At 51.4% G+C, this 55998-nt stretch carries 57 protein-coding genes, 7 tRNA genes and 1 other RNA gene (2 of these 65 running past the window's edge); 29 read left to right on the top strand and 36 right to left on the bottom strand.

Going from position 1 to position 55998, the window contains the following annotated elements; all coding sequences use genetic code 11:
* The 12 genes from IFO68_RS10070 to mutY form a co-directional block, all read right to left on the bottom strand.
* Positions 1–1325, bottom strand: partial view of a methyl-accepting chemotaxis protein gene (locus tag IFO68_RS10070; protein ID WP_192015773.1) — the 5' portion only. The gene continues 301 nt to the left of window position 1, outside the view; 1325 of the gene's 1626 nt are visible here — the first part of the coding sequence; the start codon lies at positions 1323–1325; its stop codon lies beyond the left edge, outside the window.
* A 275-nt stretch (positions 1326–1600) separates the two neighbouring features.
* The gene (locus tag IFO68_RS10065; RefSeq protein ID WP_192015772.1) at positions 1601–2767 is read right to left on the bottom strand and encodes a lytic polysaccharide monooxygenase; all 1167 of its coding nucleotides are present in this window, start codon (positions 2765–2767) and stop codon (positions 1601–1603) included.
* Between the two features lie 571 nt (positions 2768–3338).
* Positions 3339–3414: transfer RNA gene (locus tag IFO68_RS10060), tRNA-Asn, on the bottom strand.
* Positions 3415–3521: 107 nt separating this feature from the next.
* Positions 3522–3597: transfer RNA gene (locus IFO68_RS10055), tRNA-Phe, on the bottom strand.
* A 138-nt stretch (positions 3598–3735) separates the two neighbouring features.
* A tRNA-Asn gene (locus IFO68_RS10050) sits at positions 3736–3811 on the bottom strand.
* Positions 3812–3960: 149 nt separating this feature from the next.
* Positions 3961–4036, bottom strand: a tRNA-Phe gene (locus IFO68_RS10045).
* 33 nt (positions 4037–4069) lie between these two features.
* A tRNA-Thr gene (locus tag IFO68_RS10040) sits at positions 4070–4145 on the bottom strand.
* 130 nt (positions 4146–4275) lie between these two features.
* Positions 4276–4351, bottom strand: a tRNA-Asn gene (locus tag IFO68_RS10035).
* Positions 4352–4500: 149 nt separating this feature from the next.
* A tRNA-Phe gene (locus tag IFO68_RS10030) sits at positions 4501–4576 on the bottom strand.
* A 151-nt stretch (positions 4577–4727) separates the two neighbouring features.
* Complete coding sequence (mltC, locus tag IFO68_RS10025) at positions 4728–5864, bottom strand: membrane-bound lytic murein transglycosylase MltC (RefSeq protein WP_192015771.1); 1137 nt, start codon at positions 5862–5864, stop codon at positions 4728–4730.
* Positions 5865–5994: 130 nt separating this feature from the next.
* Positions 5995–6267, bottom strand: a complete 273-nt coding sequence (locus IFO68_RS10020) for an oxidative damage protection protein (RefSeq protein ID WP_027253620.1) — start codon at positions 6265–6267, stop codon at positions 5995–5997.
* 77 nt (positions 6268–6344) lie between these two features.
* Positions 6345–7406, bottom strand: coding sequence for an A/G-specific adenine glycosylase (gene mutY, locus IFO68_RS10015; RefSeq protein WP_192015770.1), 1062 nt, complete (start codon positions 7404–7406; stop codon positions 6345–6347).
* A gap of 174 nt (positions 7407–7580) precedes the next feature.
* Between mutY and trmB the strand changes: the two genes are divergently transcribed.
* Together trmB and glsB are read left to right on the top strand one after the other, a co-directional pair.
* Entirely contained in the window at positions 7581–8318 is a 738-nt protein-coding gene (gene trmB / locus IFO68_RS10010; RefSeq protein WP_192015769.1) for a tRNA (guanosine(46)-N7)-methyltransferase TrmB, read from the top strand.
* Between the two features lie 116 nt (positions 8319–8434).
* Complete coding sequence (gene glsB / locus IFO68_RS10005; RefSeq protein WP_192015768.1) at positions 8435–9355, top strand: glutaminase B; 921 nt, start codon at positions 8435–8437, stop codon at positions 9353–9355.
* 69 nt (positions 9356–9424) lie between these two features.
* Here glsB and hemW read toward each other — a convergent pair whose 3' ends face one another.
* The 7 genes from hemW to IFO68_RS09970 form a co-directional block, all read right to left on the bottom strand.
* Positions 9425–10585: a radical SAM family heme chaperone HemW gene (gene hemW, locus IFO68_RS10000; RefSeq protein WP_192015767.1), complete on the bottom strand. Its 1161-nt coding sequence runs from the start codon at positions 10583–10585 to the stop codon at positions 9425–9427.
* On the bottom strand, positions 10585–11178 hold the full coding sequence (locus IFO68_RS09995) for an XTP/dITP diphosphatase (RefSeq protein ID WP_192015766.1): 594 nt from the start codon (positions 11176–11178) through the stop codon (positions 10585–10587). The genes hemW and IFO68_RS09995 overlap by 1 nt, the downstream gene beginning before the upstream one ends.
* Positions 11179–11282: 104 nt before the next feature.
* A complete protein-coding gene (locus IFO68_RS09990) occupies positions 11283–11711 on the bottom strand; it encodes a DUF4426 domain-containing protein (RefSeq protein ID WP_192015765.1) in 429 nt (142 codons plus the stop codon).
* A 124-nt stretch (positions 11712–11835) separates the two neighbouring features.
* Positions 11836–12123: a DUF167 family protein YggU gene (yggU, locus tag IFO68_RS09985; RefSeq protein WP_192015903.1), complete on the bottom strand. Its 288-nt coding sequence runs from the start codon at positions 12121–12123 to the stop codon at positions 11836–11838.
* Between the two features lie 2 nt (positions 12124–12125).
* Positions 12126–12683, bottom strand: coding sequence for a YggT family protein (locus IFO68_RS09980; RefSeq protein ID WP_192015764.1), 558 nt, complete (start codon positions 12681–12683; stop codon positions 12126–12128).
* Positions 12684–12692: 9 nt separating this feature from the next.
* Positions 12693–13511 (bottom strand): pyrroline-5-carboxylate reductase, encoded by an 819-nt coding sequence (gene proC / locus IFO68_RS09975; RefSeq protein ID WP_192015763.1) that lies wholly within the window; start codon positions 13509–13511, stop codon positions 12693–12695.
* A gap of 46 nt (positions 13512–13557) precedes the next feature.
* On the bottom strand, positions 13558–14259 hold the full coding sequence (locus tag IFO68_RS09970) for a YggS family pyridoxal phosphate-dependent enzyme (protein ID WP_192015762.1): 702 nt from the start codon (positions 14257–14259) through the stop codon (positions 13558–13560).
* 23 nt (positions 14260–14282) lie between these two features.
* Between IFO68_RS09970 and IFO68_RS09965 the strand changes: the two genes are divergently transcribed.
* The 3 genes from IFO68_RS09965 to IFO68_RS09955 all read left to right on the top strand — a co-directional run bounded on the left by IFO68_RS09965 (position 14283) and on the right by IFO68_RS09955 (position 17948).
* The gene (locus IFO68_RS09965) at positions 14283–15317 is read left to right on the top strand and encodes a type IV pilus twitching motility protein PilT (RefSeq protein ID WP_192015761.1); all 1035 of its coding nucleotides are present in this window, start codon (positions 14283–14285) and stop codon (positions 15315–15317) included.
* Between the two features lie 16 nt (positions 15318–15333).
* Positions 15334–16440, top strand: coding sequence for a PilT/PilU family type 4a pilus ATPase (locus tag IFO68_RS09960; RefSeq protein ID WP_192015760.1), 1107 nt, complete (start codon positions 15334–15336; stop codon positions 16438–16440).
* 191 nt (positions 16441–16631) lie between these two features.
* Positions 16632–17948 carry a YjiH family protein gene (locus tag IFO68_RS09955; RefSeq protein ID WP_192015759.1) on the top strand — a complete coding sequence of 439 codons (1317 nt, stop codon included), beginning with the start codon at positions 16632–16634 and terminating at the stop codon, positions 17946–17948.
* A gap of 138 nt (positions 17949–18086) precedes the next feature.
* Here the strand turns inward: IFO68_RS09955 and ruvX are convergent, their stop codons facing one another.
* The 4 genes from ruvX to rsmE form a co-directional block, all read right to left on the bottom strand.
* A complete protein-coding gene (gene ruvX, locus IFO68_RS09950; RefSeq protein ID WP_027253606.1) occupies positions 18087–18515 on the bottom strand; it encodes a Holliday junction resolvase RuvX in 429 nt (142 codons plus the stop codon).
* A complete protein-coding gene (locus IFO68_RS09945) occupies positions 18512–19075 on the bottom strand; it encodes a YqgE/AlgH family protein (protein ID WP_027253605.1) in 564 nt (187 codons plus the stop codon). Before IFO68_RS09945 ends, ruvX begins: the two co-directional genes overlap by 4 nt.
* Before the next feature lie 152 nt (positions 19076–19227).
* The gene (gshB, locus tag IFO68_RS09940; RefSeq protein ID WP_192015758.1) at positions 19228–20178 is read right to left on the bottom strand and encodes a glutathione synthase; all 951 of its coding nucleotides are present in this window, start codon (positions 20176–20178) and stop codon (positions 19228–19230) included.
* A gap of 15 nt (positions 20179–20193) precedes the next feature.
* Positions 20194–20925: a 16S rRNA (uracil(1498)-N(3))-methyltransferase gene (rsmE, locus tag IFO68_RS09935; protein WP_192015757.1), complete on the bottom strand. Its 732-nt coding sequence runs from the start codon at positions 20923–20925 to the stop codon at positions 20194–20196.
* 250 nt (positions 20926–21175) lie between these two features.
* Here rsmE and IFO68_RS09930 point away from each other — a divergent pair, with 250 nt between their 5' ends.
* Positions 21176–22489: a hypothetical protein gene (locus IFO68_RS09930; protein WP_192015756.1), complete on the top strand. Its 1314-nt coding sequence runs from the start codon at positions 21176–21178 to the stop codon at positions 22487–22489.
* A 73-nt stretch (positions 22490–22562) separates the two neighbouring features.
* On the opposite strand, the gene IFO68_RS09925 is transcribed toward IFO68_RS09930, so the two are convergent.
* The 3 genes from IFO68_RS09925 to metK all read right to left on the bottom strand — a co-directional run bounded on the left by IFO68_RS09925 (position 22563) and on the right by metK (position 25422).
* Positions 22563–23270: an endonuclease gene (locus IFO68_RS09925; RefSeq protein ID WP_419555441.1), complete on the bottom strand. Its 708-nt coding sequence runs from the start codon at positions 23268–23270 to the stop codon at positions 22563–22565.
* A gap of 114 nt (positions 23271–23384) precedes the next feature.
* Entirely contained in the window at positions 23385–23882 is a 498-nt protein-coding gene (locus tag IFO68_RS09920) for a SprT family zinc-dependent metalloprotease (protein WP_192015902.1), read from the bottom strand.
* Positions 23883–24267: 385 nt separating this feature from the next.
* Complete coding sequence (gene metK / locus IFO68_RS09915) at positions 24268–25422, bottom strand: methionine adenosyltransferase (RefSeq protein ID WP_192015754.1); 1155 nt, start codon at positions 25420–25422, stop codon at positions 24268–24270.
* Between the two features lie 642 nt (positions 25423–26064).
* Between metK and epd the strand changes: the two genes are divergently transcribed.
* The 4 genes from epd to mscS all read left to right on the top strand — a co-directional run bounded on the left by epd (position 26065) and on the right by mscS (position 30709).
* Positions 26065–27138 carry an erythrose-4-phosphate dehydrogenase gene (epd, locus tag IFO68_RS09910; protein ID WP_192015901.1) on the top strand — a complete coding sequence of 358 codons (1074 nt, stop codon included), beginning with the start codon at positions 26065–26067 and terminating at the stop codon, positions 27136–27138.
* 44 nt (positions 27139–27182) lie between these two features.
* Positions 27183–28346, top strand: coding sequence for a phosphoglycerate kinase (locus IFO68_RS09905; RefSeq protein WP_192015753.1), 1164 nt, complete (start codon positions 27183–27185; stop codon positions 28344–28346).
* Positions 28347–28484: 138 nt separating this feature from the next.
* Positions 28485–29561 carry a class II fructose-bisphosphate aldolase gene (gene fbaA / locus IFO68_RS09900; RefSeq protein ID WP_027253596.1) on the top strand — a complete coding sequence of 359 codons (1077 nt, stop codon included), beginning with the start codon at positions 28485–28487 and terminating at the stop codon, positions 29559–29561.
* Positions 29562–29824: 263 nt separating this feature from the next.
* Positions 29825–30709 carry a small-conductance mechanosensitive channel MscS gene (gene mscS, locus IFO68_RS09895; RefSeq protein ID WP_192015752.1) on the top strand — a complete coding sequence of 295 codons (885 nt, stop codon included), beginning with the start codon at positions 29825–29827 and terminating at the stop codon, positions 30707–30709.
* A gap of 71 nt (positions 30710–30780) precedes the next feature.
* Here the strand turns inward: mscS and IFO68_RS09890 are convergent, their stop codons facing one another.
* Positions 30781–31413: a LysE/ArgO family amino acid transporter gene (locus tag IFO68_RS09890; RefSeq protein WP_192015751.1), complete on the bottom strand. Its 633-nt coding sequence runs from the start codon at positions 31411–31413 to the stop codon at positions 30781–30783.
* Between the two features lie 129 nt (positions 31414–31542).
* On the opposite strand from IFO68_RS09890, the gene IFO68_RS09885 reads away from it, so the two are divergent.
* Complete coding sequence (locus tag IFO68_RS09885) at positions 31543–32439, top strand: LysR family transcriptional regulator ArgP (protein ID WP_192015750.1); 897 nt, start codon at positions 31543–31545, stop codon at positions 32437–32439.
* 153 nt (positions 32440–32592) lie between these two features.
* A complete protein-coding gene (locus tag IFO68_RS09880; RefSeq protein WP_192015749.1) occupies positions 32593–33288 on the top strand; it encodes an oxidative stress defense protein in 696 nt (231 codons plus the stop codon).
* 67 nt (positions 33289–33355) lie between these two features.
* On the opposite strand, the gene serA is transcribed toward IFO68_RS09880, so the two are convergent.
* From serA to IFO68_RS09855, 5 genes are all read right to left on the bottom strand, one after another.
* Positions 33356–34585, bottom strand: a complete 1230-nt coding sequence (gene serA, locus IFO68_RS09875) for a phosphoglycerate dehydrogenase (RefSeq protein WP_192015748.1) — start codon at positions 34583–34585, stop codon at positions 33356–33358.
* Between the two features lie 252 nt (positions 34586–34837).
* Positions 34838–35497, bottom strand: a complete 660-nt coding sequence (rpiA, locus tag IFO68_RS09870) for a ribose-5-phosphate isomerase RpiA (protein ID WP_192015747.1) — start codon at positions 35495–35497, stop codon at positions 34838–34840.
* A 117-nt stretch (positions 35498–35614) separates the two neighbouring features.
* Complete coding sequence (locus tag IFO68_RS09865; RefSeq protein WP_192015746.1) at positions 35615–36238, bottom strand: 5-formyltetrahydrofolate cyclo-ligase; 624 nt, start codon at positions 36236–36238, stop codon at positions 35615–35617.
* Between the two features lie 69 nt (positions 36239–36307).
* Positions 36308–36489, bottom strand: a non-coding RNA gene (ssrS, locus tag IFO68_RS09860) — 6S RNA.
* Positions 36490–36496: 7 nt separating this feature from the next.
* Positions 36497–36799: a cell division protein ZapA gene (locus tag IFO68_RS09855; RefSeq protein ID WP_192015745.1), complete on the bottom strand. Its 303-nt coding sequence runs from the start codon at positions 36797–36799 to the stop codon at positions 36497–36499.
* A 291-nt stretch (positions 36800–37090) separates the two neighbouring features.
* Here IFO68_RS09855 and IFO68_RS09850 point away from each other — a divergent pair, with 291 nt between their 5' ends.
* The 5 genes from IFO68_RS09850 to gcvH (IFO68_RS09830) all read left to right on the top strand — a co-directional run bounded on the left by IFO68_RS09850 (position 37091) and on the right by gcvH (IFO68_RS09830) (position 41359).
* Entirely contained in the window at positions 37091–37666 is a 576-nt protein-coding gene (locus IFO68_RS09850; protein ID WP_192015744.1) for a UPF0149 family protein, read from the top strand.
* A 26-nt stretch (positions 37667–37692) separates the two neighbouring features.
* Entirely contained in the window at positions 37693–38880 is a 1188-nt protein-coding gene (ubiH, locus tag IFO68_RS09845; RefSeq protein WP_192015743.1) for a 2-octaprenyl-6-methoxyphenyl hydroxylase, read from the top strand.
* Between the two features lie 2 nt (positions 38881–38882).
* A complete protein-coding gene (locus IFO68_RS09840; protein WP_192015742.1) occupies positions 38883–40094 on the top strand; it encodes an FAD-dependent 2-octaprenylphenol hydroxylase in 1212 nt (403 codons plus the stop codon).
* Between the two features lie 203 nt (positions 40095–40297).
* A complete protein-coding gene (gene gcvH / locus IFO68_RS09835) occupies positions 40298–40681 on the top strand; it encodes a glycine cleavage system protein GcvH (protein WP_311568064.1) in 384 nt (127 codons plus the stop codon).
* 291 nt (positions 40682–40972) lie between these two features.
* Positions 40973–41359 carry a glycine cleavage system protein GcvH gene (gcvH, locus tag IFO68_RS09830; RefSeq protein WP_311568065.1) on the top strand — a complete coding sequence of 129 codons (387 nt, stop codon included), beginning with the start codon at positions 40973–40975 and terminating at the stop codon, positions 41357–41359.
* Positions 41360–41411: 52 nt separating this feature from the next.
* Here the strand turns inward: gcvH (IFO68_RS09830) and IFO68_RS09825 are convergent, their stop codons facing one another.
* From IFO68_RS09825 to ygfZ, 3 genes are all read right to left on the bottom strand, one after another.
* A complete protein-coding gene (locus tag IFO68_RS09825; protein WP_027253583.1) occupies positions 41412–41615 on the bottom strand; it encodes a DUF1107 domain-containing protein in 204 nt (67 codons plus the stop codon).
* Between the two features lie 463 nt (positions 41616–42078).
* Entirely contained in the window at positions 42079–42543 is a 465-nt protein-coding gene (locus tag IFO68_RS09820; protein ID WP_192015739.1) for an aminoacyl-tRNA deacylase, read from the bottom strand.
* Positions 42543–43526, bottom strand: a complete 984-nt coding sequence (gene ygfZ, locus IFO68_RS09815; RefSeq protein ID WP_192015738.1) for a tRNA-modifying protein YgfZ — start codon at positions 43524–43526, stop codon at positions 42543–42545. The genes IFO68_RS09820 and ygfZ overlap by 1 nt, the downstream gene beginning before the upstream one ends.
* A gap of 243 nt (positions 43527–43769) precedes the next feature.
* Between ygfZ and IFO68_RS09810 the strand changes: the two genes are divergently transcribed.
* The 3 genes from IFO68_RS09810 (at position 43770) to IFO68_RS09800 (ending at position 46453) form a co-directional block, all read left to right on the top strand.
* The gene (locus tag IFO68_RS09810; RefSeq protein WP_120513499.1) at positions 43770–44030 is read left to right on the top strand and encodes an FAD assembly factor SdhE; all 261 of its coding nucleotides are present in this window, start codon (positions 43770–43772) and stop codon (positions 44028–44030) included.
* On the top strand, positions 44002–44412 hold the full coding sequence (locus IFO68_RS09805) for a protein YgfX (RefSeq protein ID WP_192015737.1): 411 nt from the start codon (positions 44002–44004) through the stop codon (positions 44410–44412). Before IFO68_RS09810 ends, IFO68_RS09805 begins: the two co-directional genes overlap by 29 nt.
* Positions 44413–44626: 214 nt before the next feature.
* Positions 44627–46453 carry a methyl-accepting chemotaxis protein gene (locus IFO68_RS09800; protein WP_192015736.1) on the top strand — a complete coding sequence of 609 codons (1827 nt, stop codon included), beginning with the start codon at positions 44627–44629 and terminating at the stop codon, positions 46451–46453.
* Positions 46454–46516: 63 nt separating this feature from the next.
* Here IFO68_RS09800 and nadB read toward each other — a convergent pair whose 3' ends face one another.
* A complete protein-coding gene (gene nadB / locus IFO68_RS09795; protein WP_192015735.1) occupies positions 46517–48136 on the bottom strand; it encodes an L-aspartate oxidase in 1620 nt (539 codons plus the stop codon).
* 317 nt (positions 48137–48453) lie between these two features.
* On the opposite strand from nadB, the gene rpoE reads away from it, so the two are divergent.
* The 9 genes from rpoE to recO all read left to right on the top strand — a co-directional run.
* On the top strand, positions 48454–49032 hold the full coding sequence (rpoE, locus tag IFO68_RS09790; protein WP_027253576.1) for an RNA polymerase sigma factor RpoE: 579 nt from the start codon (positions 48454–48456) through the stop codon (positions 49030–49032).
* Between the two features lie 24 nt (positions 49033–49056).
* Positions 49057–49695, top strand: a complete 639-nt coding sequence (locus IFO68_RS09785) for a sigma-E factor negative regulatory protein (protein ID WP_192015734.1) — start codon at positions 49057–49059, stop codon at positions 49693–49695.
* Between the two features lie 14 nt (positions 49696–49709).
* Positions 49710–50681: a sigma-E factor regulatory protein RseB gene (gene rseB / locus IFO68_RS09780; RefSeq protein ID WP_192015733.1), complete on the top strand. Its 972-nt coding sequence runs from the start codon at positions 49710–49712 to the stop codon at positions 50679–50681.
* Complete coding sequence (locus IFO68_RS09775) at positions 50678–51190, top strand: SoxR reducing system RseC family protein (RefSeq protein WP_192015732.1); 513 nt, start codon at positions 50678–50680, stop codon at positions 51188–51190. The genes rseB and IFO68_RS09775 overlap by 4 nt, the downstream gene beginning before the upstream one ends.
* A gap of 73 nt (positions 51191–51263) precedes the next feature.
* Positions 51264–53060 (top strand): translation elongation factor 4, encoded by a 1797-nt coding sequence (gene lepA, locus IFO68_RS09770; protein ID WP_192015731.1) that lies wholly within the window; start codon positions 51264–51266, stop codon positions 53058–53060.
* 99 nt (positions 53061–53159) lie between these two features.
* A complete protein-coding gene (gene lepB / locus IFO68_RS09765) occupies positions 53160–54059 on the top strand; it encodes a signal peptidase I (protein WP_027253571.1) in 900 nt (299 codons plus the stop codon).
* A 10-nt stretch (positions 54060–54069) separates the two neighbouring features.
* Complete coding sequence (gene rnc / locus IFO68_RS09760) at positions 54070–54744, top strand: ribonuclease III (RefSeq protein WP_027253570.1); 675 nt, start codon at positions 54070–54072, stop codon at positions 54742–54744.
* The gene (gene era, locus IFO68_RS09755; protein WP_192015730.1) at positions 54741–55646 is read left to right on the top strand and encodes a GTPase Era; all 906 of its coding nucleotides are present in this window, start codon (positions 54741–54743) and stop codon (positions 55644–55646) included. Before rnc ends, era begins: the two co-directional genes overlap by 4 nt.
* Positions 55647–55654: 8 nt before the next feature.
* Positions 55655–55998: the start of a DNA repair protein RecO gene (gene recO, locus IFO68_RS09750; RefSeq protein ID WP_192015729.1), read on the top strand. The gene runs 367 nt beyond the window's last position; 344 of the gene's 711 nt are visible here — the first part of the coding sequence; it begins with the start codon at positions 55655–55657; the stop codon falls past the right edge of the window.

The following is a 55998-nucleotide window of genomic DNA, read 5'->3' as shown; positions in this document are numbered from 1 at the left end:
GTTTGAATGGCATTGCGCGAGCCGCTTTGCAGGCGGCTGATCATTTGCTGAATTTCCTTGGTGCTGTTTTGCGTGCGACCGGCCAGATTTCGAACCTCATCGGCCACGACCGCAAAACCGCGTCCCTGCTCTCCGGCTCTGGCCGCTTCGATGGCGGCATTCAAGGCCAGCAGGTTTGTCTGCTCAGCGATATCACCGATGACCTCCAGCACTCTGGCGATACTGTTCACTTCGGTATCCAGATGAGAAACGGCCTGGCTGGCGATGCCTAATTGATCGGCCAGTCCCTGAATATTATCGACAGTAGAGAGGATCAGGTTCTGAGTGACCTGGCTTTGCTGATCGGCACGCTCGGTATTGCTGGCTGTTTCGCTGGCCGACTCGGCGACATTATTCGCTGAAGAGGCCATTTCCGTCATCGCGGTGGCTATCATGACGGTAGACTGCTGCTGGCTGTCTGTCAGGCCGGTAATAATACCGGAACGCGACGAAACCTGATCTATTTCGCTGTGCAGTGCCGACATGGATTGCTTCAGATTATTGATTAATTCCGCCAGAGACAGGCTCATGGTCTGGACGGCATAGTAGATGCTGCCCGGCTCTGCCCGGTGTGCAAAATGCGTGGTGATCTTGCCATCGGCCACGGCCTGGACTGCGGCTTGCACATCGTCGGGTTCGCCGCCCAGCAGGTTAATAATGCGTTTACTGGCAAAAATCAAGACGCTGAGAATGGTTATCGTGATGAACAGACATAAGATGAGCTTCCAGCTAGCGGCTGACCAGAAACGCTGATTGACTTCGTTGAAGCCGATGCCGGTACCTACATACCAGCCCCAGTATGGCGTCTGGCGGGCGATAGATAATTTTTCTTCAATGCTGCCGTCGGGTTGTTTCTGGGTCCAGGTATAATGAGCGAGCTTGCCCCCGCCTGTTGCCACAGCCTGCTTGAGAATGTTACCGACACTGTTACCTTTGCCGTCTTTGAAGTCATGGAAGCTGGTGCCGTGCAGCTGAGGATCCAGCGGCGCAGCAATAAACATCAGCTTGCTGTCAGCCACGTAGACATATTCATTGTCTTTATAGATATTTTTTTGCAACAGGCGGGTCGCCAGTGCTTTGGCCTGAGGCTCATCGAGAATGCCTTCCTTAGACATCTTCTCAATTTCAGTCAGGATATTGTAAGTGCTGTTAAATAACTGCGTGACTCTGGATTCATTATCCTGATTGCTGGCCATTCGCAGCGTCCACAGGCCAGTTATCATAATAAATAACAATGCGAACAGTATGATGCCGGATAGCCAATATGTTTGTGTCCTGAGTTTCATTCCCTGGTCTCTTGGTAATGCATAAGAGGCCTCCTGACATGTGGTGAGGAGGAGTTATTTTTCATCGTGAAAAAATAGTAATTCAGGTTGCCAGGCGTTCAGAGAAGGAAAGTGGCAAAACATGATCTGGCTTAAGAGGAAAAGTTTTCGCTATTTACCTTTTGAATGAATTATGGTTACTGATTGATATAACAATAGCGGGAGAGCCTGTGCCGGCGGGTATCGCAGAGCAGGAAATGGGTGGTATTGTATAGTGCATACCACCCATACTCCGGTTAGTTTAGCTGCCAGACATCGGACTGACCGGGCTGGTCTCCTTTTGTCCACCATTTAGCCGTGTAGAGCAGGCCCTGATAGATGACTTTGTCGCCAGCTACATAGGCTTTGGTTGCGATCCAGTCAGGGGCGGCCGGTATCACTTTTATATCAAGCTGGTAGGTGTGTTCCTGATTGTTCAGGAAAACCTGGTTACCAAAGAGATCCTGAGTATCAAAAGTAATGGCACCGTTAGTGTCTTGTTTGCCAACCTGCACCGTTTGCGGATAAGCCTGATTGATTGTGGTAGCCAGAGTTTCTGCCCACACAGCCTGAGACTGGTTGGCGGTAGTAATGGCTAACTGCTCTGATACGGTTTCCTGACCATTGTGGTCAAAAATACGGAACCAGGCTGACTCTCCGGGCTGTGCAGTGTCTGTTGCTTTGACATAAGCGCCCGCGCTGGTCCAGTTACCCGGTTGTCCGGTGCCTGTACCTGCAAAGCGGATATCACTACAGTTATAGAAACCTTCTCCTGCCGGGTCTACGCGCTGCCAGCGTGTGAACAGTACCGCATCTCCGGTACGATCAGTCGGCAGGGTGATCGTCATCTGGTAATACTTCAGGCCATTAATTGTAGTGGTCGGTATATTACCCACTTCTGCCACCAGATCCAGATCCGCCCAGGCGAGAGATTGCGCCGCGCTGTCAAAACCAGGCTTGCTCAGATAGAACTTCCAGAAGCTGGGGCTGTGCGGTGTTTCAGCACGGTAAAGCAGTGTCAGCTGGCCATTGTCAGTGAGATCCACCAGGGTTTTCTGCCAGTAAGGGGAAGGGAGAACGATGCCGGACTTTTTGTTATCGGCACCTGAACACAGTGAGCCATCTGGAATGGCTTGTTCGACAGCAGCCTGATTATTGTAATCTGACACCAGCCGGGCAAACTCAGGCTTTTGGATAAAAGGATACCAGCCTGATTGTAAAAAGGCGGCGCGGCAGGCGGCGTTTGGAATTGTTGAACCGTCTGTTGTATCCCAGTAGCCACCGTCACGATCGCAGATTTCCTGCCTGGCCGGTGGATAGTCCATGTATCCATGCGCGTGAGCTGTGGCTGACAGTGAGCTGATCACCGAAGTGATACCAAGGCACAGCAGCCCTTTCCTCCATGAAGCGTATTGAACTAACATTTTCTCTCCTTAAAACAAGTCGAAAAGTGCGTAATTGCATCTAAGGGTTTGGACGAAGAGTGCTCAACAGGCAATTCATGGAATGTAAATAAGGGAAGTGACTCAAAAGCTTGTATGATAATTTGCATCGCGTATTAAATACTTGGGACTAAAAGCTGGTTTCTTACACGCTGCGGCTGCTTTGACTCATTGATAGAGACCATAACAGTCATTCAGTCGGGTAAATGAAAAGCGGGCAGGGAGGTTATACAGCGCGTCCGGGCGGCTTAGTGATAGATGTATCTGCTGGTGTTAACGTGGCCGACCAGATGCGCATGGACAGGCCAGCGACAATGAATGCGCAGCATTCAGTATGTCAGTTCACAGAAGGCTAAAGGAGGAATGATTTTGTCTGTAGTGTTCACAGTGACAGATAAAGAAAAACCCCGGTCTTTCGACCAGGGCTTCTAAAGTGGCTCCCCCTGCTGGACTTAACGTGGCCGACTAGGTGCGGCCGGCCAGGCCAGCGACATTGAGCACAAAGTGCTCACCAGGTTGGAGGACATACACTGCCGTTAGCAATGTATTTAATTGGCTCCCCCTGCTGGACTTGAACCAGCGACATACGGATTAACAGTCCGCCGTTCTACCGACTGAACTAAGGGGGAATTGTATGGTGCCTCGAGGCGGAATCTACCGCGCCCGGCCAGGGACCGACACATTTTCGCAAAGCGAAAACATAATCTTACAGGCATTACCCAAGCACTTTTTAATATGGTGCCTCGAGGCGGAATCGAACCACCGACACGAGGATTTTCAATCCTCTGCTCTACCGACTGAGCTATCGAGGCAGAACAAAGATGATTAATCTTCGCTTTGCTGTTTGGCTCCCCCTGCTGGATTTAACGTGGCCGGCCAGGCCAGCGACATTGAGCACAAAGTGCTTACCAGTTTGGAGGACATACACTGCCGTTAGCAATGTATTTAATTGGCTCCCCCTGCTGGACTTGAACCAGCGACATACGGATTAACAGTCCGCCGTTCTACCGACTGAACTAAGGGGGAATTGTCTTGCTTTATAGTGTCAACAAAACACCATAATAAAATATGGTGCCTCGAGGCGGAATCTACCGCGCCCGGCCAGGGACCGACACGTTGTCGCATCGCGACAAACAGATATCGTTACTGCTTAGTAGCACCATAATTTTTAAAAATGGTGCCTCGAGGCGGAATCGAACCACCGACACGAGGATTTTCAATCCTCTGCTCTACCGACTGAGCTATCGAGGCAGGGTAAAGCATTACTGCTTTACTCTAAATAAATGGTGCCGACTACCGGAATCGAACTGGTGACCTACTGATTACAAGTCAGTTGCTCTACCTACTGAGCTAAGTCGGCACACGAATTTTGGCTCCCCCTGCTGGACTTAACGTGGCCGACTAGGTGCGGCCGGCCAGGCCAGCGACATTGAGCACATAGTGCTCACCAGTTTGGAGGATACACACTGCCGTTAAGCAATGCATTTAATTGGCTCCCCCTGCTGGACTTGAACCAGCGACATACGGATTAACAGTCCGCCGTTCTACCGACTGAACTAAGGGGGAATTGTCCTGCATTATGACGTTACCAGAACACCATAAAGAATAATGGTGCCTCGAGGCGGAATCTACCGCGCCCGGCCAGGGACCGACACGTTGTCGCATCGCGACAAACAGATATCGTTGCTGCTTAGTAGCACCATAATTTTTAATAATGGTGCCTCGAGGCGGAATCGAACCACCGACACGAGGATTTTCAATCCTCTGCTCTACCGACTGAGCTATCGAGGCAACGGAGCGCTATTAAACGGGTTTTGGCCCTCATCGTCAATACCTTTTTCCATAAAAAAGTGCGAATGTCGATTGCTTGCTCGCTTTTTGTTCGCTGAGGTTCAGGAGTCGGCGTTATTCCGGTCATTGAGCGGAAAGTTATTACTCTGTATCAGATTTTTCCGTTATGAAACTCTTTCTGGTAGCGAGTCACTTTCTCTAAATAACGACGAGCTTCTGCTTTGGGATGCTTGTTTGTTAATGCCCAATAAACCTGGTTCGGCTGCAGTTGGTTTAAATCCTGCATCGCCCGTTTACGGTTACGGTTGAACGCGCTCAACACGCCACCGGTTCCGCCATTATAGGCTGAGATCATGCTGTAGTGCAGCGACAGCGGGTTGCGGACCTCTTTCAGATAGCGGTTTTGCAACAGGTAAAAATAGGCGGTGCCGGTATCGATATTTTTCGCCGGATCAAACAGATATTGCGGGGAAGGCTGCCCGGCTTGCTTTTTTACCAGCTTAAAGACATCTGCCCCGGCGGTTTTTGGCACAACCTGCATCAGACCATAGGCATTAGCCGGGCTGACGGCATAAGGATTGAAGCTGCTTTCTGTTTTAATGATGGCGTAAATGAGATCTTCTTTAATGCCATAACGGCGAGAGGCATCGCGCACTATGTTGGCGTACTTGTAGCTTCGCTTACTGACGTGGTCAGCCACCATGGGAATATCGACGTAGTACGCCTGCTGAAAGCGAACCTGCTTCTTCTTGAGCTTGTTGTTGACTAAATATTCGGCATAACGTTTAGCCCGCCAGGACCATTCAATGGACTTTCCATCCTGATCCAGAACCTGACCGAGTAAGAACGGGCTGCCGCTCAGGGCGAAATCCTGAGCAGAATACAGATCAACCTCAGCGGGATCAGAGGGAGTGAGCAGTGTGGTTGCGATCGCATTGATCAGATGCTGCTTGGGATTGGTGGTCGCTACCGTTTCAATGGTCACTACCCCTTTATCGAAGTCGACATGGGCCCGGCTCTGGTAGCCATCGGTATATTTAACGTAGTGGTGCTTACTGGCAATCAGGACGTTGTCATCCCCCCAGCGCTGCTTCACCTGGCCGCTGAAACTGTGGATCAGACGATCAAGGGCCGCGGTATCTTTGGTAAATTGTCCGGGTAATGGCGCCAGATTTTTCGCAAACCGGTTGGTCGGTGCGTAATTAACACCGTAGATATTTTCAACCACTTCACGGCTGCAACCACTCAGGCTTAGTGCCACTGTGGCAATAAGGAGTGTTTTTTTCATGTTATTCATATAAAAAATGACATCACTTGCTTTTGGCAAATAATGTCATTTTATTGTTGTTCACGGTACGTTTTTCAGGCATTGGCGCCTGAGAACGTGACATTCGTGCACATGAAACTTGCGTTCAGTGTTACTCGCTCGGTGGCGTATAGCCGTCGATGACAACATCCTGACCTTCGAACAGGAATTTCACCATTTCTGCTTCCAGAAGCTTGCGGTGCTCCGGATCCATCATGTTGAGTTTCTTTTCGTTGATCAGCATGGTCTGTTTGCTTTGCCATTCAGCCCAGGCTTCTTTAGAGATGTTATCGAAAATACGTTTACCCAGTTCACCTGGATACAGTTGGAAATCCAGACCTTCAGCGTCTTTCTTCAGTCGGGCACAAAATACAGTACGGCTCATGGGATCCTCAGTTATCTTATTTGCCAGCTATCAAAACTGGTCACTGGTTTCTTACCACTAGTTTCTCGGTTATACCGTCACGATTCAAGCTCGTAACGCAGGCTTTCCAGAATTTGTACCACGGGGGCGGCTAATCCTACCTGTGGTGGATTGAGCAGGTTATACCATTGCCCGTGGTGACTTTCGTTGATCATGGATGGTAATTGAGTGAGCTGGTATCGCAGCGGCACTATGTCGAGGTGATAGTGACTGAAGGTATGGCGGAAAGCGTTGAGGTGCTCAGCCTTCAGTTCGTCAGATGCCGATGCGCCAAGGCGCTGGGTGAGCAGTGGCTGGATATTTTCGCTGTCGTGTTGCGGGAAGCACCATAATCCGCCCCAGATGCCGACAGGAGGCCGCTGTTCCAGCCAGACTTCACTGCCATGCTGAAAAATGGCAAACCAGGTCTGCTTTTCCGGCAGGGTTTTTCTGGGCTTCTTACCCGGAAAATCGGCTTGACGGCTTTGTGCTTTCGCCTGGCATATCTCGGTCACCGGGCAGAGTTCGCACTTGGGTTTGCTGCGGGTACATATCATGGCCCCCATATCCATCATGGCTTGGTTGTAGCGCTCTACGCCCTCAGCCGGGGTGTTCTTCTCGGCGATTGCCCATAAGGCGTTTTCCACCGGCTTTTTCCCCGGCCAGCCTTCTATGGCATAACAACGGGCCAGCGTCCGCTTAACGTTGCCGTCTAAAATCGGGTGATGCTGTTTGAGTGACAAAGAAAGCACGGCCCCTGCTGTGGAACGGCCCACGCCTGGCAAGGCCATTACCTGTTCAATATTTTCCGGGAATTTACCATTGTGTTCAGACACAATCTGCTTTGCGGCTTTGTGCAGGTTTCGGGCGCGGGCGTAATAACCCAGACCCGTCCACAGGTGCAGAACTTCGTCCTGATCGGCTTCAGCGAGATCACTGACGGTAGGGAAGCGCGCCATGAAACGTTCAAAGTAGGGAATGACAGTGGCGACTTGGGTCTGTTGCAGCATGATTTCAGACAACCAGACTTTATAGGGCGTTTTATCGTGCTGCCAGGGCAGGGTTTTGCGGCCATATTTGTCGTACCAGACCAGAATGGCGTCAGAAAAACTAGTGCTCACAGGGGATTGCTCACTTTATTATAGAGTTGGTGCAGGCAAGTTTGCGTCTGCGGTGCTGATTGCAACACAAAGCGCTGTCGGCTTCAATCTGTCAGGGCACTTGCACTCAGCCGTGAACTTTGGATAATGCCGGATCCATTAGTGCCAAACACTTCAAATTTTAGGTAAGGACCCATGAGCCAAGAATCCAGAACAAATGCTGACGTCACCCTGACTGAATACACAGAAGACGGTAAGCTGGTACGCAAGATCCGCAGCTTTGTGCGTCGTGAAGGTCGTTTAACCAAGGGCCAGCAACTGGCGCTGGAAAATAACTGGGCGAACATGGGGATCGATTTCGACAAGCAACCACTGAACTGGACTGAGGTTTATGGCCGAGAAGGCCATGTGGTGCTGGAAATTGGCTTTGGTATGGGGGCCTCTCTGGTTGAGATGGCAAAAAATGCGCCGGAGAAAAACTTCATCGGTATTGAAGTGCACAGCCCTGGCGTCGGCGCCTGTCTGATGGCCGCGGAAGCGGAAAGCCTGACGAATCTGCGTGTGATGTGTCATGACGCCGTTGAAGTGTTTGAGCATATGATCCCGGATGGCAGCCTGGATACAGTACAGTTGTTCTTCCCTGATCCGTGGCACAAAGCCCGTCACCATAAGCGCCGTATTGTGCAGCCTGCTTTTGTGGAAATGGTGCGTAAAAAGCTGAAAATCGGTGGTATTTTCCATATGGCAACAGACTGGGAAAATTACGCCGAACATATGGTGGATGTAATGAAAGCGGCGCCTGGCTATGAGAATACCGCGCAGGATGGCGATTATATCCCCCGACCTGAGGAGCGTCCGCTGACTAAGTTTGAGGCCCGCGGGCATCGACTGGGTCACGGTGTGTGGGATATGAAGTTCGCGCGAACAGAATAATGTGCTATGGTTCAAAGCCATTCAGGGGCAACATAGAGTAAGATGTTGACCTGAAAACATTATTAGCCTGAAAAGCCAGCCTCTGAGTTGGCTTTTTTGTCCTCTGGAGACAGTGAATGAAGCCAAATAAGCAGTTGCTGAATGACATTCTGGATGAAGTCAGACCCTTAATCGGCCAGGGCAAAGTCGCCGACTATATCCCTGCGCTGGCACAGGTTCCTGCCAACAGGCTTGGCATCGCAGTTTGCTATAACGACGGTGAAATTATTCAGGCCGGCGACAGCGAAGAAGGCTTCTCAATCCAGTCGATCTCCAAAGTGCTGAGCCTGACTCTGGCCATGACACTGTATGAGGCGGATGAAATCTGGTCCCGGGTCGGGAAAGAGCCGTCGGGACATGCGTTTAATTCGATGATCCAGCTGGAACTGGAGCAGGGGATTCCGCGTAATCCTTTCATTAATGCCGGTGCGCTGGTGGTGTCGGATCTGCTGCACAGCCGTCTGTCGGCGCCGCAGTACCGGATGCTGGAGCTGGTGCGCAGTCTGGCGTGTAACCCGGATGTTGCCTACGACAAAGACGTGGCCGCATCGGAAATGCAGCACAGTGATCGCAATGCGGCAATTGCCTATCTGATGCGGGCATTCGGTAATTTCAACAACGACGTTGTGCCTGTACTGGGCAATTATTTCGGCTACTGTGCGCTCAAAATGAGCTGTGTTGATCTGGCCCGGACCTTCAGCTATCTGGCTAACAAAGGCATGCCTCTGGGCACAGACACCCCGCTGATTTCGCCCACGCAAAGCAAACAAATCAATGCGCTGCTGGCAACCTGCGGTCTGTATGATGGTGCCGGTGAGTTTGCCTATCGTGTCGGCATGCCGGGTAAATCTGGAGTCGGAGGCGGTATTGTCGCTATTGTGCCGGGGGAAATGTCAATTGCGGTCTGGTCGCCCGAGTTGGATGTATCGGGCAATTCAGTGGCCGGCACCGCCGCACTGGAGCTGCTGGCTGAGCGGATTGGCCGCTCTATTTTCTGACCTTACCCTATCTTCTGTGTCTGCAAGTGACAATCGCTGGCAGCAGGCTGCCAGCGAACAATAAGCCTGTTACTTGTCTTCCTCGACAAAAGCGGCCAGTAAATCATTCAAAAAGAGTTTTCCCTGTTCGGTGATTTGCCAGCTGTCGCCTTGATCCAGCAGGTATTGCTTGTCCAGAGCCCAGCTGATCGGCTGGCGAATACTGTCCAGCGACAGGCCGGTCCGCTCAACATAGTCCTGCTTCGGACAGGCTTCCAGCAACCTGAAGCGGTTCATGAAAAACTCAAACGGACGCTCTTCATCACTCACCTGGGTTTCCTGATCCAAATAGGCTTTCTGACGATTAAGGTAACCGCGCGGGTGTTTGACTTTCACGGTACGGGTGATGCGGCCGTCAGCAAAGCTCACCTTGCCGTGGGCACCGCAGCCAATGCCAAGGTAATCACCAAAACGCCAGTAATTGAGGTTGTGCTGGCACTGCATGCCGGGCTTGCTGTAACCGGAAATCTCATACTGCTGATAACCGGCCTCGGCCAGCAGTACATGGCCCTGTTCGAAAATATCCCACAGATCATCGTCATCCGGCAGGGTTGGTGGCTTGGAATAAAACAGTGTATTGGGCTCAATAGTCAGCTGATACCAGGACAGATGCGGCGGGTTCAAGGCGATTGCTTGCCTGAGGTCCGACATGGCATCTTCAACGGATTGATCCGGCAGGCCATGCATCAGATCCAGATTGAAGCTGTTCAGCCCGGCTTCTTCGGCCAGTGCGGCAGCGCGCACAGCTTCACCTTTGCCGTGAATCCGGCCTAAGCGTTTGAGTTTGTCATCCTGAAAACTCTGCACACCGATGGAAATCCGGTTGACGCCCACCTCGCGGTAGGCCTGAAACCGGCCGGCTTCCACTGTGCCGGGATTGGCTTCCATGGTGATTTCAATCTTGTCACTGAACGGGATTTTGGCTTCAATGCCTGCCAGTAGCCGTCCGATCTCCGGCGCGGAAATCAGGCTCGGGGTGCCGCCACCGATAAAAATGGAGTGCAGAGCCCGGCTGCCATCGGCCAGCTGATAGCGATCAAGATCGATAGCCAGATCCTCAAGCAGAGCGTCGATGTAATCCAGCTCGGGGATATCGTGCTTCAGTGCATGGGAGTTGAAATCGCAGTAGGGACATTTCTGGACACACCAGGGAATGTGTACATACAGGCTCAGTGGTGGCGGTACTAACATCAGGCGTCCTTCAGGGCAGCAAAGAGGTGTTGCAAGGCTTTGCCGCGGTGTGACAATTGCTTTTTACGTTCAGGGGACAGCTCGGCTGAGGCGCAGTCGGCTTCCGGTACCCAGAAAACAGGATCATAGCCAAAGCCATTATCGCCTCTGGCCTGGCGGAGAATACGTCCTTCCCATTTTCCGTGGCAAACCAGAGGTGTCGGGTCATCGGCATGGCGCATCATGACAAGTACACAGTGGAAGCGGGCTGTGCGCTCTGCCTCCGGCACTTCTTGCATGGCATCCAGCAACTTTTCCAGATTCGCCTGATCGCTGGCGCCTGCTCCGGCATAACGGGCAGAGTAAATACCGGGTGCGCCTTTGAGGGCATCCACTTCCAGACCGGAATCATCAGCAATCGCGGGCAGGCCGGTTTCTCTGGCGGCGTGACGCGCTTTGATAATGGCATTTTCTATAAATGTCGTGCCGGTTTCGGCGACATCAGAGACGTCAAGATCCGTCTGGGCGATGACCTCGAAACCGAAATCGGCAAGCAGGTTGGCCATTTCACCGACTTTACCCTGGTTGCCGGTCGCAAGTACTAATTTGCTCATGAAGACTCCTGGTCTGTAAGGCTGGGGGCGCTATGATACCCACAGCCAGAGCAAATGCCAAAGACAGAAAAGAAGAGTGCTGCCCTCTTTTTCGCTGGAGTGGCTTATTCCGCGAAATAGGTCTGTTCGAACTGAATATTACCGCTGGTGGACTGGCGGGAGACATCAATATTAAAACGGAAGCGTTCTTCATTGGCATGGCTCAGCTCGGCAATGTAGTAAATAGCATCGCCTTCGCGCACTTCACGGAAAGTGAGGTTTTTCTCATTGCCGACCAGATTGCGCGCCGTCCCTTTCACCTGTGCTGCCACCGCGGGTTTACCTTCGGTGCTGGTATCCAGCACTGTGACATTGATCAGGGCCGAATAACGGCTGCGCTGAATGCGGTAGTTTTTAGCGATATCCGCCGTCAGGAAGGTAGACGGAAAGGTTGAATAGTGAACTTCCAGCTCGCCGATGTTTTTAAGTTGTTCTGCCTGTGCTGGCAGGGCAAAACCTATGGTTGCAATAATAGCAATCAGTAACTGTTTCATGGTGTCGTCCTTCTGTCCTGTCGAAGTATGTCACACAGAGTAAGACCTTACATTCAAAAGGGATATACAGTAATTGTTTAAAGTATAGAGTGGTCCGCGGACGGCGTCTTTGCGGGTATCAGAATTACAGCAAGGCGCTGACGAGCGGGGGTATGACTTGTGGTGCTTGTATCCGGACGAGTTTATGCCGGCCCGTTTCTCCTTTTTCTATGATGATTTGTCCTTTGGCTACTCTGAATTGCTTGGCCAGAAACTTGACCAGGTGGCCGTTCGCTTTGCCGTCAACCGGCGGAGCCGTGATGGCGATTTTGATCTCGTTACCATGAAGGCCGACAAACTGATCCCGGCTGGCCTTGGGTTGTACATAAAAGCGGATCATCAGATCCGCTTTATCGATACAGACAGGTGTCAGGCTCACAGCTGGAACCAGATAGGGCCAATCAGATCGCCCATCAGGATATTGGCGAAGTGCAGGCCAACAAAAAGCACCAGCACGCTCAGATCCAGGCCGCCAATGGCCGGAATGATGCGGCGGATTGGCGCTGTCATCGGCTCGGTCAGCTGATGCATCACGTATTCGATCGGGCTGCGTCCCTGGCTGACCCAGCTCAGGATGGCGCGGATCAGCAGCACCCAGAACAGCAGGCCACCGGCCGCTTTAAGCAAGGATAATCCGGCTATCCAGAACAGATCCGGGCTGAATGCCATTCCGCCATTGGTCAGCACTAATTGCAGCGCGATAAACTTTCCTACCGTGAGCAGGTAGGCAAATAGCACTGTGGCCAGATCAAGCGAGCCGATTGAAGGGATAACACGACGCAGCGGGCCGAGGACAGGCTGGGTGACTTTCACCACAAACTGGGAGAAGGGATTATAGAAATCCGCTTTGGCCCATTGCAGCCACAGTCGCAGCAGCACCACCATGATATAGAGGTCAAAGAGGGTGCTGACTAAAAAAGCAATAGCATTCATATTGTTACCTTAAAATAATTTTTCCATTTCCTGTGCGCGGCTGACAGCGGCCTGCATGGCTTTGGCTACGATATCACTAAGTTGCGCTTCATTAAATGTGCGGATTGCCTCTGCTGTGGTTCCGCCTTTTGAAGTGACCTGTTCACGCAGGGTTGACAGCTCTGTGTCCGGGCTGGCGATCACCATGCCGGCTGCGCCCAGTGCGGCCTGCTGAACCAGTTCACGCGCGGTCTCTTTGTCAAAGCCCTGACGAATCGCTTCGTTCTGCATGGCTTCCATGAACAGAAAGAAGTAAGCAGGGGCACTGCCGGCAGCGGCAATCACACCATTGATCCCTGACTCTTCTGATACCCAGCAGGTTTTGCCTACCGCCGCCATCAGGCTGTCAGAGAAATTACGATCCTGGCTGCTGACACTGGCATTGGCGTACATACCGCTCATCCCTTTACCAATCAGCGAAGGGGTATTGGGCATCACCCGCACCAGGCTGACTTTGGCTGCCAGCATGGCCTGCAGGCGCGCTACTGAGATCCCTGCTGCGATGGAGATCACCAGTTTGCCGTCAAAATCGATGGCTTGCAGCGGCTCACACACACTGGCCATTAACTGAGGTTTGACCGCCAGTACGATGACCTCGGCTTGCTGGGCGGCGCGCAGGTTATCGCTGTCGGTATGAATACCGTACTCACGAGCCAATGGTTCACGGCGTTCGGCACTGGGCGCAGTGGCGGTGATTTTATCTGCCGGATAACCGCTGGCAACCAGGCCGGCGATGATGGAGCGGGCCATGTTGCCAGCGCCGATAAAAGCGATTGAACGTTGTTCCATGAGAAATCCTTCTAAACGTAATGAGCGCCTGATGCTTCAAGCGAATTTAACTGTAATCCCTGGCGCCAAAGATAGCGGTCCCGATACGCACCATAGTGCTGCCTGCGGCCACGGCTGCTTCCATGTCGCCGCTCATGCCCATCGACAGGGTATCCAATCTGGTGTGGGGCAGGCGTTGCTGCAAAGTGTCTCTGGCCTTTGCCAGTGCGGAAAAGGCGCTGAGCTGACTGGTATAATCGTCAGCTTTTTCCGGAATAGACATCAGCCCGCGCAGCTCTATATTGGGCAAGGCGGCCACTTCAGCCGCCAGCTCTGCCAGCTCATCAAAGTCGACCCCCGATTTGGACGCTTCGCCACTGGTGTTGACCTGAAGCAGTATTTTCAGCGGCGGCAGTGTTGCCGGACGCTGCTCGCTGAGCCGGCGGGCAATTTTGAGCCTGTCGACCGAATGCACCCAGTCGAAATGTTCGGCTATCGGGCGCGTTTTGTTGGACTGGACAGGGCCGATAAAATGCCAGACTAATTGTTGGTCAGACTGAGAAAAATGCTGAATTTTCTCAACGCCTTCCTGAACATAGTTTTCGCCAAAGGCCTGTTGTCCCGCTGCAATGGCTTCAGCAATAGCGCTGACCGGTTTGGTTTTACTGACCGCCAGCAGTTGCACTGAATCTGTATCGCGGCCGCATTTTTCGCAGGCCTGCCGGATCTCGCGGGTGACCTGTGTAATATTTTGTTTGATACTACTCATAATTGATTCTTTAGGGAAAATGTATGGATATCACCGAACTACTGGACTTTAGTGTAAAGCATAACGCCTCCGATCTGCACCTTTCCGCTGGGGTATCGCCAATGATTCGGGTAGACGGTGATGTCAGGCCGCTCAGCATCCCGCCTCTGAGCCATGAAGAGGCGAACCGGCTGATCACCGACATTATGAATGACGGTCAGCGGCGTGAATATGAAGAAAGGCTGGAAGTGGATTTTTCTTTTGTCTTGCCCGATGTCGGCCGGTTTCGTGTCAATGCGTTCCAGCAGTCCCGGGGTTGTGCCGCGGTGTTCCGTACCATTCCCCAGTCTGTGCCCTCGCTGGAAACCTTGCAGGTGCCTGAGGTGTTTTATCAGGTTGCCCAGAGCCAGCGTGGCCTGGTGCTGGTAACAGGGGCAACAGGTTCAGGCAAGTCGACCACCATTGCCGCTATGGTTGATCATATTAACACCCACACCCATCGCCATATTCTGACCATTGAGGATCCGGTGGAGTTTGTTCATCAAAGTAAACGCTGCCTGATCAATCAGCGCGAAGTGCACCGTGATACCCACAGCTTTCAGAATGCGCTGCGCTCAGCGTTGCGTGAAGATCCCGATGTGATCATGGTCGGTGAATTGCGCGATCAGGAAACCATACGTTTAGCGCTGACGGCGGCCGAAACCGGCCATCTGGTACTGGGAACTCTGCACACCAGCTCGGCGGCCAAGGCGATTGACAGGATTATTGATGTCTTCCCCGGTAACGATAAAGCCATGGTGCGTTCCATGCTGTCGGAATCACTGCGGGCGGTGATCGCACAGACTCTGCTGAAATGCCCTGGCGGTGGCAGGATGGCGGCCCATGAAATCATGCTGGCAACCCCGGCGATCCGAAACCTGATCCGGGAAGATAAAGTGGCCCAGATGTATTCCATGATCCAGACCGGGGCCGGTTTGGGGATGCAAACGATGGAGCAGGCTGTTAACCGCTTAATGGCCCAAGGGTTGATTGAACCAGAGGAAGCCGCCCGGGTGGTTGAGCGAAATCAGGGATTATGAGGCAGGAAAACTAGCCATGAATTTGGATTTTATTCTCAGCCAGATGACCGACAAGCAGGCGTCTGACGTGTATCTCACTGTGGCGGCGCCCTGCCAGCTGAAAGTGAACGGGCGGCTGTGTTCACTCGGTGAATCCTTGTCGGCAGAACAGCTGACTGCTTTGTGCCAGCAGGCAATGTCTGCAGAACAATGGCAGAGCTTTGCCGGACTGAAAGAGGCGAATTTTGCGCTGGTGCGCGGTGAGCGCCGTTTTCGTATCAGTGCCTTCTGGCAGCGTGAGCAGCCGGGCATGGTGATTCGCCGTATTGAAACCGTTATTCCCGACATGGATTCCCTCAGCCTGCCTGAACCCATGAAAGCCATGGCACTGGCGAAACGGGGTTTGATTCTGGTGGTCGGGGCGACCGGCTCAGGTAAGTCAACTTCCATGGCCGCGCTGACAGGGCACAGAAACCGCCATAGCAGCGGTCATATCCTGACGGTTGAAGACCCGATAGAATTTATTCATCAGCACCAGCAATGCATAGTGACTCAGCGTGAGGTTGGCTTAGATACCGCAAGCTATGAAGTGGCATTGAAAAATTCTTTGCGTCAGGCACCGGATATGATTCTGATTGGTGAAATACGCAATCAGGAAACCATGGAGCATGCGCTCAATTTTGCCGAAACCGGTCATCTGTGCATGGCGACCCTGCATGCCAATAATGCCAATCAGGCGCTGGAACGGATACTGCATTTAGTGCCGAAAGATCGCCGGGAGTCGTTTTTGTTTGATTTGTCGCTGAACCTGAAAGGGATACTGGCGCAACAGCTGATTCCCGATCCTTCCGGTGAGGGACGTCATGCGGTGTTTGAGTTACTGATCAACACGCCCAGAGTGTCGGATCTTATCCGGCGCGGAGAATTGCATGAACTGAAAGCCACCATGGGCAAAGGCCGTGAGCATGGCATGATCACTTTTGATCAGTCGCTGTATGCACTGTTCAGGCAAGGCAAAATCCGTGAGAACGATGCCCTCAGTTATGCCGATTCGGCTAATGACTTGCGCCTGATGATCAAAACCGGCCAGTCAGGCCAGAGCTCAGGTGGCGGGCTGGACGGGGTCACGATCCGGTTTGAGTGACAACAGTTACAGCCCGGGGAGCTTTTGCCCACCCATGATCCCAGAGCGGATCATGCTGTACGGTCTGGGATATTGTTACTTTTGAGTTAAATCTTTGTGATCCCCTTAGTGGTTTCAAAATAACCACCTTGCGCTCTGTTTGCTCGCTCTCTATATGTATATACAAATAACGTGTAGAGGGAGTGAATAACATGGAACAATCTCAGTCTCGTGTCAGTGCATCGGATGCACTGGCACGTTTCCGCTTACTGTTTCTCAGTGCTGTCGGGATATTTTTCTTTTTCGTTCCAATTTCTGTGAATGGAAAATCGACGATCCCGCTGGATCATTTGGTTAGTCAAATCAAAGTCTGGCTGGGGAGCGGTGTTGCCTGGTATGCCTTTGCCATGATAGTGATAGGTGCGGTCTATCCTTTTGTCACCGGTCAATGGTCAAAAAGCCTGACAGATAAAGTTTTTTCTGTACTCAAAGTCATGGGCGCTGGCGCGGCACTGATGGCGGTAACAGGTGCAGGACCAGAGTTCCTGCACAGCAAAGACATGCTGCCGTTTCTGTTCGAGAAGCTGGTGATCTCGGTCGGGCTTATCGTTCCAGTAGGGGCTGTTTTCCTGTCGTTTCTGGTGAGCTATGGTTTGCTGGAACTGATTGGTATCCTGGTGCAGCCTGTGATGCGACCGATCTGGCGTACGCCGGGGCGCTCTGCGATTGATGCGGTTGCCTCATTCGTCGGCAGTTATTCTCTGGGGTTATTGATCACCAATAGAGTATACAAATCAGGGCAATATTCAGCGAAAGAGGCGGCGATCATCGCCACCGGCTTCTCGACCGTGTCGGCCACTTTTATGATCATAGTGGCGAAAACCCTGGATCTGATGTCGGTATGGAACCTGTATTTCTGGGGCACTCTGGTGATCACTTTCATTGTCACCGCGATTACTGTCCGTCTGCCGCCGTTACGTCAGATGGATGAATCCGTGGCGGATCCTGAACCTGATGCCGGCAGCGAAGGACGGTTGCAGACGGCTTATCAGACCGGCATGAGTGTGGCCCGTCAGGCGCCGGCTTTGGGCGGCAATATCTTATCTACCATTAAAGACGGCCTGGTGATGACCATCTCCATCCTGCCCTCCATCATGTCTGTGGGCCTGATTGGTTTGCTGGTGGCGAAATACACCCCTGTGTTTGAGTGGCTGGGTTATCTGTTCTACCCGTTTACCGCGGTGTGGGGCATTGATGGCGCGAAAGAACTGGCGCAGGCCTCGGCATCAGGTCTGGCGGAAATGTTCCTGCCTGCTCTGCTGCTGCGCGAGGCGGAGTTTGTGGTGCGTATGGCGGCGGGCGTGATTTGTGTGTCCAGCGTGCTGTTCTTTTCCGCCTCCATTCCCTGCATTCTGTCGACCTCCATTCCGCTCAGTGTCGGGCGGCTGGTGGTGATCTGGTTTATCCGTACCGCGCTGAGTTTGCTGCTGGCGATTCCGTTTGCGATGTTTGTGGCCGGGCACATGTAAGCTTGCCATCACTCTGGCCTGATAACGTTGAGTGACAAAAAAGCCCTGAAGTGTTTGCTTTCAGGGCTTTTTTTGTCGGCAGCGTTCAGGGTTTTGGGTCAGCCATGATCTCAAAACTAAAAATGCTGTACCGAGCGATCAACCGTATTGCTGTTCGAACCAGCTTTCGAGGATAACCACGGCAGACTGAGAGTCGACATTGCCTTTGCTGAGTGAGCGATAGCCACCACGGGCAAAGAGATCCGAGCGCGCTTCGACCGTACTCAAACGCTCATCATGTAATTCGACCTGGCACCCGAACCGGCCGTGCAGGCGGTTGGCAAATTTGCGGGCGCGCGGGGTGATACTTTCCAGCTCCTGGCCGTAAACATCCAGCGGCAGGCCGACCACAATCAGGTCGGGTTGCCATTCTTTCAGTAATTTTTCAATCGCTTCCCAGCTGGGAATACCGTCGTTGGCTTTGAGTGCCGAAAGGGGATTGGCTGTCCCCGTCAGTTCCTGACCGATGGCGGCGCCAATGCTTTTGGTGCCAAAGTCGAAGGCAAGTACTGTACGAGAGGTGCTCATGAATGTCCTATTTCAGTGGATAAGTTAGCGGAATGGATACCCAGTTTGGCGACGGCTTTGTCCCAGCGTTCATTGATGGGAGTTTCAAACACGACCTTGGGATCCGCTTCCATGGTCAGCCAGCTATTGTCGGCCAGTTCCTGTTCCAGCTGACCGGCGGTCCAGCCGGCGTAGCCAAGGGCAACCAGAAATTGACTCGGCTCATCCTTGGTGCCCAGCAAAGGCAGGATATCGGTTGATGTGGTCATCTTGATCTCTTCGGTCAGATCAAGGCTGGAGCTGTATTCTTCTTTGCTGTTGTGCAGGATAAATCCCCGGTCACCGGCCACCGGGCCGCCTATCATGACAGGCTTCTCCAGGCTGGCAGGATGCGCAAGTGGCAAGTCTCGCTCCACTTTGATCTGCTCCAGCATGCTGCCGACAGACACATCAATTGGCAAATTAATGACAATGCCCATCGCGCCTTCGTCGTTATGCTCGCACACATACACCACACTGCGTTTGAAGTGCGGATCTTGCAGACTGGGCATGGCCACCAGAAAGTGATTGGTGAGATTCATCGTTCAGTCCTTACACACTCTCAGACAGGCTCTCATAACTACAGTATGAGGACTAATTGGCCTAAATGGTAAGCCTGAGAGAGATGCTGTTAAAAATGAAAACGTGACGTGTTGTCAACTTCAGCAGACAACACGTCCGGGTGGTATCAGTATCAAGCGGTTTTCAGGCGGCGTTCTATGGCATCCATCAGTTTGCCTGTAATAGAAATATCATACGCCGCTTCAATTTCGCGAATACAGGTTGGGCTGGTGACATTGATTTCAGTCAGCTTGTCGCCAATCACATCCAGGCCAACAAAAATCAGCCCTTTTTCTTTCAGTGCCGGTGCGACAGCTTCAGCAATTTTGCGATCAGTTTCGCTCAGCGGGCGGGGTTCGCCGCGGCCACCGGCGGCCAGATTGCCACGGGTTTCCCCTTCGGCCGGAATACGGGCCAGACAGTAAGGCATAGGCTCGCCGTCAACTACCAGAATGCGTTTGTCGCCGTTACTGATGTCCGGCACGAACGTTTGCGCCATACAGTAGTATTCACCGTGATTGGTCAGGGTTTCAATAATCACCGACAGGTTAGGATCCCCGGCTTTGACACGGAAGATCGACGAGCCGCCCATACCGTCCAGCGGTTTGAGAATGATATCGCCGTGTTCCTGCTGGAAAGCGCGGATCTTATCTGCCCGGCGGGTCACTATTGTGGTGGGTGTCAGCTCGGGGAACCAGGCGGTGTAGAGTTTTTCATTACAGTCACGCAGGCTCTGGGGTTTATTGACGATCAGGGTGCCCTGTTCTTCCGCGCGCTCCAGAATATAGGTGGCGTAGATGTATTCAGTATCGAACGGCGGATCTTTGCGCATCAGCACGGCATCGAGCTCGCTCAGTTCGATTTCCTGCTCACCGTGGAAGCTGAACCAGTCGTTCGGATCTTCCTGCAATTTGACGATCCGGGTCCGGGCGATTGCTTTGCCTTGCTCCAGAGACAGATCAGCCATTTCCATATAATGGATTTCCCAGCCGCGACGCTGCGCTTCAAGCATCATCGCAAAGCTGGAATCCTTTTTGATGGTAATGGACTGGATGGGATCCATCACAATACCCAATTTGATCATGTCTTTTCTCCTTGGTTAGCCAAGATCGCCAAAGCGGACCTGTAGCGCAGTTATCGCCGTCATAGCGGCAGTTTCAGTTCTGAGAACCCGGGGACCCAGCAGCACTTCGCTGAACCGGAACGTTTCAGTCATACTGATTTCCTGCTCCGACAGGCCGCCTTCCGGCCCGATCAGCAGACGGACCCGGGTGACAGGTGCGGGCAGGGTATTTATGGAATATTGGGCTCTTGGGTGCAAATTCAACTTCAGGCCGTCAAATTCTTCCGCGCACCAGTCTTCCAGTTTCATCACAGGACGGATTTCCGGCACCACATTGCGGCCGCATTGCTCGCAGGCGCTGATGGCGATTTTTTGCCACTGTGACAGTTTCTTGTCGAACCTGTCCTGAGTCAGTTTGACACCACAGCGCTCTGAGATCAGCGGCGTAATGCTGTTGACGCCCAGCTCGACAGATTTCTGAATCGTGAATTCCATCTTATCGCCGCGGGAAATCACCTGGCCCAAGTGCAGATCCAAAGGGGACTCCACACTGCGCTCAAAACGGGCAGAAATCTCTACTTCGACATGTTTTTTACCGGCTTCGGTAATGACAGCCGGGAATTCAGCATTGCTGCCGTCGAACAACAGAATTTCCTGGCCTGGCTGCATCCGCATCACGCGGCCGACATGGTTGGCGGCGTCGTCACTTAATGGCACTCTACCGCTTGCCGGCAGGGTCTCAGGATGGAAAATACGTGGCACTCTCATAGTATTAAATTCGTTGGCTTTGATGGTTATTCCTGGCGTCAGTATATCAAGCTTGGCGGCAATGTACCGAACATTGCACAGTGCCGAATACTGCGTGATGAAACACAGCGGAAGCGCGCTGAAGTGTTATCTCGCGCAAAAGCTGCACGAGCCGACATTGATGCGGCTCATAACTCCGGCAAAAAGTCAGTGGGATTGAACCCCGTATCACCTAAAATGTCGGCTTTGTTGCACAGGGGACATAACAAAAATGACAATAACACAAGGAACGCACAGACTGGCGCTCCTTATGGCGGCGGTGCTGGCGGCGGGCTGTGGCGGCGACGGTAAGTCTAGCGAGCGCAGCCTGAATGTGGATGGCGATCCTTTGCTGGCCAGCCTGCAGCCGTACCTGAGCTCCAGTCAGTACGGGTTGGCAGCCGAAGATTGTGCTGTCATCTATAAACAGAGGCAGTCCTGCCAGTTGCAGGATATCGCACCGCTCGGCTATGACATTCAGGGCGATCTGACGCCGGACGACATTGCCCAGCGATTGCTGGTATCCCATGGCTGGATGGGGGACAGCTTTATGGATGTGGTGCGTGACTTACCGCAGGATGTGCTGAATCTGTTTAAGCCACTCAATGTCATTGTACTCAGCCTTGATATCCGCCCGTCTTTCTATCACACAGATACTGCAGGGATATATATCGATCCGCGGTATCTGTGGCGCAATCAGGCGGAATGGAATGACATTTATCAGCAGCAAGATTACCGCTCCGGGTTTGCAGATGTCCTGCCGTTTCTGGCTTTACAACGTTATGTGTACAGCAATGGTGATTATGTCACTTACAGCAATACCTTCGATGAGTACGACAATTACTGGCGGAGCAAATCAGAAATAGCGCCGGGACTGTTTAATCTGCTGGTCCATGAGCTGGCTCATGCCAACGACTTCCTGCCGCCGGATCAACTCAGTGTGCTGGATGTGTCAACCAGCATAGGTAAAAACATCAAGCAGATTAAAGGCAACTGGATTCAGACATCATTGCAACAAGCCCATGCGCTTTCAGCAGACAGTTTACAGTTGATGGCTGAGAGCTATTTTGGCGGCGCCTCGGCGTCAACGACCATGTCGCCTGAGCAGGCAGGATCGGCATTCGAGCCTGATGGTGGCGCCGATTTTTACGGCTATTACACCGGCGCAGAAGATGTCGCCATGCTGTTTGAAGCTTATATGATGTGGCGGGAATATGAGGCGGTCTCTGATGTGGCGTTTACGTCCTCACCCAAGGTTGAAAATTACAGTTGTGATGATTTGATTATTGGCTGGGGGCAGCGCAACCGGCTGGCGCAGAAAGAGGTTGTGCCGCGCGCCAGGCTGGTATCGGAGAGTATCTTACAGCAGGATCTGAGCGCTGAATTTGCATCAATAGCCAGTTCAATGCCGGTGGATCTGCCGTACGGCTATGGATGGTGCCAGGCGCGGACTGCTGTGATGTCGGCCCGATTTGAGCGTTTCAATCGCCAGGCGCCGGTTGCCGATAACAGCCAGCGTTACCTGGATGAGATGCTACGTCACTAAGCACTAAGCATTAAGCATTAAGCATTAAGCATAGGCAAACGGCTGAGAGCCCCTGATCTCAGCCGTGGTTAGATCAAAGTCCTGCTTGCTGACAGGCTTCCAGCACAAAACCGTTGTGCTTTTGCTGGATGTTGGCAATTCTCCGATCCCTTTCGCACTCCCAGGGGCTGACCGGGTAAGTCTTATGCCAGGCCTGCATCAGCTGGCGCTGACTTTTCGCCAGACGGAAGCGGTATTCCTGCTCCATGTAAAGATAGGTGCGGGCAATGGCTCCTCGGGCACGGGGTGGCGGATCCACCCGGCGGTTTTTGAAATCAACTTTCACTTCGCACTGGCCGTAGAAAGCACCGTCATGTTCACGCCAGGGGGCAAAGCGATAGTTCGAGCGATCGCCGTTCACCTCGCCAATGGCCGGGGTCAGGTTATGCATGTCGGCTTCCATCCGGCTGAAGGCCGGGTCTTTGCGGCAGTTTTTACGCCCGCCATCCTGCCAGCATTGCAGCTGATGGCCAAACTGCCAGGCCGGCACCACGTGCTCCCACTCAATCCGGCTGGCACGCGTCTCCTGCTTGCGAACCTGATAGCCGCAGCTGTTCAGATCCGGGATTCCCTTTTTCCCTTGCCATTCAATCCGGCAGCCGCAGTAAAAGCTCTCGTTGTGATCCTGATAAATGTTGACCAGCAGTTTTTTTGCTTTGGAGAAGTTGTGCGGTGGGTCTGCCAATACGGGAGAGGGCAGGGCACTGACGCTTAGCAGTACGGCAGTCATTAGCCATTTCAGCTTGATTAACATGGGATTTCCGGTGACTGAATGTATGGATGATGATGTTATCAGTACCGGAATTTTTTAGAAGTGTTTCACGTTATCTGTGTGTAAAAAATCAAATTTTCAATTTCACTGCGACGCATTTCCAGTAACAGGCATCAAAGGCTGGTGGCATTGCATGCAGTGATAGATGGCTTGCTGACGCAGAATCTTATTATGCCGCCTGACAGTGATCTGATGCTCCCGGCACTGGCAGCGGTAGGGGAAAGTACGCCCGCTTACAGAAGAGATATCGAAGCTGTGGGTGGTGCGCGCTGGCACATTGAACACCTCAGTCATCATTTTTTGCCATTCAGGGCCATGTGGACGCACTTTGCCGTGACAGGCAAAAGTGAGCAGATGGGCGAGTTCATGGGGAACCACTTCGGCCAGAAAAGCGTGCGGGTTTTCTGCCAGTAATACCGGGTTATAGCGGATCTCCCAGCTTTGCATCCGGGCACTGCCAGCAATTTTACCGCGCTGGGTAAAGCGGATTGCCGGATCAGGAAACTGTTTGCCAAGCTTGTTTTCAGCCCGGCGAAGGCAGGAGAGGGTACGTTCAATAATGGCTTGCTGTAGTGAGTCCATGATGCTGAAAGGTGAACAAACAAGGGGGTCAGTATGTAAGGTCTGGCGCTGATTTTCTACCATCGATGGCCTGAAATGCGTTTTGTACAGCAGTGACAGTTTTTAGAACATAGGTGTTCAAAACCTCCGGAAGCTGTACAGGTACAGATGATCAGCTTTTCGGGCGATTGGATCATGGGAAGTAAATAACACTAAAATATGTTTATTTTTATATTGTTATCTGTTTTTACGAGAGAGGTGAGCAGCTTGGTCTGCTTTTAGATCATAGGTGGTCAAAAGCTGAAAGAGCTGTACAGGGGAGCGGGGCGGTGAGAAAGAAAAGCAATGAAAAAGGAAGCCGAAGCTTCCTTTTTCACGAGTAAGAATCACAGCCTTGCAGATTCGATTACTTGATGTTGGCGTAATCGCGCAGCAGCTCTGCTTTGTCGGTTTTTTCCCAAGGGAATTCTTCGCGACCAAAGTGACCGTATGCCGCTGTTTTCTTGTAGATAGGCTGCAGCAGATCCAACATTTCGATCAGGCCGTATGGGCGCAGGTCGAAGTGGTGACGAACGGCTTCAACGATCAGGTCGTGAGAGACCTTCTCTGTACCAAAAGTTTCCACCATGATGGATGTTGGATCGGCAATACCGATAGCGTACGACAGCTGGATTTCACAACGGTCTGCCAGGCCAGCTGCGACTATGTTCTTTGCCACATAACGGGCGGCATAGGCCGCACTGCGATCCACTTTTGATGGATCTTTACCAGAGAAGGCACCACCGCCGTGACGTGCTGCACCGCCGTAGGTATCGACGATAATTTTACGGCCAGTCAGACCACAGTCGCCCATTGGACCCCCGATCACAAAGCGGCCGGTTGGGTTGATGAAGTACTTGGTGTCTTTGTTCAACCACTCTGCCGGCAGAACCGGTTTGATGATTTCTTCCATCACAGCTTCTTGCAGCACAGGAAGTTCAATGCTGTCACAGTGCTGAGTCGACAGAACAATGGCATCGATACCCACGATTTTGCCCTGGTCATAAGCAAAGGTGACCTGGCTTTTGGCATCCGGGCGCAGCCATGGCAGCGTACCGTTTTTACGGACTTTAGCCTGACGCTCAACCAGACGGTGAGCATAAGTGACAGGGGCCGGCATCAGCACTTCAGTTTCGTTGGTGGCGTAACCGAACATAATCCCCTGATCGCCTGCACCCAGATCTTTCGGGTCGCTGCGGTCAACACCCTGGTTAATATCAGGAGACTGCTTACCAATTGCGCTCAGTACGGCACAAGAGTTGGCATCAAAGCCCATGTCTGAATGGACGTAACCAATTTCACGCACCGTCTGACGGGTCAGCTCTTCGATATCAACCCAGGCTGTGGTAGTGATTTCACCACCGACCATGACCATGCCGGTTTTTACGTAAGTCTCACACGCAACACGTGCTTTCGGGTCTTGTTCTAAGATCGCATCCAGGACTGCATCTGAGATCTGGTCTGCAATTTTATCTGGATGGCCTTCCGATACCGACTCAGAAGTAAACAGGTGTTTCGCCATGAGTATTCTCACTATTAGAAAAACTTTAAAGGTGATTGGAGGTGTGATTTTCAGCAGTCTGAGTGATTAATCATCAGTCTGTATGTATAGAGCTACCTCCGTCTAGACGGCTATAATAACTTGTATGGGATCAAAATCAACAACTAGATATGTGTGGAAATAAGATAATTTTCAGCCAAACGATTATCTTCATCATGTGGTTTGTAATCTTAATAGTTAATAATATTGGTTTTAACTAAAAAATCAGACTATTTACCTTCTTTGTGAGTTGACAGCCCCTTCTTCTCTTTGCGAAATGCGTTCTGGCCTCTTGATGGATCGGCGCGTATTGCGATCAAAACCACGATTGCCTGATTGAACGTCGGTGATTTACTGCTCGGACCAATTGTTATTGATAGGTTGCAGAAAAATTATTTCGAACAATGAAAAAAATACACCAGACGGGAGCTTTATTTATTCCGATAAAGCACTATTTATATATCTGTTATAAGGAAGGATGTAGTTACAGCGGGCGTATTTACTGGCTTTGCGCTACGCTTGCAGACAATCGTTCTGGGGAGTGAGGCGGGTCACAATTAGGATGAATCTCGTTAACGCTTGGTATACACTAGAGCGGCTTTTCACTTACGTAGCACGGATATGATATTACGAGTCGCAATTAATGGATTTGGCCGTATCGGCCGCAGTGTACTGCGGGCCTTGTATGAAAGCGGCAAACACCACCAGATAAAAGTCGTGGCAGTGAATGAACTGGCTCAGCCTGAAGCTATGGCACATCTGCTTCAGTATGATTCCAGTCATGGTCGCTTTGGTCGCAAGGTCAGCCATGATCAGGAACATCTGTTCATTGCCGATGGTCAGAGTGAAGACGCGATTCGTATTCTTCATCTCAATGATATCCAGTTGCTCCCGTGGCGGGATCTGGAAGTGGATATCGTTCTGGACTGTACCGGGGTGTACGGCTCAAGAGCCGACGGTGAAGCCCATATTCAGGCCGGTGCCAAGAAAGTCCTGTTTTCCCATCCTGCAGCTAACGACATAGATAACACCATCATCTTCGGTGTTAACCAAGACAGCCTGTCACCTCAAGATCGCATTGTTTCCAACGGTTCCTGTACCACCAACTGCATTGTTCCTGTGATTAAAGTGCTTGATGAAGCTTTCGGCATTGAATCCGGCACTATCACAACGATTCATTCAGCCATGAATGACCAGCAGGTGATCGATGCCTACCATACTGACCTGCGCCGGACACGCGCCGCGAGCCAGTCGATCATTCCGGTAGACACAAAATTACACTTAGGTATAGGCCGTATTTTCCCTAAATTTGCGGATAAATTTGAGGCTATTTCAGTCAGGGTTCCTACAATTAACGTCACCGCGATGGATCTGAGCGTTACGGTGAAGACTAATGTCTCGGTTAATGATGTAAATCAAGCCCTGGCCGAGGCTGCCAGGTGTACATTGACGGATATTGTCGATTACACCACAGCGCCACTTGTTTCTGTTGACTTCAATCATGACCCCCACAGCGCCATTGTTGATGGCACCCAGACGCGTGTCAGCAATCAGCATCTGCTGAAATTGCTGATTTGGTGCGACAACGAATGGGGATTTGCAAACCGAATGCTGGATACAGCACTGGTGATGCATCAGGTCAGTGGTCAGCTGAAAGACGTTTCTGAATTTCCCAGCCAGGCAAAATCGCAGGGCTGAACATATTTATCATTTACACAGTAAGACTATTGAGAGGACAAACCATGTCTGTAATCAAGATGACTGAGCTGGATCTGGCCGGTAAACGCGTGCTGATCCGTGCCGATCTGAACGTGCCAGTAAAAGCAGGTAAAGTAACTTCTGATGCACGTATCCTGGCATCTCTGCCTACGATCAAGCAATGCCTGGCAGCAGGCGCAAAGGTAATGGTTACCTCTCACCTGGGTCGCCCGACCGAAGGTGAATACGCTGACGAGTTCTCTCTGCAGCCTGTAGTGAACTATCTGCAAGACGCGCTCGACTGTGATGTGACGCTGGCGAAAGATTACCTGAATGGTCTGGATCTGAATGCAGGCGAGCTGGTAGTACTGGAAAACGTTCGCTTTAACGTGGGCGAGAAGAAGAATGACGAAGCACTGTCCAAGCAATACGCGGCACTGTGTGACGTGTTTGTGATGGATGCATTCGGTACGGCGCACCGTGCCCAGGCATCTACTCACGGTGTGGGCATGTTTGCCCCTGTGGCTTGTGCAGGCCCGCTGCTGGCTGCGGAACTGGACGCTCTGGGTAAGGCGCTGGGTAATCCGGCTCGTCCTATGGTGGCGATTGTTGGCGGATCTAAGGTGTCGACCAAACTGACCGTGCTGGAGTCACTGGCGAAGATTGCCGATCAGGTTGTGGTGGGTGGCGGTATCGCAAACACCTTTATTGCGGCTGAAGGTCATGGCGTCGGTAAATCTCTGTACGAAGCCGAACTGCTTGACACAGCGAAAGCGCTGATGGAGCAAACTAATGTGCCGGTTGCGACTGACGTAGTCTGCGCCAAAGAATTCTCTGACACGGCTGAAGCCACCATTAAGTCTGCTTCTGATATTGCAGAAGACGACATGGTGCTGGATATCGGTCCGGATTCTGCTGCTGAGCTGGCTCGCATTATCAAAGAAGCCAAAACTATTTTGTGGAACGGCCCGGTCGGCGTGTTCGAGATTGAGCAATTTGGTAAAGGTACTGAAGTCGTAGCGCAAGCGATTGCCGATTCTGAAGGTTTCTCTATTGCCGGTGGCGGCGATACGCTGGCAGCCATTGATAAGTACGGTATCAAAGATAAAGTGTCTTACATCTCAACCGGTGGCGGTGCGTTCCTGGAGTTTGTAGAAGGCAAAAAACTGCCGGCAGTTGCTATGCTGGAAGAACGAGCGAAAGCCTGATAACAGCGGCGCTGGGCTTGCTCGGCGCCTGGAATATGCTGTGTGTGGTGTGAACATTAACCGTTTGGCCGCACACATTAGCAATGAGTTTATCTTTAAACCCAGACAACAAAGCTAAAAGCTAATAGGACTATTGTTATGTCTAAGATCTTCGACTTCGTAAAACCTGGTGTGATTTCTGGCGACGACGTACAGAAAGTATTTGCAGTAGCAAAAGAAAACCAATTTGCTCTGCCAGCGGTTAACGTAGTTAACACGGACTCTATCAACGCAGTGCTTGAAGCTGCCGCGAAAGTGAAAGCCCCTGTTGTTGTTCAGTTCTCAAACGGCGGTGCAGGTTTCTTTGCAGGTAAAGGCCTGAAGCTGGAAGGTCAGAACGGCCCGATCCTGGGTGCGATTGCGGGTGCAAAATATGTTCACGCCGTGGCTGAAACTTACGGTGTGCCAGTGATCCTGCACACTGACCATGCGGCGAAAAAACTGCTGCCATGGATCGATGGTCTGCTGGACGCCGGTGAAAAGCACTTTGCGGAAACAGGCAAACCTCTGTTCTCTTCGCACATGATTGACCTGTCTGAAGAGTCTTTGGAAGAAAACATCGAAATCTGTGCCAAGTACCTTGAGCGAATGAGCAAGATGAACATGACGCTGGAAATTGAACTGGGTTGTACCGGTGGTGAAGAAGACGGTGTAGATAACTCTCACCTGGACCAATCTTCTCTGTACACTCAGCCAGAAGATGTTGCGTACGCTTATGAGAAACTGAATGCTATCAGCCCGCGTTTCACTATCGCAGCGTCATTTGGTAACGTACACGGTGTTTATAAGCCAGGAAACGTGGTTCTTACGCCAACCATCCTGCGTGATTCTCAAGCGTATTGTTCTGAGAAGTTCGGTATTGAGTCTAATGCGCTGAACTTTGTATTCCACGGTGGTTCAGGTTCTTCTCTGGAAGAAATCCGCGAATCTATCGGCTACGGTGTGATCAAAATGAACATCGATACTGATACTCAGTGGGCAACCTGGAACGGTATCCGTGAGTACTACCTGGAAAACGAAGCTTACCTGCAGGGCCAGATCGGTAACCCAACCGGTGAAGATGCGCCTAACAAGAAATACTATGATCCACGCGTATGGCTGCGTAAAGGTCAGGATTCTATGGTTAAGCGCCTGGAACAAGCTTTCTCTGATCTGAATGCAGTAGACGTGCTGTAATTTGTCACTCTGAACAGATTAGATTGTAAAAAGCCCGCTTTGCGGGCTTTTTTATTTGGTTTAATAGCAAGAGCTGAATAAAGTTACCTTAAGCCGCATAAAAAAGTCTTGCTTGTGACCGCTATGACAGCAATGATTGCGCATGTCGTATCATACTTATCTGAGTTCAGATAAGTGGTTATTGTTAGGGTAATTTCGTTCTGTTTGTTATGTATCACGGGACTTGAGCATTACCGCATCATCCCCAATGTAGAGAGAGCGCTATGACTGAGAGTGTAACGGATAAAGTGGTTGATACCATTGCCAATAATGAGCTGGCTGATGGTGTAAAACAAGCGGGTAACTGGGTTGTCGATAATCAGGAGCTGTTAATCCAGTATGGCGTTAACCTGATTTCTGCCTTATTAATTCTGTTTATTGGTAATCTGGTATCGAAAGGGGTGGCGAGCGGCTTCGGCAAAATGCTGCGCCGCAAGCAAATGGATGAAGCGGTTGTCAAATTCCTGCAGTCAATGGTCCGCTACCTGTTGTTTGTGATAGTGCTGATTGCGGCATTAAGCCGAGTGGGTGTGCAAACAGCCTCTGTGGTCGCTGTCATCGGTGCCGCCGGCCTGGCTATCGGCCTGGCCTTGCAGGGCTCACTGTCCAACTTCGCTGCCGGTGTGCTGATTGTTGCCTTCCGTCCTTTTAAATCAGGCGATTATGTTGAAGTGGCCGGGGTGGCCGGTTCTGTCGAATCTATTCAGGTTTTTCAGACCGTACTGAATACCCCGGACAACAAAATGGTGGTTGTCCCTAATGCGGCTGTGATTGGTGGAGCTATCACCAACTACTCCAGGCATGAAACCCGTCGTATTGATTATGTCATCGGGGTTTCGTACAAATCGGATCTGAAGAAAACCAAAGAAGTGCTCAAGCGCGTTTTGGATGCAGAGCCTCGCTTACTGAAAACGCCTGCGCCAACTATTGGTGTAGTGGCTCTGGCTGACTCTTCGGTGAATTTTGTAGTTCGTCCCTGGGTGAAAACCGCCGATTACTGGGCCGTCTATTTTGATTTGCTCCAGGCGATCAAAGAAGAGCTGGATAAAGAAGGTATTGAGATTCCCTTTCCGCAAATGGATGTGTACCTCAACAAAGTTGAAGAATAATGTTCAGCTAAATTGCAACAACAATGGAGCCGTTTGGCTCCATTGTTGTTTTTGGCACGTACCTGCTGATGTTAGAAAATATACTGTGTCAGCAGGCCTTGAGCCAGATGGGCCGCAATAATGAACATCATGGCGGCAACGGCAATATCGATGCCACGTTTGACTTTGGGCCGGGACAAGGTTGGCGCCATCTTCGCTGCGGCAATCGACAAGGTATAGAACCAAACGAATGATGCCAATATCGTACCTATGGCAAAAGCAATGCGGTCCTGGCCCTCAAACTGCCCGCCAATCGAACCCAGAATAACAACGGTATCCAGGTACAGGTGCGGATTGAGTACAGTAACAGCCAGCGCGCCAGCAACTACGGCCCGTCTGCCGCGAGCCAGTGTTTGTCTTTGTGCTTCTTCTTCAGAGGCCTGACTAAAGGCACTTTTCAGAGACAGGCTACCGTAAAACAGCAGAAAAGCGATCCCACCCAAGGTCACAGCCAGCAGCACGCTTTCGTTGCTGGAAAGCAGCGCGCCGCCACCAAATACGCCCAGACTGATGAACAACACATCAAGCAGGCAGCATACAGTGGCAGTGGTTAAATGATGATTACGTTTAATGCCTTGATTGAGTACATACGCATTTTGAGCGCCAATCGGAATAATCATGCTGGCGCCAAGGCCAAAGCCTTGCAGTAACGGCCATAGACTCATGAGTGATATTGTCCTTATTCTGTGGTGAAAGTGACGGCTACATCTGGCTAAAGCTTAAATCACTCGCTATGATTTAGTAAATCTAATAATTTTTATGATTTATTAGACTTACTAATATTGAGGGTGGGCATGGAAGGACTGGATTATCGCTGGGTACAGGCGTTGGACGCAGTCGTGTCGCAGCGAGGATTTGAACGGGCGGCAGAAATGCTATGCATCACTCAGTCTGCGGTTTCGCAGCGGATAAAGCAGCTGGAAAAACACATGGCTCAGCCATTGCTGGTGCGTGAGCAGCCACCAAGGCCCACACCGGCAGGACAAAAATTGCTGGGTCTGTACCGCCGTGTTCGCCTGCTGGAGCAGGAGTTACTGCCGGATATCCGCCCTGGTGAGCAAAGCCAGCCATTACAAATGTCCATCGCTACAAATGCTGACAGTCTGGCCACCTGGTTGCTGCCGGCGCTCAGCCCGCTGCTCAAACAGCGTCGCATCGAAATTAACCTGATGCTGGAAGATGAAAGCAGAACCCTCGACAGGTTGCGCAGCGGGGAAGTGGTCGGGGCTATCAGCATGGAGGCCACGGCAATGCCTGGCTGTGTGTCTGATTACCTTGGCCGGATGGATTATTTGTGTGTCGCCAGCCCGGACTTTCAGACGAAGTATTTTGCTGATGGAGTCACCCGCGAGGCACTGATGCGCGCCCCTGCTGTAGCATTTGACCAGTATGACGATATGCATGAAGTCTTCATCCAGCAGCATTTTAATCTGCCTCGTGGCAGCGTGCTGACCCACAGGGTGCGCTCCTCAGAGGCTTTCGTCAAACTGGCGCTACAGGGAGCGGCATACTGCCTGATCCCTAAAATTCAGATAGAGTCAGAACTGGCAAGCGGCGAGTTGGTCAACCTGACCCCGGGTATCATGCTGACCCGCAGAATTTACTGGCATCACTGGGCGCTGGAAAGTGGTGTCTTTAGTGAAGTGACAGCTCAGTTGCTTGATCATGCCAGAAACCGTCTGCCCCAGTGAGGGGAGTCAGCGTATTCTGGAATTGATAAATGTCATTTTAATAAAATGATGTGCAAAATTTTTTGCGATCCAGGGATAATTTTTCTCTGTCCGGTGTCAAAAACAGCATAAGGCCAATGAGCTGAAACCTAACGTTATGATTTGGATGGTGTTATGAAAAAAACCTTACTTGCTGTTTGTTTGAGTGGAGCGACTCTGATCAGTCCGTTGGCAATGGCAGAAGACAGTTTTCCCCGTCTGGAAACCATTGGTGTGGGTGAAATAACTGCTCAACCGGACATGGCTGTGTTTACAGTGGCGGTTGAAGAAAATCGTAAAACCGCTCAGGAAGCGAAACAGGCCGCGGATAAAGCCGTCACGGCCTTTATGGAGCGTTTGCAAAAAAGCGGCGTAAAACGTACGGATATTGAAAGCGCCAATATTTATCTGCATCCGCAGTATCACAGCAGCAACGATGCGCCACCTGAACTGGTGGGTTATCAGGCTTCACGTCAGGTGACTGTGACTGTTCGTGATTTAGAACAACTCAATACCTACCTGGACAGTGCGCTGGGGGATGGAATCAACCGGATTCAGAACATAGAGCTGAAAGTCAGCGATGCCGATAAGTACATGGAGCAAGCTCGCCAGGCCGCCATCAAAGATGCGCAAAGTAAGGCCAAGTCACTGGCACAAGGTTTTGATACCGACATCGATGGCGTGTGGAATATCCGCTATTTCGATCCTATGCCGCGTCCGGTGATGGGGCGGATGAAAATGGATGCGGCGATGGAAACTCAGGCCACCTATCAGGATGCCGAAATTACTTTCCGTGACAGAGTGGAAGTGGTTTTCCGCCTGGAAAAATAACGCTATGCGTCAGACAGAAAGAAGCTCACCCCAGGGTGAGCTTCTTGGTTTAAGGGGCGTGCCAGAATTAATGCAGAATACGGGCACGGACTGTGCCGTCAATGGCCTTCAGCTTATTCAGTGCTTCTTCAGATCGCTCGGTCTCAACGTCAATCACCACATAACCCAGCTCAGGGCTGGTTTGCAGATACTGAGCGGCAATGTTGATACCTTCAGCGGCGAAAATTGTGGTGATCTGATTCAGAATGCCCGGGCGGTTTTCGTGAATGTGCAGCAGGCGCGAACAGCCACGGTGCTCAGGTAATGACACCTCAGGGAAGCCAACGGCCGACACAGTTGAACCGTTGTCTGAGTATTTCACTATTTTGCCCGCCACTTCGATACCGATGTTTTGCTGAGCTTCCTGAGTCGAACCACCGATGTGTGGAGTCAGAATCACGTTATCAAAGCGCGTCAGCGGTGACTCGAACTGATCTTTATTGGTTTTAGGCTCGACCGGGAAGACATCAATCGCAGCACCTGCCAGATGTTTGCTTTCCAGTGCACTGCACAGTGCATCTATGTCGACGACTGTGCCGCGCGCGGCATTGATAAAGATGGAACCCGGCTTCATGCGCGCGAATTCTTCGGCACCCATCAGGTTCTGAGTATCCAGCGTTTCAGGAACGTGCAGACTGATAACATCGGATTTATTGAGCAGCTCACTCAGGGAATCAACCTGGGTTGCGTTGCCTAAGGTCAGTTTGTTTTCGATGTCATAGAAATACACATCCATACCCAGGTTTTCAGCCAGAATACTGAGCTGAGTCCCTATGTGACCATAGCCTATGATACCCAGTTTCTTACCACGGGCTTCATAGGAGGAGTCAGCCGTTTTTTGCCATTCACCCCGGTGGGCTTTGGCATTTTTTTCCGGGATACCACGCAGCAGCAGCAATATTTCACCCAGTACCAGCTCAGCCACACTGCGGGTATTGGAGAAGGGGGCGTTAAATACAGGAATACCACGGCGGTTGGCTTCAGCAAGATCAACCTGATTGGTACCAATGCAGAAACAGCCTACAGCAATCAGCTTCTTGGCCGCGTCAAAGACTTCTTCAGTCAGCTGGGTACGGGAACGAATACCTACAAAGTGGGCATCTTTGATTGCGTCGAGCAGTTCATTCCCCGCCAGCGAGCCTTTGTGATACTCGATATTCTCGTAGCCGGCTTGTTTGAGCACTTCAAGTGCAGAGGGGTGAACGCCTTCCAGCAGCAGAATTTTAATCTTGTCTTTATCCAGCGAAACTTTTGCCATGGTCCTTTTCCTTAAAAACAACAGGTATTCCATACAGCGGGCAGGATAACGTGTTCATGCAACAGCACATTGTGATGTCACACGGTGACAGGCGTACATCCTGTGTTGCCGTCTGGTGAGCTTAAACGATTGCGTTCACATTAAAGTATCAAAAATTTCGGTGAAGTGGCGAGAATATTACGAAATGGATAATAAAAAACGGCATATATTATGCCGTTTAGTCATCAAGCCTTATGAATAGCGCTGATACTGTTATTTAGTGACAGTTTTCACGCCGTCTGGAGAGCCTACCAGCAGGACATCCGCACCGCGCCGGGCAAAAAGACCGACAGTGACCACGCCTGGCAGCGCATTAATCTTATTTTCCAGATCTTTTGCATCGGTGATTTGCAGATTGTGCACATCTAAGATGATATTGCCGTTATCAGTGATGACACCTTCACGGTATACAGGATCGCCGCCCAGCTTGACTAACTCACGGCCTATGTAGGAGCGTGCCATCGGAATAACTTCAACCGGCAGCGGGAAGGCACCCAGCACATCGACTTCTTTGGTGTTGTCGACAATACAGATGAATTTTTTTGCAATGGCCGCAACAATCTTCTCGCGTGTCAGTGCTGCACCGCCACCTTTGATCATGTCAAAGTCAGGGTTGATTTCGTCTGCACCATCCACGTAGATATCCAGCGCAGACACTTCATTGGCATCAAATACCGGAATATCTAACTCTTCCAGTCGCTGTGTTGACGCAACAGAGCTGGACACAGCACCTTTGATTTCTTCTTTGCGGGTTGCCAGCGCATCGATGAAGTGATTGACGGTAGAGCCGGTACCAACGCCTACAATGCTGTCTTTGGTCACGTAGTCCAGGGCTGCCCAGCCAGCCGCTTTTTTCATTTCATCCTGTGTCATGCTTTTTCCTCGTGATGGCCTATGGATTGCGGAGCGCTGATTATAGCCGACCATTGATACTCTGGCAGGTTAAAATCATGATGAAGATCCCTGTTTAGGCAACTGACAGCTGGATGTTTACCAGTGGTGGTGTGCCGAGGGGGTGATAATAGCTGGCAGTGGTACATCCCAGGCTTCTGCCGGCAGATGCCGGACCTGCTGGCAGTCGTGGGCCAGTCCGAGGGGACGAGGGCCTGCGCTGTTATGGTGCCACTGGCTTAATGTGCGGTCATAGTACCCGCCTCCCATGCCTAACCGTTGTCCCTGTTCATCAAAGGCGACAAGAGGGGTACAGATCAGATCCAATTCGTGAACGGGTTTAACAAGACGAACATCCAGCACAGGCTCGGCAATGCCATAGCGGTTACAATGCATTTTCGTCTCAGGCCGGTAATGCAGAAATAACAAGTGGCCTTTGCTGAAGGGATGTAACACGGGCAGATAAACGTTTTTGTTCTGGTGCCACAGCCATTCGATTAGCGGTTCGGTATCTAACTCACCGTCATTGTTGAGGTATAAAGCCACATGTTGCGACTGGCGAACCTCGCTGAGCTGACAAAAGCGGCTCAGCACAGCCTTACTGGCCTGTTCCTGCTGGTGTGGGGTCAGTGCCTGGCGTTTAAGGCGCACCTGCTGACGAAGCTGTTGGCGTGTGGTTTGGGTTGTTTGGCCGGTAAAGCCTTGTGGGTGAGATGCATCCATAACATTCTATGCCTGTCGTCGCCTGCTCAAAGAGAGAACTGCTGGCTGTGAGCAGAATAGAAAAAGAGGGGGTGCCCCAAGGTGCCGTTGCGAATTGTAGCCCTTGAACCAGACGTTCAAGGTGGATCGGCAACATTAACCGTAGGCTTCTCAGTCGTGCTGAGCATGCTCAATAGCTAATAAAAGCAAATCCTGGTTTTTTGCTTATCGGCTCGGGGACGTCGATTCGCTGACGCACACCCCAGGGTCAATCCATTATCAACGTTGCGGTTGATTTTGCAATGCCTCAGTCAGAGTTTCTGTAATTTGACCGATGCGCTCGGACAAAGAATCGGCATTGTTGTTAAATTCTTTTCGTTCGTTATGCAGTTCACTGCAGATGTTCAGCCCGGTAAACATCAGTAACTGCTCCGGGTTGGAGATTTTGGTTCGCTGCGACAGTTCATTCAGGCGACTGTCAAAATCCGCCGCGGCTGCACGTAACGCTGTTTCCTGGCCAACGGGGCAATTTACCTTAATGGTCCGGCCTAAAATTTCAATTTCAACTGCCTGCGAGCTCATAGCTGTTTTGTATCCGTGTCAGTCACTGTGAATTCGTGAAGCGAAGATCGGCCGCTAATATAGAAAAAGCCTATTTAACTTGCAAGCATGCGACCTGACTGCATGAGCGACCTGCAAGCGAGATGACAAATCTTCATCAGTTCGGTGTTATTTTTGCCGTTGAGCCGATGAATGCCAGTAAAAATATCGACTCAATCAATCGCCTTTTGCTTTAGGTTAGCCTGAATCCAGCCTAAGTGGTAGCATATCACAAACCCATCTGACACCAATCTTATTAAGGTGAAAAAGCCCATGAGCGAAGTAAAATTGCCGGCTTATGAAGCGGTGGAAACCGCGCTGAAAAGTCAGTCTCTGGCGGTTACGCCCTCAGAATTACACGGATTACTGACGGGTATGCTGTGCGGCGGTTTACCCGCTGTCGGCGAGCATTGGATTGGTCCGATCTCGGATTACGCCAACAATGGCGAATCTCTGGACGGTGACGCCAGAACGCTGACACAAAATCTGGTGGATATTACTTCTAAGGAATTGGCTGGTACGGGGTTTGACGCGTCTTTGTTGCTGCCAGATGATGATGTGGATTTGATGGTGCGGGCTGAAGCTTTGAGTGAATGGGTTAACTGTTTCTTGTCCGGATTGGGTCTGATGGGACTGAATCAAGAAAAATTGCCAGCTTCAGTGCAGGAAGCCTTGGGCGATCTGCAGGATATCGCGCAGCTGGGGATCGACGATGAGGATGATCTGGAAGAGCAGGCGACGTTGTTTGAGCAGGTCATAGAGCATGTCCGAATGTGCACGCTGACCTGTTATTTCGAGCTGGTGTCACGACATCAGTCGGGTCAGGGCGATGCGCCTACGCTGCACTGACAGGGCAGGTTTGAGGTAAAACAGACGTGAAGCAGTATGATGTTGTCATTGCAGGGGGAGCCATGACGGGTGCCAGCCTGGCCCTTGCATTGGATACCCTGAGTAAGGGTAATTTGCGCATTGCCGTTGTTGAAGCGGTTTCTCCTGAACAGACAGGCCATCCCGGCTATGATGCCCGCAGTATTGCTATGTCTTTAGGCTCCGTCCGCTTGATGGAGCAACTCGGCCTCTGGTCATTTCTGGCGGGCGAAGCCACGGCTATCTCTCGTATTCATGTGTCTGATCGCGGCCATCCCGGCTTAGCCCGTATGTCAGCCAGTGAGTATGGGATCAGTGCGCTGGGCTATGTCATTGAACTGGCGCAGGCGGGCTCTGTATTCCTTGAGCAGTTGTCGAAAAGGGCGGCGATTGATCTGTTTTGCCCGGCCAGAATCCATACGCTGCATCGCGAACAGGATGTGGTCAGCCTGCAGCTCACTAACGGTGAATCTTTGCAGGCCAGCTTACTGGTGGCGGCCGATGGCGGGGTGTCCGGCTGCTGCGCGCAACTGGGCATAGGTCATCAGAGCCTGGACTTTGAACAGGTCGCTGTGATTGCCAATATCTCTACCGCTTTATCTCATCAGGGCGAAGCCTTTGAGCGATTCACGCCTTTCGGTCCCCTGGCTTTGTTGCCGATGAGTCAGGGACGAAGCTCGCTGGTATGGTGCATATCGCCGGAACAGCAGCAGGAAGTGATGGGATGGGACGACGAAACGTTTCTGGCGCAGTTACAGTCCAGCTTTGGCTGGCGTATGGGCAAGATGGTAAAAACCGGCCAGCGATTTGTGTATCCGCTGAGTCTGCGACAGGCTGAGCGCCGGGTTTCTCACCGTTTTGCTGTGGTCGGCAATGCTGCTCAGACACTGCATCCGATAGCCGGGCAGGGGTTCAATCTGGGCTTGCGTGATGTCGTGACCCTGGCTGAGGAAGTGGTGGCTGGCTATCAGGCCGGTGAAGACCCGGGATCAACGGCGATACTGAGCCGCTTTCGGCAACGTCGCGAGCCAGACCAGGCCGCAACGGTGGCGATGACCACATGCCTGGTGAAACTGTTTGCAAATGAGCACTGGCCTTTGGTCGCCGGGCGCAATGCCGGCCTGATGGCGATGAGTGTAATGGATACAATTAAAGCGCCGCTGATGAAGCGGGCGATGGGACAGGTAGACAGATAATCATGATGCAAAGTGTGGATATAGCTATTATCGGTGGCGGTATGGTGGGGTTAACTCTGGCTGCAGCCCTGGCCGATACTGATCTTCGTATTGCCGTCATTGAAGGCCAGTTGCCTGACCCTGAACTGGCCCCGTTACCGGATGTCCGTGTCTCTGCATTGAGCCGTGCCAGTGAACGGATTTTGCAGCGGGTCGGAGCCTGGCCAGGCATGGCTGAGCGCAGAGTCAGCCCTTATCAGCAGATGGATGTCTGGGAGCAGGACAGCTTTGCGCATATCAGTTTTGATGCTGCCTCTCTGGCGCAGCCTGATCTTGGCCATATCGTCGAGAATCGCGTGATTCAGCTGGCACTGCTGGACAAAGTGAAAACTCAGCCTAATGTGACCATGATTGCCCCGGTGCGCTGCCAGCAGCTGGCTTTTGGTGAGCGCGAAGCCTGGCTGACGCTGGACAACGGTCAGAGCCTGACGGCCAAGCTGGTAGTGGGGGCGGATGGCGCCAATTCATGGGTGCGCAGACAGATGGATATCCCGCTGACTCACTGGGATTATGGTCATCACGCCATTGTTGCCAACATTCGTTGTTCTGAGTCCCACACGCGCACCGCCAGACAAATTTTTACCCCTGATGGCCCACTGGCATTTCTGCCCTTGTCAGAACCGGATCTGTGTTCGATTGTGTGGTCTGTCTCGCCGCAGAAGGCGGAAGACTTGATGGACCTGGATGCCGACAGCTTCAGCAATCAGTTGTCTGCGGCGTTTGATTGCCGGCTGGGATTGTGCCGTCTGGAAGGCGAACGTCAGGCTGTGCCTCTGAAAATGCGTTATGCCCGTGATTTTGTGCGTGAGCGTGTGGCGCTGATTGGTGATGCCGCGCATACGATTCATCCGCTGGCGGGGCAAGGAGTGAATCTGGGGTTGCTGGATGCTGCCAGCCTGGCGGAAATTCTGAGTCTGTTGTGGCGTCAGGACAAGGACATAGGGGCCCGCCAGCATCTGCGTTATTTTGAACGCTGGCGAAAAGCGGAAGCGGCGAAAATGATTGCGGCTATGCAAGCGTTCCGGGAGCTGTTTGATGGCAGTCATCCGGCGAAAAAGTTGATCCGTGATGTGGGGCTGTTGCTGGTCAACCATGCGCCTGGGGTTAAAGATCAGTTTATGCGCCGGGCCCTGGGGTTGAGCGGAGAGCTGCCTGCGTTAGCCAGAGTTGAGTAAGGTTCTTTTAACTGAATGCTAATTCTGAAAAGCCGTCTCGCGAGAGGCGGCTTTTTTTTGTGAGTCCATTTACTTTCAATCTGTTTTTTTTCTCCTAAAGTAATAACAGTTAGGCAAGACGAAGCCTTTGTAAGGGAAGGTTAGACCTCTTTTTGTGAACATATCGGCGTCGCCGTTTTGGTAAGGATCTACTTATGGCCCATATTCCTTCTGAATTGAAATTCACTAATACTCATGAATGGGTACGTCCCGAAGGGGACGGAATCTATACTGTCGGCATCACAGATTACGCGCAGCAAATGCTGGGGGATATGGTGTTTGTTGATTTACCGGAAGTGGAAAGAGTCACTGAGGCTGGCGATGAGTTTGCGGTGGCGGAATCGGTTAAAGCGGCGTCAGATGTGTATGCACCTATATCCGGGGTTGTGGTGGCTATCAATGAAGACCTCGAATTGTCTCCTGAGCTGGTGAATAACGATCCGTACGGAGATGGCTGGCTGATTCAGATAAAAGCCGATGATGAAGGTGAGCTGGATGAATTGCTGGATGCCGAAGGGTATCAGGAGTTTACCTCTGAAGAAGACTGATATCAGCGAAACATAATAATCAGGCGATGTGTTCTGCCTGTGATGCTGGATAGTTGCCAACCATGCTGCGACAGCATCAGGTTTTTTAACTGAATGTAAATTATGAAGAGCCGTTTCGAAAGAGGCGGCTTTTTTGTTGGCTCAATGACTTTCAATCTGATTTTTTTATCCTAAAGTAATCTTAGGAAGGGCTGAGTGCCCTTGAGGTAATACTAACCAAGTTGCGCTTTTGTTTTGGTATATCACCAAACGGGCACTTTAGACTTTAATAAGGATAACGTTATGATTCATATTCCACCCGAATTGAAGTATACCGAATCACACGAATGGGTACGTGCTGAAGGTAATGGTGTTTATACCATCGGAATCACGGATCACGCACAGCAATTGTTAGGGGAGATGGTGTACGTTGAATTACCGGAAATTGACAACACATTTGAAGCGGGCGACGAGTTTGGGTCTGCAGAATCAGTCAAAGCGGTATCAGAGGTATACGCACCAGTATCCGGGGTAGTGGTGGCAATCAATGAAGAGCTGGAGGTGTCTCCTGATTTGTTGAATGACTCTCCATACGGAGATGGCTGGCTGATTAAGATAAAGGCCAATGATGAATCTGCTCTGGATGATTTGCTTGATGCGAAAGCTTATGCGGAGTTAGCGCGTGAAGAAGAGGATTAGCGCTCAAGCAGGAATCATCTATTAGGCCGGTAGTTAACCGGCCTTGATTGTATTAAGCCGCTTCTTTGAGCCGACGGATCTCCATATTCACTTCTTTCACGGTTTTGAAATGACGTTGTTCTGCTTTCACGGGCAGTTTGAGCAGCCCATTGTCAAATTCATACCCGCCACGACCGTCAATGTATAAGCGGCCACTGAATAGCCTGCTGACGTGTTTGGCTACCAGTTTCGGTAAATATTGTTTAAACATGCGCATAATGATGAGCAACCTTGCCTTATTTCTATTGTTGTTGTGTTTATTTCGCGGCCATTATAGAGAATTGACTATGAAATATTTGTGATACTCTCAGCATAATGTTTATGTAAAATGATGGCTTAGTGTAATTAATTTTTACAGATTTATCATTGCGCAGAGTATTATTCTGAATTGATGTGTGAATACTCAATTAAAACTGGCGGGATTCCGGTATGGGTCAATTCCGCTACATTTCTTTTTTTCTTATTTTTATCAGTTGCTTATAGTTATCTGGTTGGGTTTGGCCAGTTGTCTGTCACGGTATTTGCTACAGGAATGCATTGGTGTTTTTTTGTACAGTTGGATGAGGTGAAGACAATAAAAAAGTGTTTTCTGCTAACCTGTGCCACTGCTCTGATCTGTGCGTTAAATTGCGAAAAGGGTGAATGATTACGCAAAAAATGGGAGGGAGGCCCGTTTTTGGCTAGCGACAGATATCGCCATACAGGGGGGCGCACAACTGAACAAGATCTTGCATCGCCAGCTCAATCCCTGCCATGCGATCACCACTGCTGATATTCACTGTCTGATAGTGAGAGAGTGACAGGTCAAAAACCACAGGCAGCGTCTGTCTGAGCCCGATAGGGGCCACAGTGCCGATAGTCAGACCTGTGACTTCTTCAACATCTTGGGCGTCGGCGCACGTCATCCTGCGGCAGCCAAATAATGTGCGGACTTTTTTAGGATCAACCTGCCTGGTGCCGGGCACACACGCCAGAACGTGTAACCCGCCCATATCCCGCAGAAGTATCGACTTGACCATCTGATGTGGCTCTACGCCTCGCTCTTCGGCTGCTTCTTGTATGGTGCGGGCGGGCTTGTTATGAGGGAGCAGCAGGAAGTTAACCCCTTCCTGCTGCAGATAACGCGTGATGGGAGTATCCAGCATTACGCCTCTTCATCCAGCGAATACGGCAGTGGCAGTTGTTGCCACTGGTTTTCAGGTTCGGCAGCCAGACGAAAAGCTGTGTCTGGCTCCAGATCATTGGGCAGTACGACCAATGCCAGAGACTGATGATCACTGAATTGATAGCCAGCAATGATTGTGCCGCCTTTGCGCCAGTTGTCACCGACACTGCGCTCCAGCACATCGCCAGCTTTCGGGCAGTTTTCGGCCTGGCCAGAGACTATGTACATGGCCCGTTTGTTGATGCCGCGCCATTTGGCCCTGGCGACCGTTTCCTGACCGGTATAGCAGCCTTTTTTGAAGCTGATGCCGTTAAGTGCCTGCAAGTTCATGGATTGTGGAATGAATTCCAGCCCGGTTTCGGTATCAATACGGGGCAGGGCCTGGCGAATATCGTAAAGATCCCAGAGTGAGTCGTCTGACAATACTGCCTTGGCGGCGATTTTCTCTGCGATCTCACCGGCTGCGGCGCTATCAACCGCCAGGAGCCAGCGCTGCGCATCAATTTTTACCGCGGTCCCCTTGTCGAATGCCCGTACCTCTCCTTCACCACCCAGCACATTGTCTATGGTGGCTTGTGCCTGCTCACCTGTCAGGCCCAGCAAGACGTCGGTACTGGCTTCTATAGTGGTTTTTGAAAAGATGGCGTACTTTTTCAGTTCCGGCAATTGGGTGTCCATGACGCTTTTACGCTGCAGCCAGCCCAGACCGTCCCTGTGATGAAAGAGGCGAAAGATGGTGCGCATCTTACCTTTGGCGTCACAGTGCGCGCCAAGCGTGGACTGCCTGGCATTCAGAGACACGACATCGCAGGTGACTTGTCCCTGTAAGTAGGAAATGCTGTCCTGACCAACCAGAGTCACCAGTCCCCATTGGGTGAGATTTACCAGGGCAAGTGATGGCAGAGGAGCGTCAGCGGAAAGTGAAAGTGTGTCGAATTGCAAAGTATCTGACCAGGTGCTCATAGTCGAATCCGTCGTTGATAAGGAAAGCTGGCTTCAGCTTTCAGAAAAGCTTCGAATAAGCGCTATGTTATCGCTCTGGCTGAGCTTTGTCAGCCTGCATGCAAAAGTACCTGAGTTTTTGTGTCGGGTATTATCACGACCAGCTCTCATTTTGTTGTGCTATATGTGGCTGCAGATAGTCGGCAGGAAAACTGGCTGGTAGTATTGCCGCAGAATGAATACCACCAGGAGTTGAGGTTGGATATGATAGGTGCAGACGATAAAGCACGAATTAGATGGGCCTGCCGTCGTGGCATGCTGGAGCTGGACGTCATTATCATGCCGTTCTTTGAAGAGTGCTTTGATGATTTAAACCCGCAGGATCGCCAGGATTTTGTGTCTTTACTGACATGCGATGACCCGGACCTGTTCAACTGGCTGATGGAGCACGGACGCAGCACTAACCCTGCGCATGCTGCAATGGTGGACAAGATTGTTGCCCACAACAAGAGCAAGCTTCGCTAACCTGACGCTTTACCCTTCTTCTATCCTGCTTGCCGCTTTAACCGGAGCATATCTGGCAGTGGCAAGCCTGTTGTCTTTTCTGATGTTTGCTGATGTTCTGCCCGTGCCATTATGGTGGCTGTTTTGTGAATGGCTGTGGGGCGAGTATCTTTGCGCCAGAATCCAGCTTGCCTCCCTTCATGGCACGCTGATTTTATTTGATGACCGACAAATTGAGTGGCAGCGCTGCCGCTGGCAATTGTTTCATACCCGTGTGCTGACCTCCCGATTACTGATTATTGAGCTGAAACGCGCCCACCAGCATTACTGGCTTGCCGTCAGCCGTGATGCCTGTTCTGACAAAGATTTCCGTCTGCTGAGCCTTTTCTGTCGTATCTGCTGACGCCAAGGGTTGAGTCTGCTGCCTTTATCACCGGCTTCTGGAAGCAGTGTCATTCTTGTCCTGCCCGTTATCACAATATTGCGATCTTAAAGCAGAGCAGAGTAAAGTTCTGCTTTATTGTTGATGTAATTGATTGCTTGGGAATTTATAATGTCTTCTTGGCTATTAAGTGTATAAAACACCAATATTTTATACCTATAAGGAATTTTGTGTAATGAAAGTTAGGCATAAGCTGCTAGGGCTGGCAGGGTTAAGTGTCACAGCGATTTTTTTATTGTTTGGTGTAAATAGTTATACCAATCAAAAGCTTGTGAATATAGAAGTGGCTGGCAGTCAGCTTGACCAACTGGAAGTGACATTGCTTAACCTAAGGCGTAATGAAAAAGATTTTCTGGCACGTATGGATCTTAAGTACCTGCAGACCTTCAATGGCAATTACGATAAATTTCAGGCGCAATTAGCACGATTGCAGCAAGATGTGGCAGCCTTGTCGATTGATCTGCCGCAAGTGACAACTCTGCAAGGTAAGATGCACGACTATCATGCGGGTATGCAGGCAATGGTCTCAGGCTACCAGACTCTGGGACTGACACCCTCACAAGGGATTTATCAGTCATTGTATCAAAGCGGTGAGCAGCTGATGACATTGGCATCTGAAAGTACGCAGACATTGGATGTTTATCGCTTGATACTGACGGCAAAGTTATTTGCAGCGACTGATGACAAAGCTTTGCTGGCAGACTATCAGGCGTTTGTCACGCAATACGGTGATCAGCTGGATACGCAGTTAGGTCGGGATTACCGCGAGTTTAATCAGAGATTCAACCAGATGGTGGCGCAGAAAACCCGAGTAGGCCTGAGCCATAAAGATGGACTGAGAGGGCAGATTCGCGCCTTGTCTCATCAGGTTGAGGCCGAATTTGGCCAAATGCAGCAGCAGATAGACAAAGAAGCAGATCAGGTAAAGGTTTCAATCAGCCGCCTGGCCTGGCTTCTTATCGCTGTCATCATTGCAGGGCTGATCTTACTGTCATGGAAAATCAGCGCCTCTATTTTGGCCCCGGTTGAGCGTTTGAGCCACTTAATGAACCGTATTGCCGCCAGTCATGATCTCACCCTGAATGCCGATACTTCAGGTAAAGATGAGCTTGCCGCAATGGGGACGCACTTTAACTATCTGCTGAGCAATTTGCGCAAGCTGGTGGGGGATGTGCAGTCCGCCGTGTCTGAACTCGGTGCTGCTTCTTCTCAGCTTCAGCGCCGCAGTCAGGACGCAGAGCAGGCACTGGCGGCACAACTGCTGGACAGCGATTCTGTGGCGGCGGCCAGTACAGAAATGCAAGCGACCATCAGCGAAGTGGCTCATATTACCCATGAAGCCGCTTCACAGACCGGCCGCAGCCATGATGAAGCCACACAGGGGTTATCGGAAGTTGTCGAAACACGTTCACGGATTGATCAGCTGTCTGCAGGGCTGGCTCAGAGCAGCCAGGAAGTGTCCAGTCTTTCCGGTTTGTCAGACAGTATCGGCTCTGTGGTTGTAGTGATTAAAAACATTGCTGAGCAAACCAACCTGCTGGCATTGAATGCTGCCATCGAGGCCGCCCGGGCCGGTGAGCAAGGGCGGGGATTTGCGGTAGTGGCCGATGAGGTACGCTCTCTGGCCATGCGCACCCAACAGTCAACACAGGAAATCACCAGCATTATCAGCTCACTGCAGCAGCAGACGAAACAGGTGGTCAGCCATATTGAGCACTGCCGGGTGCAGGGGGATGACAGTGTGGCCCAGGCGCAAAGCGCGGAGGCTAAGATCCGAACCGTGATTGCTGATATGCAGCGGATATTGGATTCCAGCACCCAAATCGCCGCAGCGGTGGAGCAGCAGAGCCAGGTGTCTGAAGATATTGGTGCGCGGGTCGTGTCGATTCGCGATGTCACCAATAGCAATGTGGTGGTGGTGCAGGAAAATGCGCAGGCAGCCCACTCTGTTTCCGTGCAGGCCCACACCTTATCGCAGGCGATCAAAGCTTACAAAGTATGAGCTGACCGCTGAGAAGGAAGACATGAATGACGGGAGCCCGGGTGGCTCCCGTTGCTATTGTTTTTATTGCGGATTGCGCGGATCCAGTATGGTGGGTGACAGCGTCTCCAGCATATCCGGATAATCCAGAGTGTAATGCAGCCCCCGGCTTTCTTTTCGCTCCAGCGCACAGCGCACCATCAGCTCGGCGACCTGCAGCAGGTTCCGCAGCTCCAGCAGATTGTTGGACACCCTGAAGTTACTGTAATACTCATCAATTTCCTGCTTCAGCAATTGGATCCGGCGCATGGCCCGCTCAAGGCGTTTGGTGGTGCGCACTATGCCGACATAGTCCCACATGAACAGGCGCAATTCATGCCAGTTGTGCTGAATGACAACTTCCTCATCTGAATTGGAGACTTTACTTTCATCCCACAGCGGGATAGATGACGATAAGCTCACTTCATTGAGGTGCTGACTGATGTGTTCGGCCGCAGACCAGGCATAGACCACGCACTCCAGCAGCGAGTTCGACGCCATGCGGTTGGCACCGTGCAGGCCGGTATAGCTGACTTCGCCAATGGCATATAAGCCGTTCAGGTCTGTTTGTCCCTGCCGGTCGACCATGACTCCACCACAGGTGTAGTGGGCGGCCGGGACAACGGGAATGGCATCTTTGGTAATGTCGATACCATAGCCGAGCAGTTTTTCGTAGATGGTCGGAAAATGCTTGGTCACAAAATCAGCGGGTTTATGGCTGATATCCAGATACATGCAGTCTGCACCCAGTCGCTTCATCTCATAGTCGATTGCGCGGGCAACGACGTCCCGCGGGGCCAGCTCGGCACGCTCGTCAAACTCTTGCATAAAGCGGGAGCCGTCCGGACGGCGCAGATATGCCCCTTCGCCGCGCAGGGCTTCGGTCAGCAGGAAATTACGCGCTTCTGGATGGAAAAGGCAGGTGGGATGAAACTGATTGAATTCCAGATTAGCGACACGGCAGCCTGCCCGCCAGGCCATAGCGATGCCATCACCGGATGAGACATCCGGGTTCGAGGTATACTGATACACCTTAGAAGCCCCGCCGGTGGCCAGCACTACGAATTTGGCCCGCACGGTTTCGACAGACTCACGCTGGCGGTTCCAGATGTAAGCACCGAGAACCCGGTTGGGCGCATCGGCCTCACCTATTTTATGACTGGTGATCAGATCCAGCGCATTATGGCGTTCCAGTACTTCAATATTCGGGTGGTTGTGAACATTGTCCTGCAGCGACATTTGCATGGCCATGCCAGTTGCATCTGCTGCGTGCAGAATCCGGCGGTGACTGTGACCGCCTTCGCGTGTCAGGTGGTAGCGAGGATGATCATCGGTGCTGTTGTCTTCCTGATCAAAGGGCACCCCGGCGTCTATCAGCCATTGCACGCAATCGCGGGCATTTTCAGCAATGAAGCGAACCACTTCTTCATCACAAAGATGGGCACCGGCTATCTGAGTATCTTCAACATGAGAGTCCACACTGTCTGTTTCATCAAAAACAGCAGCGATACCGCCCTGAGCATAGTAAGTCGCCCCTTCACTCCGCGGGCCTTTACTCAGGACGAGCACTTTACACATCGGAGCCAGACGCAAGGCCAGAGAGAGGCCTGCTGCGCCGCTACCGATGACCAGGACGTCACAACTGTGTTCTCGGTTCTCGTTCATATTGATCTCATATCCCTGTGGTAAGCTCGCCATATTACCAAAAAACCCATTATGTGGGGCTTTTTTGATCTGTAAAGCTAGGTAAGGCAAATTGCCCCTGGCGGCGTACATCTGCCAGAATGAATGGCAGTTGCACCCGGGCGAATGTGCCAGTAAGGTGTGCGGGAACTTTGCGCTTTTTTTGGGGTCAGTAATTCTTTAGGCTTCTATGTCCATAGAATATAAATAGTTCTGAACACAGGATGGGTAAATTGGCTGCATCCGGTACGGTTCAGAGCAGAGATGACCTTGTCACAGACAGAGGAGTACACGCTCGAATGAGCGAGCAGTTAACTGACCAGGCACTGATTGAGCGAGTACAGCGAGGGGACAAGCAAGCCTTTAATTTACTGGTCGTAAAGTACCAGAACAAGGTTTGCAACCTTATTGCCCGTTATGTTGGCAATTCCGGTGATGTGCCGGATGTGGCGCAGGAAGCCTTTATCAAAGCTTACCGTGCGCTACCGTCTTTTCGTGGGGAAAGTGCATTTTATACTTGGCTATATCGTATAGCCGTGAATACGGCAAAAAATTACTTGGTGGCTCAGGGGCGCCGTCCGCCTGCAACAGACGTTGATGCGGAAGATGCCGAGTACTATGAAAATGGCAGTGCATTAAAAGAAATTTCGAACCCTGAGAACCAAATGTTGTCAGATGAATTGAAGCGGGTGGTATTCAGTACCATAGAAAGCCTCCCGGATGATTTGAAAACCGCAATTACGCTTCGCGAACTTGAAGGATTGAGTTACGAGGAAATTGCGGAAGTCATGGGCTGTCCGGTGGGTACGGTACGTTCCCGTATTTTCCGGGCTCGGGAGGCGGTAGAAAAACGTATTGCCCCCCTAATGCAGCGCTAATATTTGGGCCAAACGGTGACAAAGATGGCTGATAAAGAAAAGATTTCGGCTTTGCTTGATGGTGAAGACGTTGATCAAAGTATCATAAACCAGCTTCTGGTGGATGATAATGCAAAGCAAAGCTGGCAAGCTTATCAATTGATGAGCGATGTGATGCACGGTGAAGCGCCGGGGCACCCCAAGTGGGATATCGCCGGAAACGTGGCGATGGCGCTCGATAATGAACCCGCGCACAGCCTTGCAGACAGTGTCGCGGCGTCGGCGAATGTGGTGTCTCTGCCGCATGTGGAGCAACCAACGCCCCATCAGGCACGTCGTACTATGCCAGCCTGGCTGACACAATTTGGTCAGGTGGCATTAGCTGCCTGTGTTTCTTTGGCAGTGATTGTCGGCGTACAACAATATAACGGTGGTGAAGAGGCTGGGTTAGCGAGTGATGCTAATACTCAGGTGCCTGTTTTACAGACCATTCCTTTTGCCGGAACTGCTGAACCAGTCAGCCTGACGCGGGATTCTGTTCGTACCCGGACTGAATCGCCAAGCGAAGCACAACTGATGGAACAAAGACGTCGTATTAATGCGATGTTACAGGACTATGAGTTGCAACTGCGCCTGAATGCGGAAGACGGCAGTTTGGATAGAACCCTGTTGGAATCACACTGATTCGTGGCGGTGATATGAAGAAAATTCTGGTCGGTGCTCTGACACTGGTCAGCTTGGCTATGCCTTGGCAAGCCTCTGCGGAAGAAGATGCTATGACTTCTGCAGAGGCTTTGTTGCATCAAATGGATCAGGCAACCAGGCAGTTGAGCTATGAGGTGTCTTACATCCTCATCAAGAAAAACAGTATTGAACCCTTACGTTATCGCCATGCAGTAGAAGATGGCGAGACATTTGCACATCTGGTGTACCTCAGCGGTCCGCCGCGTGAGGTTATTCAGCGTGGCAAAGAAGTCAGTTACTTTGAGCCAGGGCTGGACCCGTTTACCATCGACAGCAATCGCATGGTGGCCCCTTTGCCGCCTATCATGCGTACCAATGTGGCAGAGCTGGCCCAGTTTTATGACTTCATCCCCATGGGACGATCCCGTGAAGCGGGAACCGCTTGTGATGTGGTACGTATTGCGCCCAAAGACGGCGCCCGCTATTCCTACCTGTTGTGGATGGACACCCGCTCTCATTTAGTCTTGCGGGCAGATTTACTGGATCGGGATGGTGAGCCTTTAGAACAATACCGCGCAGTGTCTTTTGTCGTGAATGACAAAGTGGCCGATATTCTGGAAAGTCTGAAATCAGTGAAACTGCCGGAAGTGGTTCAGCTACCGCCACAGCCACAGGTGGACTTGTCCTGGCAGGTCGACTGGTTGCCGCTGGGCTTTGAAAGTATTTCACACAACCGACACCGCCTGATGCTGACTGAGCGTCCGGTTGAAAGCCAGATGTATACGGACGGCCTGTTTAGTTTTTCTATTTATGTCTCGGCTGCAGATGGCTTCAGTGTGCGGGAACAACTGGTTCGCCAGGGACGACGTACGCTGCACAGCCAGTTACTGAAAGACAAAGAGATCACTGTTGTCGGTGACATACCGCCGGCAACGGCGCGCCGGGTGGCTGAGTCGGTCTCTTTTCAGGGAGTCAGCCAGCCATGATGCATTCACTGGCCACAGTGGTGGCTGTTGATAAAAAGCAGATCATCGTCAGTTGCCAGCAGCAAACCAGCTGCGGATCCTGTGCCTCACAAAATAGCTGTGGCACAGGCGTAGTCAGCAAAGTATTACCTGGTCGCCAGCATCAACTGACGTTATCGACAACCCATATTAATGATCCTATTCACATCGGTCAGCTGGTTGAAATCGGGTTATCTGAACGCAGCGTGCTGCAATCTGCGTTGCTGGTTTACGTGCTGCCGTTAGTGTGTCTGCTGTTGGGGACCTTGCTCGGCCAGTGGTGGTTTGTTGAGCTGGCTGGCGGTGGCGAAGGGGGCGTAATTGCCTGTGCCCTTGCCGGTGGCGTGGTAGGACTGCTGATTGCGCGATATCGCGCCAGAAGATTATCGGCCCTGGGGGATTATCAACCCAGCCTGATTCGGGTGCTCGGAAAGCCTGTCGTGGAGGGGCTGGAAACAAATGCACTATCGAAAGATAGCAGCAGCCGTTGAAATTCGGTAGAATCTGCCAACTTGATCGTAAGATCCCATTCATTTTTTAATCACGAGTTAGTCACGCCAATTCATGAAGCACATTCGTAACTTTTCGATTATTGCACATATCGACCACGGTAAGTCGACGTTATCTGACCGCTTGATTCAAGTCTGCGGTGGCCTTTCCGATCGTGAAATGGCTGCGCAAGTGCTTGATTCAATGGATCTGGAACGTGAACGTGGCATCACCATCAAGGCCCAGAGCGTGACGCTCAATTACACGGCAAAAGATGGTGAAACCTATCAACTGAACTTTATCGACACACCGGGACACGTAGACTTTTCCTATGAAGTCTCCCGTTCGCTGGCGGCCTGTGAAGGTGCGTTGCTGGTGGTCGATGCCGGTCAGGGTGTGGAAGCCCAGACACTGGCTAACTGTTATACCGCGATTGAAATGGATCTGGAAGTTGTGCCGATCCTGAACAAAATCGATCTGCCAGCGGCTGATCCTGAGCGTGTCGCGGAAGAAATTGAAGAAATCGTCGGTATCGACGCGATAGAAGCCACCCGTTGTTCAGCCAAAACTGGCCTGGGCGTTGACGAGGTGCTGGAAAACATCGTGCGTTCGATTCCTGCGCCAGAGGGCGACCCGGATGCGCCGCCACAGGCGCTGATCATCGACTCCTGGTTCGATAATTACCTGGGCGTTGTTTCTTTGGTCCGCATTAAAAACGGCGCCCTGAAGAAGAACGATAAGATCAAGGTCATGAGCACAGGACAGACCTGGAACGTTGATCGTATCGGTATCTTTACTCCGAAACAGGTGGATAAAGACATACTGAGAACGGGCGAAGTGGGCTGGGTGGTCTGCGGTATTAAAGATATCCTGGGCGCGCCGGTGGGCGATACCCTGACACTGGCGAAGAACGGCTGTGAAAAGGCGCTGCCAGGCTTTAAAAAAGTGAAACCTCAGGTGTATGCAGGCCTGTTCCCGGTATCGTCTGACGATTATGAGAACTTCCGTGATGCACTGGGCAAACTGAGCCTGAATGATGCTTCACTGTTCTATGAACCGGAAAGCTCTGCCGCTCTGGGCTTTGGCTTCCGCTGTGGTTTCCTTGGCATGTTACACATGGAAATCATTCAGGAGCGTCTGGAGCGTGAATACGATCTGGATCTGATCACCACTGCACCGACTGTAGTGTATGAGGTGAAGAAGAGTAATGGCGACATGCTGTATGTTGACAGCCCGGCCAAACTGCCGCCTATTAATGATATTGAAATCATTGGCGAGCCGATTGCCCGCTGTAACATTCTGGTGCCAAGCGAATACCTGGGTAATGTGATTACTCTGTGTGTTGAAAAACGCGGCTCTCAGGTCGATATGGTTTACCACGGTAACCAGGTTGCGCTGACTTATGACATTCCGATGTCAGAAGTGGTACTGGATTTCTTCGACCGTCTGAAGTCAACATCGCGCGGTTATGCCTCTCTGGATTATGGCTTCCAGCGTTATCAGGAATCTGACATGGTTCGGGTCGATATCCTGTTAAACGGTGACCGTGTTGATGCGCTGGCTATCATTACCCATAAAGACCATGCGCAATCGCGTGGTCGTGATGTGGTTGAGAAAATGAGGGAGTTCATTCCCCGCCAGATGTTTGATATCGCGATTCAGGCAGCGATCGGTAACCACATTATCGCTCGCTCGACCGTGAAACAGTTACGCAAAAACGTTATCGCCAAGTGTTATGGTGGTGACGTGAGCCGTAAGAAAAAACTGCTGCAGAAGCAGAAAGAAGGTAAAAAGCGCATGAAGCAGATCGGCAATGTCGAACTGCCGCAGGAAGCCTTCCTCGCCATACTGCATGTAGGTAAAGACAAATAATTCGAGTCCGCCTTCCGCCGCATTATGCGGCGGAATGGTTAGGGTCTTCAGACCCTGAGAGACCATGAAAAATTCATCATAGGGACATTAGGAACAGCAATGGCAAATCTGTTTTCGTTAATTTTAGTGCTGGCAACCATAGTGACCGGAATTATCTGGGCACTGGACCGGTTCCTCTGGGCACCTAAGCGTCAGTTGAAAATCGACGCTGCGGCGGCCAATGCCGGTGGCCAGGTGGATGCTAAAACCTTGGAAGCTGTTGCGCCACAGCCTGGCTGGGTTGAATCGACCAGCTCTATGTTCCCTGTGATAGCGCTTATCATGGTGTTTCGCTCGTTTATATATGAGCCGTTCCAGATCCCATCCGGATCGATGATGCCGACATTGCTGGTTGGCGATTTCATTCTGGTTGAAAAATTTGCTTATGGTCTGCGCGATCCTGTATTTCGTCATAAACTGGTGGAAACCGGCGAACCTGAACGTGGAGACATTGCTGTCTTTAAATACCCGGTAAACCCTAATGTTGATTACATTAAGCGCGTTGTGGGATTGCCGGGCGATTTAGTTCGCTATAGTGACAATAAGCAGATCTGTATTGCACCTAAAGGCACCACAGAATGTAAACCTGTCATGATGAGTCAGATGCACGACAGTGATTTTGTTCAGAACCGAACCCGGCTGATCCAGTTTACTGAGCAGCTTGGTGAGGCGAAACATGACATTCTGATCCATCCGCTAAGACCGAATCAGACGTTTGATTATCAACCGCGTCCCGGGCTGGCTGAGTGGGTGGTACCTGAAGGTCACTACTTTGTGATGGGTGACAATCGTGATAACAGTGCGGACAGCCGCTACTGGGGATTCGTGCCGGAAGCAAATCTGGTTGGCAAGGCGGTCGGGATCTGGATCAGCTTTGAATTTGAACGAAGTGCCGATAGTGTACTTCCCTCTTGGATTCCTACCGGTGTGCGCTTCAGCCGCATCGGAGGCATAGACTGATCGGGAAAAAATGACATCTCCTGTACAAAGACTCCAGCGTAAGCTGGGACACGAATTTAAGAACAGCGAATTACTGACCCTGGCGCTGACACACAGAAGCGCCAACGGCACGCACAACGAGCGTCTGGAGTTCCTGGGTGACTCTATCCTGAGCTTTGTGATTGCCGATGAGCTATACCATCGCTTCCCTAAAGTTGACGAAGGCGATATGAGCCGGATGCGCGCCACTCTGGTCCGGGGTAAAACGCTGGCCGAATTAGGCCGCGAATTCGAGCTGGGTGACCATCTGCTGCTGGGGCCGGGCGAACTGAAAAGCGGCGGTTATCGCCGCGATTCCATTTTGGCTGACTGTGTCGAAGCCATTATTGGGGCAATTTACCTCGACAGTGATATCGAATGTGTCCGCCATATCGTTTTGAGCTGGTATCAGAGTCGTCTGGACACCATACAACCCGGTATAAACCAGAAAGACCCGAAAACCCGTCTGCAGGAATGCCTTCAGGGGCGTCGTTTGCCGCTTCCGGCATATACTGTAACTAAGGTACAGGGTGAAGCACACAATCAGGAATTCACTGTACAGTGCGACGTCTCGGGGCTGGATAACCCTGTGGTTGGTAAAGGCGGTAGTCGGCGCAAGGCTGAGCAGGCTGCGGCAGAACTGGCATTGAAGCAGTTAGAATCATGACAGATAAAACACATTGTGGCTTTATTGCCATCGTTGGCCGTCCGAATGTCGGTAAATCAACACTGCTTAACCGTCTGGTCGGGCAGAAGTTGTCGATCACCTCGCGTAAACCGCAGACCACCCGCCACCGTATCATGGGCGTGGATACCCGAGACGGTTATCAGGCTGTGTATGTGGATACCCCCGGGCTGCATATCGAGGAAAAGCGCACCATTAACCGCCTGATGAACCGTGCGGCCAGCAGCTCGCTGACCGATGTTGAACTGGTGCTGTTTCTGGTGGACGGCACCATGTGGACACCGGACGATGAAATGGTGCTTAACAAGCTGGCGAAAAGCGGCCTGCCTGTGGTGCTGCTGGTCAACAAAGTCGATAACGTTAAAATGAAGTACGATCTGTTCCCGCATATGCAGGAGCTGGCGAAAAAAATGGACTTCAAAGCTATCGTGCCGATTGCTGCCAAGCATGGTACCGGTATTGAGGATGTTGAAAAGATAGTCCGCGGTTGTTTGCCGGAAGGGGAGTATTACTTCCCGGAAGAGTACGTGACAGATCGCTCTCAGCGTTTTATGGCTTCGGAAATTATCCGTGAAAAGCTGATGCGTTTTACCGGCGAAGAATTGCCGTACTCTGTGACCGTTGATATAGAGCGTTTTGACTATAATCCGGAAACCGATGGCTTTGATATCAACGGTCTGATTCTGGTTGAGCGTAAAGGCCAGAAGAAGATGGTGATAGGCAAAGGTGGCGAGAAAATCAAAACCATTGGCCGCGAAGCCCGTCTCGACATGGAAGATTTGTTCGAGCGCAAGGTGTACCTTGAACTGTGGGTGAAAGTGAAATCCGGTTGGGCTGATGACGAACGCGCCCTGCGTAGTCTTGGCTATATCGACGATCTTTAAGGACAGCGATGGAAGGGTTGCAGCGCTGTTTTGTTCTGCACTCTCGTCACTACAGCGAGACGAGCCTGATCCTGGATGTCTTCAGTGAAGAATCCGGTCGGATCACCCTAATAGCGAAAGGTGCCCGTCGTAAGCGCTCCAATCTCAAAGGAGCGCTTCAGCCATTTACCCCCCTATTCATCAAATGGACTGGCCGCGGCACTATGCCGGTTCTGACTCACGCCGAACCTATCAGTATCGGGCTGCCCATGCGCAGCTATATCCTGTATTCCGCCTTGTATGTGAACGAGATTCTGGCTCGGGTACTGGAAGTTCAGACGCCTTATCCTGCCTTGTTTCTTGATTATCTCAA

The sequence above is a fragment of the Photobacterium arenosum genome (assembly GCF_014841115.1).
GTDB lineage: Bacteria > Pseudomonadota > Gammaproteobacteria > Enterobacterales > Vibrionaceae > Photobacterium > Photobacterium arenosum.
Note: the sequence above shows the minus strand (reverse complement) of the source record. Positions and strands in the feature narration are given on the sequence as shown.

What these genes read in the sequence shown, in the direction of transcription:
- IFO68_RS09800 (WP_192015736.1), top strand. Translation starts at nt 44,627, where the DNA reads ATGAAAGTTAGGCATAAGCTGCTAGGGCTGGCAGGGTTAAGTGTCACA.
- rpoE (WP_027253576.1), top strand. Translation starts at nt 48,454, where the DNA reads ATGAGCGAGCAGTTAACTGACCAGGCACTGATTGAGCGAGTACAGCGA.
- metK (WP_192015754.1), bottom strand. Translation starts at nt 25,422, where the DNA reads ATGGCGAAACACCTGTTTACTTCTGAGTCGGTATCGGAAGGCCATCCA.
- gshB (WP_192015758.1), bottom strand. Translation starts at nt 20,178, where the DNA reads ATGATCAAATTGGGTATTGTGATGGATCCCATCCAGTCCATTACCATC.
- IFO68_RS09995 (WP_192015766.1), bottom strand. Translation starts at nt 11,178, where the DNA reads ATGAGCAAATTAGTACTTGCGACCGGCAACCAGGGTAAAGTCGGTGAA.
- hemW (WP_192015767.1), bottom strand. Translation starts at nt 10,585, where the DNA reads ATGTTAGTACCGCCACCACTGAGCCTGTATGTACACATTCCCTGGTGT.
- rpiA (WP_192015747.1), bottom strand. Translation starts at nt 35,497, where the DNA reads ATGACACAGGATGAAATGAAAAAAGCGGCTGGCTGGGCAGCCCTGGAC.
- IFO68_RS10065 (WP_192015772.1), bottom strand. Translation starts at nt 2,767, where the DNA reads ATGTTAGTTCAATACGCTTCATGGAGGAAAGGGCTGCTGTGCCTTGGT.
- IFO68_RS09955 (WP_192015759.1), top strand. Translation starts at nt 16,632, where the DNA reads ATGGAACAATCTCAGTCTCGTGTCAGTGCATCGGATGCACTGGCACGT.
- glsB (WP_192015768.1), top strand. Translation starts at nt 8,435, where the DNA reads ATGAAGCCAAATAAGCAGTTGCTGAATGACATTCTGGATGAAGTCAGA.
- IFO68_RS09775 (WP_192015732.1), top strand. Translation starts at nt 50,678, where the DNA reads ATGATGCATTCACTGGCCACAGTGGTGGCTGTTGATAAAAAGCAGATC.
- IFO68_RS09990 (WP_192015765.1), bottom strand. Translation starts at nt 11,711, where the DNA reads ATGAAACAGTTACTGATTGCTATTATTGCAACCATAGGTTTTGCCCTG.
- IFO68_RS09865 (WP_192015746.1), bottom strand. Translation starts at nt 36,238, where the DNA reads ATGGATGCATCTCACCCACAAGGCTTTACCGGCCAAACAACCCAAACC.
- serA (WP_192015748.1), bottom strand. Translation starts at nt 34,585, where the DNA reads ATGGCAAAAGTTTCGCTGGATAAAGACAAGATTAAAATTCTGCTGCTG.
- fbaA (WP_027253596.1), top strand. Translation starts at nt 28,485, where the DNA reads ATGTCTAAGATCTTCGACTTCGTAAAACCTGGTGTGATTTCTGGCGAC.
- IFO68_RS09820 (WP_192015739.1), bottom strand. Translation starts at nt 42,543, where the DNA reads ATGCTGGATACTCCCATCACGCGTTATCTGCAGCAGGAAGGGGTTAAC.
- lepB (WP_027253571.1), top strand. Translation starts at nt 53,160, where the DNA reads ATGGCAAATCTGTTTTCGTTAATTTTAGTGCTGGCAACCATAGTGACC.
- IFO68_RS09855 (WP_192015745.1), bottom strand. Translation starts at nt 36,799, where the DNA reads ATGAGCTCGCAGGCAGTTGAAATTGAAATTTTAGGCCGGACCATTAAG.
- IFO68_RS09810 (WP_120513499.1), top strand. Translation starts at nt 43,770, where the DNA reads ATGATAGGTGCAGACGATAAAGCACGAATTAGATGGGCCTGCCGTCGT.
- ygfZ (WP_192015738.1), bottom strand. Translation starts at nt 43,526, where the DNA reads ATGAGCACCTGGTCAGATACTTTGCAATTCGACACACTTTCACTTTCC.
- IFO68_RS09840 (WP_192015742.1), top strand. Translation starts at nt 38,883, where the DNA reads ATGATGCAAAGTGTGGATATAGCTATTATCGGTGGCGGTATGGTGGGG.
- IFO68_RS09930 (WP_192015756.1), top strand. Translation starts at nt 21,176, where the DNA reads ATGACAATAACACAAGGAACGCACAGACTGGCGCTCCTTATGGCGGCG.
- IFO68_RS09880 (WP_192015749.1), top strand. Translation starts at nt 32,593, where the DNA reads ATGAAAAAAACCTTACTTGCTGTTTGTTTGAGTGGAGCGACTCTGATC.
- IFO68_RS09890 (WP_192015751.1), bottom strand. Translation starts at nt 31,413, where the DNA reads ATGAGTCTATGGCCGTTACTGCAAGGCTTTGGCCTTGGCGCCAGCATG.
- IFO68_RS09905 (WP_192015753.1), top strand. Translation starts at nt 27,183, where the DNA reads ATGTCTGTAATCAAGATGACTGAGCTGGATCTGGCCGGTAAACGCGTG.
- IFO68_RS09850 (WP_192015744.1), top strand. Translation starts at nt 37,091, where the DNA reads ATGAGCGAAGTAAAATTGCCGGCTTATGAAGCGGTGGAAACCGCGCTG.
- IFO68_RS09785 (WP_192015734.1), top strand. Translation starts at nt 49,057, where the DNA reads ATGGCTGATAAAGAAAAGATTTCGGCTTTGCTTGATGGTGAAGACGTT.
- rnc (WP_027253570.1), top strand. Translation starts at nt 54,070, where the DNA reads ATGACATCTCCTGTACAAAGACTCCAGCGTAAGCTGGGACACGAATTT.
- mscS (WP_192015752.1), top strand. Translation starts at nt 29,825, where the DNA reads ATGACTGAGAGTGTAACGGATAAAGTGGTTGATACCATTGCCAATAAT.
- trmB (WP_192015769.1), top strand. Translation starts at nt 7,581, where the DNA reads ATGAGCCAAGAATCCAGAACAAATGCTGACGTCACCCTGACTGAATAC.
- rsmE (WP_192015757.1), bottom strand. Translation starts at nt 20,925, where the DNA reads ATGAGAGTGCCACGTATTTTCCATCCTGAGACCCTGCCGGCAAGCGGT.
- IFO68_RS09920 (WP_192015902.1), bottom strand. Translation starts at nt 23,882, where the DNA reads ATGGACTCACTACAGCAAGCCATTATTGAACGTACCCTCTCCTGCCTT.
- rseB (WP_192015733.1), top strand. Translation starts at nt 49,710, where the DNA reads ATGAAGAAAATTCTGGTCGGTGCTCTGACACTGGTCAGCTTGGCTATG.
- IFO68_RS09960 (WP_192015760.1), top strand. Translation starts at nt 15,334, where the DNA reads ATGAATTTGGATTTTATTCTCAGCCAGATGACCGACAAGCAGGCGTCT.
- IFO68_RS09825 (WP_027253583.1), bottom strand. Translation starts at nt 41,615, where the DNA reads ATGCGCATGTTTAAACAATATTTACCGAAACTGGTAGCCAAACACGTC.
- IFO68_RS09970 (WP_192015762.1), bottom strand. Translation starts at nt 14,259, where the DNA reads ATGAGTAGTATCAAACAAAATATTACACAGGTCACCCGCGAGATCCGG.
- mltC (WP_192015771.1), bottom strand. Translation starts at nt 5,864, where the DNA reads ATGAAAAAAACACTCCTTATTGCCACAGTGGCACTAAGCCTGAGTGGT.
- IFO68_RS09885 (WP_192015750.1), top strand. Translation starts at nt 31,543, where the DNA reads ATGGAAGGACTGGATTATCGCTGGGTACAGGCGTTGGACGCAGTCGTG.
- proC (WP_192015763.1), bottom strand. Translation starts at nt 13,511, where the DNA reads ATGGAACAACGTTCAATCGCTTTTATCGGCGCTGGCAACATGGCCCGC.
- nadB (WP_192015735.1), bottom strand. Translation starts at nt 48,136, where the DNA reads ATGAACGAGAACCGAGAACACAGTTGTGACGTCCTGGTCATCGGTAGC.
- IFO68_RS09945 (WP_027253605.1), bottom strand. Translation starts at nt 19,075, where the DNA reads ATGAATCTCACCAATCACTTTCTGGTGGCCATGCCCAGTCTGCAAGAT.
- IFO68_RS09965 (WP_192015761.1), top strand. Translation starts at nt 14,283, where the DNA reads ATGGATATCACCGAACTACTGGACTTTAGTGTAAAGCATAACGCCTCC.
- era (WP_192015730.1), top strand. Translation starts at nt 54,741, where the DNA reads ATGACAGATAAAACACATTGTGGCTTTATTGCCATCGTTGGCCGTCCG.
- IFO68_RS10020 (WP_027253620.1), bottom strand. Translation starts at nt 6,267, where the DNA reads ATGAGCCGTACTGTATTTTGTGCCCGACTGAAGAAAGACGCTGAAGGT.
- IFO68_RS09980 (WP_192015764.1), bottom strand. Translation starts at nt 12,683, where the DNA reads ATGAATGCTATTGCTTTTTTAGTCAGCACCCTCTTTGACCTCTATATC.
- lepA (WP_192015731.1), top strand. Translation starts at nt 51,264, where the DNA reads ATGAAGCACATTCGTAACTTTTCGATTATTGCACATATCGACCACGGT.
- ruvX (WP_027253606.1), bottom strand. Translation starts at nt 18,515, where the DNA reads ATGAGCACCTCTCGTACAGTACTTGCCTTCGACTTTGGCACCAAAAGC.